Source organism: Pseudomonas sp. Irchel s3b2, assembly GCF_900187445.1.
Lineage (GTDB): Bacteria > Pseudomonadota > Gammaproteobacteria > Pseudomonadales > Pseudomonadaceae > Aquipseudomonas.
In genome coordinates, this window is the sequence record NZ_FYEB01000007.1 from 82324 (window position 1) to 139994 (window position 57671).

The 57671-nt window shown below is 58.6% G+C and carries 45 protein-coding genes, 1 tRNA gene and 5 pseudogenes; 29 read left to right on the forward strand and 22 right to left on the reverse strand.

What is annotated here, in order from left to right; all coding sequences use genetic code 11:
* Together CKW20_RS29615 and CKW20_RS16875 are read right to left on the reverse strand one after the other, a co-directional pair.
* A pseudogene (locus CKW20_RS29615) lies at window positions 1-363 on the reverse strand (hypothetical protein); the annotation flags it as partial.
* 340 nt (window positions 364-703) lie between these two features.
* Window positions 704-1405, reverse strand: a complete 702-nt coding sequence (locus CKW20_RS16875; protein WP_256585064.1) for a hypothetical protein — start codon at window positions 1403-1405, stop codon at window positions 704-706.
* Window positions 1406-1810: 405 nt separating this feature from the next.
* Here CKW20_RS16875 and selA point away from each other — a divergent pair, with 405 nt between their 5' ends.
* From selA to CKW20_RS16945, 14 genes are all read left to right on the forward strand, one after another.
* Window positions 1811-3241 carry an L-seryl-tRNA(Sec) selenium transferase gene (gene selA, locus CKW20_RS16880; RefSeq protein WP_095053946.1) on the forward strand — a complete coding sequence of 477 codons (1431 nt, stop codon included), beginning with the start codon at window positions 1811-1813 and terminating at the stop codon, window positions 3239-3241.
* Window positions 3238-5157 carry a selenocysteine-specific translation elongation factor gene (gene selB, locus CKW20_RS16885; RefSeq protein WP_095053947.1) on the forward strand — a complete coding sequence of 640 codons (1920 nt, stop codon included), beginning with the start codon at window positions 3238-3240 and terminating at the stop codon, window positions 5155-5157. The genes selA and selB overlap by 4 nt, the downstream gene beginning before the upstream one ends.
* A 6-nt stretch (window positions 5158-5163) precedes the next feature.
* A tRNA-Sec gene (locus CKW20_RS16890) sits at window positions 5164-5259 on the forward strand.
* 661 nt (window positions 5260-5920) lie between these two features.
* Window positions 5921-7330, forward strand: a complete 1410-nt coding sequence (locus tag CKW20_RS16895; protein ID WP_095053948.1) for a circularly permuted type 2 ATP-grasp protein — start codon at window positions 5921-5923, stop codon at window positions 7328-7330.
* A 3-nt stretch (window positions 7331-7333) separates the two neighbouring features.
* Window positions 7334-8284 carry an alpha-E domain-containing protein gene (locus tag CKW20_RS16900; protein WP_095053949.1) on the forward strand — a complete coding sequence of 317 codons (951 nt, stop codon included), beginning with the start codon at window positions 7334-7336 and terminating at the stop codon, window positions 8282-8284.
* Window positions 8281-9078 carry a transglutaminase family protein gene (locus CKW20_RS16905; RefSeq protein ID WP_095053950.1) on the forward strand — a complete coding sequence of 266 codons (798 nt, stop codon included), beginning with the start codon at window positions 8281-8283 and terminating at the stop codon, window positions 9076-9078. The genes CKW20_RS16900 and CKW20_RS16905 overlap by 4 nt, the downstream gene beginning before the upstream one ends.
* A gap of 84 nt (window positions 9079-9162) precedes the next feature.
* The gene (locus CKW20_RS16910; protein WP_095053951.1) at window positions 9163-9900 is read left to right on the forward strand and encodes a proteasome-type protease; all 738 of its coding nucleotides are present in this window, start codon (window positions 9163-9165) and stop codon (window positions 9898-9900) included.
* A 234-nt stretch (window positions 9901-10134) separates the two neighbouring features.
* Window positions 10135-11100 carry a tripartite tricarboxylate transporter substrate binding protein gene (locus CKW20_RS16915; protein WP_095053952.1) on the forward strand — a complete coding sequence of 322 codons (966 nt, stop codon included), beginning with the start codon at window positions 10135-10137 and terminating at the stop codon, window positions 11098-11100.
* A gap of 1 nt (window position 11101) precedes the next feature.
* Window positions 11102-11593, forward strand: coding sequence for a tripartite tricarboxylate transporter TctB family protein (locus CKW20_RS16920; RefSeq protein WP_095053953.1), 492 nt, complete (start codon window positions 11102-11104; stop codon window positions 11591-11593).
* A gap of 24 nt (window positions 11594-11617) precedes the next feature.
* Window positions 11618-13126, forward strand: coding sequence for a tripartite tricarboxylate transporter permease (locus CKW20_RS16925; protein ID WP_095053954.1), 1509 nt, complete (start codon window positions 11618-11620; stop codon window positions 13124-13126).
* Between the two features lie 491 nt (window positions 13127-13617).
* Complete coding sequence (locus CKW20_RS16930) at window positions 13618-14244, forward strand: hypothetical protein (RefSeq protein WP_095054058.1); 627 nt, start codon at window positions 13618-13620, stop codon at window positions 14242-14244.
* Window positions 14244-14687 (forward strand): phage holin family protein, encoded by a 444-nt coding sequence (locus CKW20_RS16935; RefSeq protein ID WP_176466913.1) that lies wholly within the window; start codon window positions 14244-14246, stop codon window positions 14685-14687. The genes CKW20_RS16930 and CKW20_RS16935 overlap by 1 nt, the downstream gene beginning before the upstream one ends.
* Window positions 14684-15514: a DUF3618 domain-containing protein gene (locus CKW20_RS16940; RefSeq protein ID WP_095053955.1), complete on the forward strand. Its 831-nt coding sequence runs from the start codon at window positions 14684-14686 to the stop codon at window positions 15512-15514. The genes CKW20_RS16935 and CKW20_RS16940 overlap by 4 nt, the downstream gene beginning before the upstream one ends.
* 116 nt (window positions 15515-15630) lie before the next feature.
* The gene (locus CKW20_RS16945; RefSeq protein WP_095053956.1) at window positions 15631-15915 is read left to right on the forward strand and encodes a hypothetical protein; all 285 of its coding nucleotides are present in this window, start codon (window positions 15631-15633) and stop codon (window positions 15913-15915) included.
* Between the two features lie 41 nt (window positions 15916-15956).
* Here CKW20_RS16945 and CKW20_RS16950 read toward each other — a convergent pair whose 3' ends face one another.
* Window positions 15957-16514, reverse strand: a complete 558-nt coding sequence (locus CKW20_RS16950; RefSeq protein ID WP_007900348.1) for an ATP-dependent Clp protease proteolytic subunit — start codon at window positions 16512-16514, stop codon at window positions 15957-15959.
* 287 nt (window positions 16515-16801) lie between these two features.
* Between CKW20_RS16950 and CKW20_RS29900 the strand changes: the two are divergent.
* Window positions 16802-16960, forward strand: a pseudogene (locus CKW20_RS29900) (general stress protein); the annotation flags it as partial.
* A 195-nt stretch (window positions 16961-17155) separates the two neighbouring features.
* Here the strand turns inward: CKW20_RS29900 and CKW20_RS16960 are convergent.
* Window positions 17156-18088: pseudogene (locus CKW20_RS16960) on the reverse strand (LysR substrate-binding domain-containing protein).
* Between the two features lie 143 nt (window positions 18089-18231).
* Here CKW20_RS16960 and CKW20_RS16965 point away from each other — a divergent pair.
* Window positions 18232-18633, forward strand: coding sequence for a RidA family protein (locus CKW20_RS16965; RefSeq protein ID WP_095053958.1), 402 nt, complete (start codon window positions 18232-18234; stop codon window positions 18631-18633).
* 115 nt (window positions 18634-18748) lie between these two features.
* Entirely contained in the window at window positions 18749-19084 is a 336-nt protein-coding gene (locus CKW20_RS16970) for a hypothetical protein (protein ID WP_095053959.1), read from the forward strand.
* A 108-nt stretch (window positions 19085-19192) separates the two neighbouring features.
* Here CKW20_RS16970 and CKW20_RS16975 read toward each other — a convergent pair whose 3' ends face one another.
* The 3 genes from CKW20_RS16975 to CKW20_RS16985 form a co-directional block, all read right to left on the reverse strand.
* Window positions 19193-20614 (reverse strand): amino acid permease, encoded by a 1422-nt coding sequence (locus tag CKW20_RS16975; protein WP_052963281.1) that lies wholly within the window; start codon window positions 20612-20614, stop codon window positions 19193-19195.
* Window positions 20615-20797: 183 nt separating this feature from the next.
* On the reverse strand, window positions 20798-21868 hold the full coding sequence (locus CKW20_RS16980) for an ornithine cyclodeaminase (RefSeq protein ID WP_095053960.1): 1071 nt from the start codon (window positions 21866-21868) through the stop codon (window positions 20798-20800).
* 53 nt (window positions 21869-21921) lie between these two features.
* Window positions 21922-22956 (reverse strand): histone deacetylase family protein, encoded by a 1035-nt coding sequence (locus tag CKW20_RS16985; protein WP_095053961.1) that lies wholly within the window; start codon window positions 22954-22956, stop codon window positions 21922-21924.
* A gap of 120 nt (window positions 22957-23076) precedes the next feature.
* Here CKW20_RS16985 and CKW20_RS16990 point away from each other — a divergent pair, with 120 nt between their 5' ends.
* Complete coding sequence (locus CKW20_RS16990; protein ID WP_052963513.1) at window positions 23077-23577, forward strand: Lrp/AsnC family transcriptional regulator; 501 nt, start codon at window positions 23077-23079, stop codon at window positions 23575-23577.
* 70 nt (window positions 23578-23647) lie between these two features.
* Here CKW20_RS16990 and phaC read toward each other — a convergent pair whose 3' ends face one another.
* The 3 genes from phaC to phbB form a co-directional block, all read right to left on the reverse strand.
* Window positions 23648-25348 (reverse strand): class I poly(R)-hydroxyalkanoic acid synthase, encoded by a 1701-nt coding sequence (phaC, locus tag CKW20_RS16995; protein ID WP_095053962.1) that lies wholly within the window; start codon window positions 25346-25348, stop codon window positions 23648-23650.
* Between the two features lie 87 nt (window positions 25349-25435).
* Window positions 25436-26614 carry an acetyl-CoA C-acetyltransferase gene (locus CKW20_RS17000; protein WP_095053963.1) on the reverse strand — a complete coding sequence of 393 codons (1179 nt, stop codon included), beginning with the start codon at window positions 26612-26614 and terminating at the stop codon, window positions 25436-25438.
* A 57-nt stretch (window positions 26615-26671) separates the two neighbouring features.
* Window positions 26672-27418, reverse strand: a complete 747-nt coding sequence (phbB, locus tag CKW20_RS17005; RefSeq protein WP_095053964.1) for an acetoacetyl-CoA reductase — start codon at window positions 27416-27418, stop codon at window positions 26672-26674.
* 257 nt (window positions 27419-27675) lie between these two features.
* Between phbB and CKW20_RS17010 the strand changes: the two genes are divergently transcribed.
* Window positions 27676-28713, forward strand: a complete 1038-nt coding sequence (locus CKW20_RS17010) for an AraC family transcriptional regulator (RefSeq protein WP_095053965.1) — start codon at window positions 27676-27678, stop codon at window positions 28711-28713.
* A gap of 25 nt (window positions 28714-28738) precedes the next feature.
* Here the strand turns inward: CKW20_RS17010 and CKW20_RS17015 are convergent, their stop codons facing one another.
* Window positions 28739-31204 (reverse strand): DUF3141 domain-containing protein, encoded by a 2466-nt coding sequence (locus CKW20_RS17015; protein WP_095053966.1) that lies wholly within the window; start codon window positions 31202-31204, stop codon window positions 28739-28741.
* Window positions 31205-31459: 255 nt separating this feature from the next.
* Between CKW20_RS17015 and phaP the strand changes: the two genes are divergently transcribed.
* Window positions 31460-32029 carry a TIGR01841 family phasin gene (phaP, locus tag CKW20_RS17020; protein ID WP_095053967.1) on the forward strand — a complete coding sequence of 190 codons (570 nt, stop codon included), beginning with the start codon at window positions 31460-31462 and terminating at the stop codon, window positions 32027-32029.
* Between the two features lie 35 nt (window positions 32030-32064).
* Here phaP and phaR read toward each other — a convergent pair whose 3' ends face one another.
* The 6 genes from phaR to CKW20_RS17050 form a co-directional block, all read right to left on the reverse strand.
* Window positions 32065-32577, reverse strand: coding sequence for a polyhydroxyalkanoate synthesis repressor PhaR (gene phaR / locus CKW20_RS17025; protein ID WP_095053968.1), 513 nt, complete (start codon window positions 32575-32577; stop codon window positions 32065-32067).
* A gap of 106 nt (window positions 32578-32683) precedes the next feature.
* On the reverse strand, window positions 32684-33952 hold the full coding sequence (locus CKW20_RS17030) for an OprD family porin (protein ID WP_095053969.1): 1269 nt from the start codon (window positions 33950-33952) through the stop codon (window positions 32684-32686).
* A 127-nt stretch (window positions 33953-34079) separates the two neighbouring features.
* On the reverse strand, window positions 34080-35852 hold the full coding sequence (locus tag CKW20_RS17035; RefSeq protein WP_095053970.1) for an acyl-CoA dehydrogenase C-terminal domain-containing protein: 1773 nt from the start codon (window positions 35850-35852) through the stop codon (window positions 34080-34082).
* Window positions 35853-35916: 64 nt separating this feature from the next.
* Window positions 35917-37587, reverse strand: a complete 1671-nt coding sequence (locus CKW20_RS17040; protein ID WP_095053971.1) for a cation acetate symporter — start codon at window positions 37585-37587, stop codon at window positions 35917-35919.
* Entirely contained in the window at window positions 37587-37913 is a 327-nt protein-coding gene (locus CKW20_RS17045) for a DUF485 domain-containing protein (protein ID WP_048393398.1), read from the reverse strand. The genes CKW20_RS17040 and CKW20_RS17045 overlap by 1 nt, the downstream gene beginning before the upstream one ends.
* A gap of 122 nt (window positions 37914-38035) precedes the next feature.
* On the reverse strand, window positions 38036-39658 hold the full coding sequence (locus CKW20_RS17050) for an acyl-CoA synthetase (protein WP_095053972.1): 1623 nt from the start codon (window positions 39656-39658) through the stop codon (window positions 38036-38038).
* Window positions 39659-39888: 230 nt separating this feature from the next.
* Here CKW20_RS17050 and CKW20_RS17055 point away from each other — a divergent pair, with 230 nt between their 5' ends.
* The 3 genes from CKW20_RS17055 to CKW20_RS17065 all read left to right on the forward strand — a co-directional run bounded on the left by CKW20_RS17055 (window position 39889) and on the right by CKW20_RS17065 (window position 44183).
* Entirely contained in the window at window positions 39889-42165 is a 2277-nt protein-coding gene (locus CKW20_RS17055) for a PAS domain S-box protein (RefSeq protein ID WP_095053973.1), read from the forward strand.
* A 4-nt stretch (window positions 42166-42169) separates the two neighbouring features.
* Window positions 42170-42805: a response regulator transcription factor gene (locus tag CKW20_RS17060; protein WP_095053974.1), complete on the forward strand. Its 636-nt coding sequence runs from the start codon at window positions 42170-42172 to the stop codon at window positions 42803-42805.
* Between the two features lie 193 nt (window positions 42806-42998).
* Entirely contained in the window at window positions 42999-44183 is a 1185-nt protein-coding gene (locus CKW20_RS17065; protein ID WP_176466916.1) for a patatin-like phospholipase family protein, read from the forward strand.
* 9 nt (window positions 44184-44192) lie between these two features.
* Here CKW20_RS17065 and CKW20_RS17070 read toward each other — a convergent pair whose 3' ends face one another.
* Window positions 44193-44843 (reverse strand): MliC family protein, encoded by a 651-nt coding sequence (locus tag CKW20_RS17070; RefSeq protein ID WP_095053976.1) that lies wholly within the window; start codon window positions 44841-44843, stop codon window positions 44193-44195.
* 246 nt (window positions 44844-45089) lie between these two features.
* Between CKW20_RS17070 and CKW20_RS17075 the strand changes: the two genes are divergently transcribed.
* The 4 genes and pseudogenes from CKW20_RS17075 (at window position 45090) to CKW20_RS17085 (ending at window position 48053) form a co-directional block, all read left to right on the forward strand.
* Window positions 45090-45545 carry a YMGG-like glycine zipper-containing protein gene (locus CKW20_RS17075; RefSeq protein ID WP_095053977.1) on the forward strand — a complete coding sequence of 152 codons (456 nt, stop codon included), beginning with the start codon at window positions 45090-45092 and terminating at the stop codon, window positions 45543-45545.
* A pseudogene (locus tag CKW20_RS30185) lies at window positions 45541-45641 on the forward strand (polyphosphate kinase 2); the annotation flags it as partial. The gene CKW20_RS17075 and the pseudogene CKW20_RS30185, both read left to right, overlap by 5 nt.
* A 28-nt stretch (window positions 45642-45669) precedes the next feature.
* Window positions 45670-47145 (forward strand): DUF3300 domain-containing protein, encoded by a 1476-nt coding sequence (locus tag CKW20_RS17080; protein ID WP_095053978.1) that lies wholly within the window; start codon window positions 45670-45672, stop codon window positions 47143-47145.
* Window positions 47142-48053 carry a DUF2950 domain-containing protein gene (locus CKW20_RS17085; protein ID WP_371857436.1) on the forward strand — a complete coding sequence of 304 codons (912 nt, stop codon included), beginning with the start codon at window positions 47142-47144 and terminating at the stop codon, window positions 48051-48053. Before CKW20_RS17080 ends, CKW20_RS17085 begins: the two co-directional genes overlap by 4 nt.
* 25 nt (window positions 48054-48078) lie before the next feature.
* Here the strand turns inward: CKW20_RS17085 and CKW20_RS17090 are convergent, their stop codons facing one another.
* Window positions 48079-49089, reverse strand: coding sequence for an AraC family transcriptional regulator (locus CKW20_RS17090; RefSeq protein WP_095053979.1), 1011 nt, complete (start codon window positions 49087-49089; stop codon window positions 48079-48081).
* 121 nt (window positions 49090-49210) lie between these two features.
* Here CKW20_RS17090 and CKW20_RS17095 point away from each other — a divergent pair, with 121 nt between their 5' ends.
* Entirely contained in the window at window positions 49211-50974 is a 1764-nt protein-coding gene (locus CKW20_RS17095; RefSeq protein ID WP_095053980.1) for an alpha/beta fold hydrolase, read from the forward strand.
* Window positions 50975-51140: 166 nt separating this feature from the next.
* Here the strand turns inward: CKW20_RS17095 and CKW20_RS17100 are convergent, their stop codons facing one another.
* Window positions 51141-55973 carry a M10 family metallopeptidase C-terminal domain-containing protein gene (locus CKW20_RS17100; protein ID WP_095053981.1) on the reverse strand — a complete coding sequence of 1611 codons (4833 nt, stop codon included), beginning with the start codon at window positions 55971-55973 and terminating at the stop codon, window positions 51141-51143.
* Window positions 55974-56315: 342 nt separating this feature from the next.
* Window positions 56316-56501 (reverse strand): annotated as a pseudogene (locus CKW20_RS29905) (hypothetical protein); the annotation flags it as partial.
* A gap of 509 nt (window positions 56502-57010) precedes the next feature.
* On the opposite strand from CKW20_RS29905, the gene CKW20_RS17115 reads away from it, so the two are divergent.
* Complete coding sequence (locus CKW20_RS17115) at window positions 57011-57226, forward strand: hypothetical protein (RefSeq protein WP_095053982.1); 216 nt, start codon at window positions 57011-57013, stop codon at window positions 57224-57226.
* Between the two features lie 130 nt (window positions 57227-57356).
* Here the strand turns inward: CKW20_RS17115 and CKW20_RS17120 are convergent, their stop codons facing one another.
* Window positions 57357-57536, reverse strand: coding sequence for a hypothetical protein (locus CKW20_RS17120; protein ID WP_095053983.1), 180 nt, complete (start codon window positions 57534-57536; stop codon window positions 57357-57359).
* Between the last annotated feature and the right edge of the window lie 135 nt (window positions 57537-57671).

Sequence of the window (57671 nt, forward strand, 5' to 3'; positions counted from 1 at the left end):
CTGACATTGCCCTTGAAATGCCTGAATACCGGAGGCTGGAAAATCTGGACGGTCATCTGCAAGTGCGTCGTAAAAGGACAGGCTGGCAAAGTCACCGCCTAGGTCAGACCAGCGCGTTCCCCACTTCGCGTCGAGATTCAGTTTCAAGCTACTCAACTCCAACGGACAGCCGCCCGCGCGCGTCGTCAGCGGGATCTGAAACTCGGCCGTGCGCGGAATGCTTTGGAATTCACTGGTGAAAAACTTGCGGTTCGGCGCCACTTTTCCGCGTTGGCGCGGTGGCGCCTCACAGGTTTCGCCGCTGGCCGGCTCGTAATAGGCATCAGCCTTGACCCTGAAATCGGCCGGCACTTCGGCCTGCAAGGTAAAGCTCTCTGCCGGTGCAAAAACACAACCGCCAGCGGCAAGCGCCAGCGCAATGATTGCCAGGGCGCGAGCAAATGGCCGACTCGCGAAACTCGACGATGGACCGTTATTGAGAACTGGCTTATCCCGTTCCTGGAGTGCCGTCACTTGATGCTCCTGCCAACTGACCCCGTAAAAAACGAAGTATCAACAGAGGTATAGCCGTCATCCAGAACGGTTTGAGGGACCAGGAAACGTTTGGGACCGCGCCTACGCCAGTCTCTGAAATATCTGACATTTTCAGCCCTGTAATAACTGGAAGGGTTGTCTCGCTCCTGATGTGCCATATCTGATTTCCTTATTCAGTGCAGTTGGGGTAGACGGTGCACTCGCGCCCATCCGGCATTTTGAAAGACTTGAAATCTGTGGTGTTGCCGCGACAGAAGGCGTACGGATCTTCAAGGCTTTTACCCAAGCAGCGTTTCCAGCCTTGCGGAAAGCGAACCCAGTTGTCCCCCATGTAAGGCTCCTCTTTCTTTGCCATCCCGAACACCATCCTCACCGTCCTGCCCGGCAACTGATCGCGCTGCAATACCCCACCCGCCATGCGTTTCACCATCTGTCCATCCGCGTCGAGGGCCCGACAGTGCAGGATTTTTATGATCGCCCGCTCGGGTCCCACAGTGCGGAACAGCCACTGGCATTGCCCTTGAAATGCCTGAATACCGGAGGCTGGAAAATCTGGACGGTCATCTGCAAGTGCGTCGTAAAAGGACAGGCTGGCAAAGTCACCGCCTAGGTCAGACCAGCGCGTTCCCCACTTCGCGTCGAGATTCAGTTTCAAGCTACTCAACACCAACGGACAGCCACCCGCGCGCGTCGTCAGCGGGATCTGAAACTCGGCCGTGCGCGGAATGCTTTGGAATTCACTGGTGAAAAACTTGCGATTCGGCGCCACTTTTCCGCGTTGGCGCGGTGGCGCCTCACAGGTTTCGCCGCTGGCCGGCTCGTAATAGGCATCAGCCTTGACCCTGAAATCGGCCGGCACTTCGGCCTGCAAGGTAAAGCTCTCTGCCGGTGCAAAAACACAACCGCCAGCGGCAAGCGCCAGCGCAATGATTGCCAGGGCGCGAGCAAATGGCCGACTCGCGAAACTCGACGATGGACCGTTATTGAGAACTGGCTTATCCCGTTCCTGGAGTGCCGTCACTTGATGCTCCTGCCAACTGACCCCGTAAAAAACGAAGTATCAACAGAGGTATAGCCGTCATCCAGAACGGTTTGAGGGGCCAGGAAACGTTTGGGACCGCGCCTACGGCAGTCTCTGAAATATCTGACATTTGCAGCCATGCCGGAAAGATATGCAGATACCGATGCACCTGGAGCCAACTGAGCTTATCCCTTTGAGCAGTGAGCCCAGCGGCTACACTCAGAAGCGACGGTCTATCGCTTCCGGGAGCCTCTGATGCCCGCAACCTCCGCCAGCCAAACCCTGCGGCTGCCCTCCATCGACAGCTTATTGCGCCATCCCGCCTGCCAACCGCTGGCCGAGCGTTACGGGCATGACGCGCTGCTGACTGGCCTGCGGCAACTGCTCGATGACTTGCGCGAATCGGTGCACAAGGGCGAACTCAATGCCATTGAAATCGCCCCCGACGTATTGGCAGGCAGGGCGGGCGAGCGTCTGGCGATCCAGCATCGCTGCCAGGTCCGTCGGGTATTCAATCTCACCGGTACAGTGCTGCACACCAACCTCGGGCGCGCGTTATTGCCAGAGGAAGCCATTGCCGCCGTGGAACTGGCCGCCCGCTATCCGCTCAACCTGGAATTCGACCTGCACAGCGGCAAGCGCGGCGACCGGGACGACCTGATCGAAGGCCTGATCCGCGAGCTGACCGGTGCCGAGGCAGTGACCGTAGTCAACAACAACGCCGCCGCTGTGTTACTGACGCTCAACAGCCTGGGCGCGCGCAAGGAAGGCATCATTTCCCGTGGTGAACTGATCGAAATCGGCGGTGCCTTTCGCATACCCGACATCATGGCCCGCGCCGGGGTGCGGCTGCACGAAGTGGGCACCACCAACCGCACCCATGCCCAGGATTACGAGGCCGCCATCGGTCCGCGCAGTGGTCTGGTGATGCGTGTACATGCGAGCAATTACGCCATTGAAGGCTTCACCGCCCGGGTGCCGACGGCTGAATTGGCAGAACTGGCTCACCGCCACGGGCTGCCGCTGCTTGAAGACTTGGGCAGCGGCAGTCTGCTCGACCTGACTCGCTGGGGCCTGCCCGCCGAACCAACGGTGCGCCAGGCACTGCTCGATGGTGCAGACATCGTTACTTTCAGCGGTGACAAACTGCTCGGCGGTCCCCAGGCCGGGTTGATTGTCGGCCGCAAAGACCTGATCGCAAAGATCAAGAAGAATCCGCTCAAGCGTGCGCTGCGGGTCGACAAACTGACCCTCGCCGCCCTCGAAGCTGTATTGGCGCTGTACCGCAATCCTGATCGGTTGGCCGAGCGTCTGCCGAGTCTGCGCCTGCTGACCCGGCCTCAAGCCGACATTTTCGCCCAGGCCGAACGCCTGCAACCGTCACTGGCGCAGGTGTTGGGCGATGGCTGGAGCGTCAGCGCGGTGCCGGCGCTGGGCATGATCGGTAGCGGCAGCCAACCGGTGGCTCGACTGCCTAGTGCGGCGTTATGCCTGCGACCGACCGTTTCCAAACGCCTGCGTGGACGAACATTGCATGCCTTGGAAGCTGCAATGCGCGCATTGCCGATTCCCGTGCTCGGGCGCATCGACGGCGATGCGCTTTGGCTCGACGTGCGCCAACTGGACGACGAAGCCGCGTGGCTGGCGCAACTCGATCAATTGCAGGAGGAGGGCCGGGACGGGTGATTGTCGGCACGGCGGGGCACATCGATCACGGTAAAACCTCCTTGCTCCAGGCACTGACCGGCCAGGCCGGCGACCGTCGCCGGGAAGAACGCGAACGCGGCATGACCATTGACCTGGGCTATATCTACGCGGCGCTGGAACCGGGCGCCGCCCTGACCGGTTTTATCGACGTACCCGGCCATGAGCGCTTCACCCATAACATGCTGGCCGGGGCTCAGGGCATTGATCTGGTGTTGTTGGTGGTGGCGGCGGATGACGGTGTCATGCCCCAGACCCGTGAACACCTGGCGATTGTCGAGTTGCTGGGCATCCCTCGGGCACTGATCGCAATCAGCAAGTGCGACCGCGTCGATCCTGCTCGTGTGCAAACCGTCCGGGAACAGATCGAAACATTGCTGGCACCCGGTCCCTATGCCGACGCACGGAAAATCGCGCTGTCGAGTGTGACCGGCGAGGGGATCGAGACACTGCGTCAGTCTTTGCTGAATGCACAACATGAGGTGCTTCAACGCAGCGCCAGCGGCGGTTTTCGCCTGGCGATTGACCGGGCCTTCAGTGTGGCCGGTGCCGGTATCGTGGTGACCGGCACCGCATTGTCCGGCCAAATTGCTGTGGGCGATACGCTGATCTTGAGTCCGCTGGGCAAACCGGTGCGGGTGCGCGGCTTGCACGCACAGAATCAGGCGGCTGACAGCGCAACGGCCGGGCAGCGAGTCGCGCTGAACCTGAGCGCCGACCGTTTGGCTCTGGAGCAGATTCACCGGGGCCAATGGCTGTTGGCCGAATGGCTGCACGCGCCGACCCAGCGTCTGGATATCGAGATGACCTTGTTGGCCACTGAAGCGCGAAGCTTCGAGCACTTTCAGCCAGTGCATGTGCATCTCGGTACTCAGGACGTGACCGGGCGAGTGGCGTTGCTGGAAGGCGCCAGCCTCGCGCCGGGTGAGCAGATGTTCGCGCAACTGCTGGTGAACGCGCCGGTGCTGGCGGTGAAGGGCGACCGCTTGATCCTGCGCGACCAAAGCGCTCAACGCACCCTCGGCGGTGGCCGCGTGCTCGACCCGTTCCCCCCGGCCCGACACCGCCGCAGCCCCGAGCGACTGACGCAGCTACAGACGCTGGCCACTACGAACAGCCTGGAAGACGCACTGCCGGCGCTGCTGGCCAACAGCGATACCGGGCTCGACCCGCAACGTCTGGAGCGCCAGTTCAATCGTCCGCGTGAAACTTGGGAGCTGCCCGACGACGTGCGGTTGATCGATACGCGGCAGGGGCCGTTGCTGTTCAGCGCGGTGCGCTGGGAAGCCCTGAAGGCGCCACTGCTGGAACACCTCGCACGCTTTCATCAACTCGAACCGGATCAAATGGGACCGGACAGGGATCGCCTGCGTCGCTTCGCTGGCACAGCGCTGGACCGGCCGACCTTTATCAGCCTGCTCGACGAATTACTGGCCAGCGGTGCGATCGTCGCCAGCGGCCCCTGGCTGCATTTGCCCGATCATCAAGTGCGGTTGAGCGAGGATGACGAAGTCCTCTGGCAGCAATTGCAGCCGCTGTTCGAACAGGCGGGTTTCGATCCGCCATGGGTGCGTGATATGGCTAAAGCGACGGGCCATGAAGAGGCCGCTGTGCGCCTGCTGCTGCGCAAGATGGCGCGCTTGGGGCTGGTGCATCAAGTGGTTCGTGATCTGTTTTACACCGACACGCTGCTGCGCCGATTGGCGGCTATGCTGGTGCAACTGACAAGCGACAATCCGGTGATTCAGGTCACGGCGTTTCGCGATGCCGTGGGCCTGGGGCGCAAGCGCAGCATTCAGATTCTTGAATACTTCGACCGGGTCGGCCTGACCCGACGCTTTGGCGATCGGCGCCACCTCCGGCTCGACAATGCACTGGCTCAACAGACAACAGACTGAGTTCAAGGAAGGCAATCGCGCCCGGTGGCGCGGCCGGGCTTCAAACCCGGTTGGGGACGGCATCCGTTCCCGGGCAGGTTCGACTCCGGCTGCCTTCCGCCATTTTTTCTCGCGATATTCCTTTGCATCACTACTTGGCATTTTCGTGTCGTATGAAATCATTTGGTGCATTTTGTTGAGCATTAATAGTGCGCCAAACATTAACCGACGCACCAAGCAGTGCGCTCTGTATTACAAGGGCAATAAAAAGTAATGAGTAGAAATTTCCCGCTTATAGGGCAAAAAACGTACATGAGTTGCTAATCGCACCATTTTTGTTCGCTCCAGAATTGGGCAAGTTACAAGTGGAGGAAATGTTTATATAGTTTTGTCGATTTCAGTCTCAAAAATGAAAACAAATGTCGCTCAGGTGTTTTTCTCGCGACGACTTTGGTTATTTGTTCCTGATGGCAATAGTGGGCATAGCCCTTGCAAAAGTGCTTTCAAACCACCGCAGTGTGGTTTTAAACGAAAAAGGATAACGGGGAACGTTATAAATTGGGGCGCCAGACATCAAACCGCAAAGGCCAGACCTCTGGCGTCGGAACGCGTCAAGCGATTGCCGAAATCATAAGGAATTTAATTCCGAATGTAACAGGAAGTTAACGACGCACACTGAGGTGCTCAACAGAAACAGTACTCACTAAAACAACGTAAGGCCTGAATGTATTGAAATAGCGAAGTGATAAGAAAATGCCGTCTGTATCGCGGCAAGGAGTAGGGTATGTCCCGAGCTTTTTTTAACGAAATGTATGATGCGAGTGGTGGCTGCCGCCCACATTACCAGGAGTTCGCGCGTTGGTTGGCGGACACACCTCTGGAGTTGCTGGATCAACGTCGTCGCGAAGCCGACCTGTTGTTCCACCGAGCCGGCATCACCTTCACCTTATACGGGGACGAGCAGGGCACCGAGCGGTTGATTCCGTTCGACATCATTCCACGCAGCATCAAGGCCAGCGAATGGCAAACGGTCGAGCGTGGCTGCATTCAGCGGGTCCAGGCCTTGAACATGTTCCTGGCCGACATTTACCACAGCCAACACATCCTCAAGGAGGGCATCATCCCGGCCGAACAGGTCCTGGCGAACGAGGGTTATCAGGTCGCCATGCAGGGCCTGAATCTGCATCGCGGCATCTATGCCCACATCTCCGGCGTCGATCTGGTCCGCGACGGCGACGGCAGTTACTACGTACTGGAAGACAATCTGCGTACCCCCAGCGGCGTCAGCTACATGCTCGAAGACCGCAAGATGATGATGCGGTTATTCCCTGAACTCTTCGCCGCCCAGCGTGTGGCGCCCATCGATCACTACCCCAACCTGCTGCTGGACACCCTCAAGAGCTCCAGCCCCCTGGACAATCCCACTGCCGTGGTGCTGACCCCGGGTCGCTTCAACAGTGCTTACTTCGAACACGCGTTCCTGGCCCGTGAAATGGGTGTGGAGCTGGTGGAAGGTGCCGATCTGTTTGTCCGCGACGATCATGTCTACATGCGCACCACCGCTGGCCCTAGACAGGTGGATGTGATCTATCGCCGTCTCGACGATGCGTTCCTCGATCCGCTGTCCTTCAACCCGGACTCCATGCTCGGTGTGCCCGGCCTGATTGCCGCTTACCGCTCGGGCAATGTGGTGCTGGCGAACGCCGTCGGCACCGGTGTGGCCGACGACAAATCGATCTATCCCTATGTCGACGACATGATCCGCTTCTACCTCAGCGAGGAACCGATCCTCAAGAACGTGCCGACCTGGCAATGTCGCAAACCCGAAGAGCTGTCCCATGTGCTGGCGCATCTGCCCGAACTGGTGGTCAAGGAAACCCAAGGTTCCGGCGGCTACGGGATGCTCGTCGGCCCGGCCGCCACGGCGGCGGAAATCGAGGACTTCCGCCGGCGTCTCAAGGCCCGCCCTGAAGCCTATATCGCCCAACCGACGTTGTGTCTGTCGACGTGCCCGACTTTCGTCGAAAACGGCATCGCTCCACGCCACATTGACCTGCGCCCGTTTGTGCTATCGGGCAGTGAAACCCGTCTGGTGCCCGGTGGCCTGACCCGCGTGGCATTGCGCGAAGGCTCGCTGGTGGTGAACTCGTCTCAGGGCGGCGGCACCAAAGACACTTGGGTAGTGGAGGACTAAGACATGCTTTCAAGAACCGCTTCGGACCTCTACTGGATGTCCCGTTACCTGGAGCGCGCCGAAAACCTGGCGCGCATGCTCGAAGTCAGTTACTCGTTGTCGCTGATGCCCCACGCCGGGCGCACCGACGGCCGCGCCGAGCTGGCGATGTCGCTATTGGCCGCCGGCACGCTGGACGACTACAACGAACGCTACGGCGAACTCAACACTGAGCACATGCTGCATTTCTTTGCGCTGGATGAAACCAACCCCGGCAGTATCTATTGCTGCTTGCAAGCTGCGCGGGCCAACGCGCACGCGGTGCGAGGACGCATCACCGCCGACATGTGGGAGAACATCAACGCCACCTGGCTGGAAATGCGCAACATCGCCAGCAACGGTCTGGGCCGTTACGGCATCAGCCATTTCTGTGAATGGGTCAAGGAGCGCTCGCATCTATTCCGCGGGGCGACCTCGGGCACGATCATGCGCAACGATGCCTATAGCTTTATTCGTCTGGGCACTTTCCTCGAACGCGCCGACAACACCCTGCGCCTACTGGATGCGCGCTATGAAATGTTCGGCGAAGAGTCGGAGGAGGTCAGTGATAACTCGGCCCGCGGCTACTACCAGTGGAGCGCGTTGTTGCGGGCGCTGTCGTCGTTCGAGGCATTCAACGAGATCTACCGCAATGCGCCCTGCGCCAAGCAGGTTTCCGAGATGCTGCTGTTGCGCGCCAACGTGCCGCGCTCGCTGCACGCCTGCGTCGAGGAGCTAGACCAAATCCTCGCCAGCCTGCCGGGCAATAACGGCCGGCCGGCCCAGCGCCTGGCTGCAGAACTGAATGCGCGGCTGCGTTATACCGGGATCGACGAGATTCTCGGCTTGGGTCTGCACCTGTGGCTGACTGATTTCATCTCCCAGGTTCGCCATCTCGGTCAGACCGTTCACGAGTCCTATCTGGAGGTCGTATGAAACTGTCCATACGCCACGACACCACTTACAGCTACGCCGACGAAGTCTGCACCAGCATCCAGTTCCTGCGTTTGACGCCCAAGAACACCGAGCGCCAGCACATTCTTGAATGGCACCTGGAGCTGCCGCGCCTGGTGCGCAGCCAGGTCGATCCTTACGGCAACGTCCTGCATGTATTGACGATGGACGAGCCTCACGGCGCCCTGGTACTGACTGCCTATGGTCAGGTTGAAATCGATCAGACGATGGACGTGGAGCACGACACTCAGTCGCCGCTGCCGTTCTTGCGCACCAGCCATCTGACCAAGGCCGATGACGCCCTTAACGCCTTTGCCTTGCAACACTGCGGCACGCGGCGTGACCGGGCGGTGCTGATCGACTTGATGAATGGCCTGGCCGAGCACATGGTCTACAGCCCGGGCGCGACCACCGTGGACACCACCGCCGCGCAAGCCTTTGCCGAGGGGGGCGGCGTCTGTCAGGACCACACTCACGCCTTCCTGGCGTGCGCCCGCAGCCTGGGTATCCCGGCGCGTTATGTCTCCGGCTACCTGTGCACCGAAGATGAAAGCCATCTGGCCAGCCACGCTTGGGCCGAAGCCTGGCTCGACGATGGCTGGTACAGCTTCGACGTAACCAACCGACTGGCCCGGCCCGAGCGCCATTTGAAACTGGCAGTGGGCCTCGACTACCTCGACGCCTGCCCGGTGCGCGGAATGCGTCGCGGGGGCGGGGCCGAGTCGATGCTGGCGCGGGTACAGGTGACATCCCTGTTTCAGATGCAGCACCAGTAGACCTCACTCGCGGCATTCACAGTCACCGGCCATACCCTCATGGACAGGGTATGGCCGTTCATTCCAAATTCATGAGTTCACCAAATGACTTACTGCGTCGCTATGCACCTGGCCGACGGGCTGGTGTTCATCTCCGACTCACGGACCAATGCGGGCATTGATCAGATTTCAACGTTCCGTAAGTTGTTTATTTTCAGCACGCCTGGAGAGCGGCTGATCGTGTTGCAAACTGCGGGCAACCTGGCCACGTCGCAATCGGTGGTCAACCTGCTCAAGCAACGGGCGAGCGGGGCGGGTATCCATCTGTTGAATGTCCGCACGCTGTATGACGCCACGGTGCTGGTGGCCGAAACCATTCGCGAAGTCGTCACCCGGGATCGCACCAAATTGGCAGGCAAGACCGATTTGAGTTGCTCCTTTCTGGTCGGCGGGCAGATCGCGGACGGGTCCATGGACGTGTACAGCATTTACCCGCAAGGCAACTTCATTCAAGCGACTGAAGACACGCCGTTCCTGCAGCTGGGCGAAAGCAAATACGGCAGGCCGATCCTGGATCGCAACCTGAAGTTTCGCACCTCGCTCGACGAAGGGCTGCGCTGCGGGTTGATTTCGTTCGACTCGACCATGCACAGCAACCTGTCGGTGGGCATGCCCCTGGACCTGCTGGTGTACAGGAAAGACAGTTTTACCCGAGCAAAAAGTTATCGCATCGCCCCTGACGACCCTTACTTCATTGATATCCGCAAACAGTGGGCCGCCGGATTGCGTGACATGCTCGCCGCACTGCCTGAGCCTCCCGACGCCTATAAAATGTTGGGCTAACGATTCACCTCTTGTTCAAGCACCGCCCTGATTCAAGGGGCGGTTTGCTTGTTGCTGGCCGACTTCAGGCACGCAAGCAAAGAAGTTTCGGGTCTGCGCGACCAACAAACACAACTATGACCTACGCTTATTCCCAGACGCATGTTCAACGAGCAGGGGCTACGCCTGGCTCCTACTGGCATCAGGGCTTGCCCCTGATCCAAAACAACAAGAACAGCTATCCGGAGACGACTCATGTTTGCATTGGCCCGTCGATTCAGCAGCAACCTCGCCGTTTTAGTTACCGCCGCCGCGCTCGCCTCACCGGTTTTTGCGCTGGACACCGTCAAGTTCATGGCCCCGGGTTCGGTCGGCGGTGGTTATGACCAGACTGCACGCGTCCTGGGCAAAGCCATGGTCGAGGCGAAAACGGCAAAGTCCGCGACCTTCGAGAACAAGGGCGGCGCCGGTGGCACCTTGGGGTTGGCGCAATTTGCCAATGGCACCAAGGGCGACCCAAATGCCCTGATCGTCGTCGGTGCGATCATGGTCGCGGCCATCGAGCAGAACAAACCGCAAATCACCTTGAAGGATGTGACGCCGATCGCCCGGTTGTTCACCGAATACAACGTGATTGCCGTGCGTGACGACTCCCCGTACAAAACCCTGGACGACCTGCTCAAAGACTTCAAAGCCAACCCGTCCAATATCAAGTTTGGTGGCGGCTCCAAGGGGTCGATCGACCACATTGGCATCGCCGAACTGGCGAGCAAAATGGACGTCCCCGTCAACAAGGTGAATTACGTCGCCTTCGCCGGTGGCGGCGAAGTCGTCGCCGCGACGCTGGGGGGCCACATTACGGTGATCACCGGCGGCTACGCCGAACTGGCCAAATACGTCCAGTCCAAGCAATTCCGCTTGCTCGCCATCGGCGCGCCCAACCGCGTTGAAGGCATCGATGCACCGACCCTCAAAGAGGCTGGCTACGACGTGACGATCGGTAACTGGCGTGGCGTATACGGCGCAGCAGGCCTGACGCCTGAGCAGCGCAAAGAACTGACCGAAGCCGTCTTGACCGCGACCAAAAGCAACGTATGGCAAGAAAACGTAAAAACCAATGCATGGTCACCGAGCATTCTGACCGGGGATGACTTTGGCAAATTCGTCGAGGAAGAACATGGGCGCCTGCGCGCGATGCTGGTCAAGGTCGGGCTGCTTTGAGATGGCCGGGCGCTGGAAAGTCATGCCGGCCCAACTGGCGATTGCCATAGGTGTAGTCGCCATCAGCGCGGTATTGGCGTTCGGCGCCTCGCGATTTCCTCCCGAAATGGGCTTCGTCATCATGGCGGCCTACGTTTACCCCTACGCCGTCGCGGTGTTTCTGGGCGCCGTCGGTCTGTTGATGTGCTATCAGGCGCTCACCGGTGGTTTTCGCAACCTTGCCGATGACCACGAGACCACCCAGGCTCAGCCCGGCGGCAAGGCCGGGGCGACCTGGGTCACGGCAGGGCTGGTGGGGGTTGCCTTGCTCATTACCTACATCGGTTTCGTATTGGCCGCCTCATTGCTGTTTGCCTGTTCGGCACGCGGTTTTGGCAGTCGCAGCCCGGTGCGGGACTTGGCCATCGGCATCGCCCTGACCTTGCCGATTTACTGGCTGTTCACTGCCGGGCTAGGGGTTTCCCTTCCGCCCTTGATCAACGCCTGGATCTGATCCGGGCCGAAGGAGGTCGACAAGGTGGACATTCTCTCGAGTCTGGCAAGCGGCTTCGGCGCCGCGTTGGCGCCGATCAATCTGATGTGGGGGTTTATTGGCTGCCTGCTGGGTACCGCGATCGGTGTTTTGCCGGGGATCGGGCCGGCGCTGACCGTCGCCTTGCTGCTGCCGATTACCGCCAAGGTCGATCCTACCGGGGCGCTGATCATGTTCGCCGGCATCTATTACGGCGCTCAGTTTGGCGGCTCGACCACCTCGATCCTGCTCAACACCCCCGGGGAGTCGTCCTCCATGGTCACGGCCCTGGAAGGCAACCTCATGGCGCGCAATGGACGGGCAGGCCCGGCCTTGGCGACGGCCGCTATCGGTTCATTCGTGGCCGGGACCATCGCGACGATTTTGCTGACCCTGTTCGCTCCACTCGTTGCCACACTGGCGCTGAAGTTCGGTCCTGCGGAGTATTTCGCGATTCTGGTGCTGGCCTTCACCACCGTATCAGCGGTACTCGGTTCATCGATGTTGCGCGGCTTTGCCTCATTGGGGATCGGGCTGACCATCGGCTTGATCGGCCTGGACTCGACCTCAGGCATTGCCCGCTACACCTTGGCTGTTCCCGAGCTGGTCGATGGCATCGAAGTCGTGCTGGTGGCTGTCGGCTTGTTTGCCGTCGGTGAAGCTTTGTACAGCGTGCTCTACCAGAAGGAAGAAACGTCCAGCCGACACCGCTTGACCTCGCTGTGGATGACCCGCGCCGACTGGAAACGCTCGGTTCCCGCGTGGTTGCGGGGCACCTTGATCGGCTTTCCCTTTGGCTCGATTCCGGCCGGTGGCGCGGAAATTCCGACGTTCCTGTCGTATTCGACCGAACGCAAACTCAGCAAGTACCCGAAAGAATTTGCCGCCAGCAAAGGCGAGGGCGCCATCGAGGGTGTCGCTGGCCCCGAGGCGGCCAACAACGCGAGCGCCACCGGTTCGCTGGTGCCGTTGCTGACCCTGGGCATCCCGACCTCCGCCACGGCGGCGATTCTGTTGGCCGCGTTCCAGAACTACAACCTGCAACCGGGGCCGCTGCTGTTCCAGACCTCGGGCGAACTGGTCTGGACGCTGGTGGCCTCGCTGTACATCGGCAACGCCATCCTGCTGGTGTTGAACCTGCCGTTGGTGGGCCTGTGGGTCAAGCTCCTGCAAATCCCCCGGCCGTACCTGAACGCCGGCATTCTAGTGTTCGCGACCATCGGCGTGTACGGCATGCGCCACTCAACGTTCGACCTGTTTCTGATGCTGGGCATCGGCTGGGCAGGGGTGTTAATGCGGCGCTTCGATTTCCCCGTCGCCCCGGTGATTGTGGGCATGCTGCTGGGCCCGATGGCGGAAAAACAACTGCGCAACGCCTTGTCCATCAGCCAGGGCGACTGGATGATATTTGTGACGCAACCGATTGCGGCGTCGGTTCTGGTGCTGACGCTGTTGGTGTTGCTGGTTCCATACCTGCTGCATAAACGCGGCATCAAATTGCATGAGGATGATTGAGATCGTTCCCATGCGCAGCAAAGGAATGCCTCAACGGACGCTCCGCGTTCGGCTCCGGAAGGGACGCAGAGCGTCCCGGGCTGCATTCCCACGCAGAGCGTGGGAACGATCATCGAGCTACCCACAAAATCGCTGGCATATACACATAACGTGTTCACAGATAATCCAGTGTGGGAGCGAGCCTGCTCGCGATGGGCCAGCACATCTCAGCATTGCACTTGCTGACTCTCCAACCTTACACACAACCTGCACGCCGGAATCGGACTTGCAGGAGCCAGGCTTGCCGGCGAAGGCGTACTTGAGAGCACCTTCGCCGCCAAACCTGGTGCCTACAAAAAGCGCTCATTCGCACTGATCGGCTGAAGGCCTTTCGCTCACTTCATCATCTGCTTGGAACTCCCTGCCAGACGCCTCGTCATCTGCAATGAAGCACCACCGCGGGCATGCCGCGGCCACTTCCTGACGTGTTCATTACGAAGGCGAGGGATGACATGACTATTCCAGACAGCAGAACCGGACAACCGGATGCCCCTCGGGATCCCGCAGGCTCCGAACAAAACTTTCAGCATATAAAGGAGGAGGTTACCGAAGCGATAGGCGGTGCCCGGCATCAGGCCGATGAGCAATTCGGCCAGTACCGCGATACCGCAGCGGATCAGATTGAAGCATTGGCCAGAGGCGCCCAATCGGTCGTTTCCGAGATCAGGACGAACGATACGTTTGGGATGTCCGACTACCTGGCGAACATGGCCGACAGCATGAGCAGCCTGGCGGGAAAACTGCGCAGCAAAAGTGCCGAAGAGCTTTTGCACGATGGCGCTGATCTGGCACGCGACAATCCGGGGTTGTTCATTGTCGGCAGCATCGCGGTGGGGTTCGGTCTGTCGCGGTTCCTGAAAGCGGGCACGGCCACACTACCGACAACGACCGCCCAGAGCAGCACACCCACGTTCAGTGGCGATGGCTCGCAAGGACTTTATGAAACGTCGATGCCGCACGGAGGCGATCTGTCGCCCGGGTTGGCCACCGGCATTACGCCGTCCTCGCCGAGCGCGCCCGACCATCGTGGCGATGGTTCCTCAATGCCGGGGTCCAGCCCCTTCTCAGGAGAACGGTGATGAACAGAGACAATCCAGAACTGCAACGCACCCCACCCGTCACACCGTATGTCACGACGGTTGATCATGACGCTTCCGTGGTCGGTTTATTGCGGCAGTTAGCCCGCGAAGTCCCGGCGTTATTCACCAAGGAGCTGGCGTTGGCCAAGGTGGAATTGCAGGCCAGCCTGACGACATTGAAAGCAGGGATTGCCGGGGTCGCCGGTGGCGCCATTGTGTTGCTCGCCGGGTTCATCATGCTGCTGATGGCTGTGGTCTATGCCTTGAGCCTGGTGATGGCGCCCTGGCTGGCTGCGCTGATTGTCGGCGTCGTGGTGATGGTCATCGGGTTCGTGATGTTGCAGGCAGGCAAAAAACAATTCGAGCCTTCCCACTTCAAGCCTGATCGCACCCTGGACGCGTTGAACAAAGACCAGGAAGCCTTGCGGAGGAAAGTGTCATGAACCGCGAATTCGAAACCGAAGCGGCCAAGAGCCCGGAAACCATCGAGCGAGAAATCGATGCGCAACGGGAGAACATCGGGCATATCGTCGACGCGCTGGAAAGCAAATTTACCCCCGGCCAGATGTTCGATCAGGCGCTGTTGCTGATGCAAAGCAACGGCTCGACTTTCATGACCAATCTGGGCACCAGTGTGCGCAACAACCCCGTGCCTGCGGTGCTGACCTCGGTCGGGCTGATGTGGTTGATGATGAGTCAGAATCGGCCACCGACGCCCAGGGAATATCGCGTCGAACCGGAGCAGGATATCGACTGGACCGATGACTTGGGCGAAGGGCTCTCCGATAGTCTGGACAGCGCCCGTCAGCGTCTTCACACCACCACCGATTCGCTCAAGGACAGCTATCAGGCGGTCAAGGGTAAGGCGGCTCACCTGGGCGACAGCCTGCACGCGACGACCGATCACCTCAGTCGCACGGTCCATGACACCAGTGATCGCCTGGCGCGCAGGACTCATGAAATGGGCGACCAGTTCAGTCATCTGCTCAAGGAGCAACCACTGATGATGGCTGCGGTCGGTGTAGCGGTGGGAGCATTGTTGGGTGCGGCGCTACCGACCACTGCGACGGAACGCCGTTATCTGGGCAGGACCAGCGCAAACCTCACTGGCAAGGTCAAACAGCAAGCACGGGAGGGCTATGAGGCGGTGCGCGAAAAGGTAATGGAAACCACGGAGTCCCACGGCTCAATCGCGGGAGAAACGGGCGAGATGCGCAAGACCGTGTCCGAAACCCCAGCCGATCTGTCGCGTGGCTTGGGGACTTCTTGACAGGTATCAGGGCAAGGCGGGAGGTCTGAGGCATAGACCTTCCGTCGAGCCCGGTTTGTCGATGCCTTGAAACAGGCAGGGCCGCCAAGATCAGACACGATGACGAGGTACACATCATGATTGATGAATCCACAGGAATGACCCCCGGCGTGCGCTACGAAATCGAGAATCGGGAAAGGGTAGAACCGTTTGCCGGTTTTTTTCTGGATGGCAAGTATTACCTTACGCCCGAACTGCAAACGGCCATCGGTTGGCTTGAGGGCAACCGCTTTATCTACGATGAACTTGATCCCGAGGGTGAGCCGGTTTTCAAGGACCGCGTAGCCGGCACTATCAGGGACTTGAAACTCACGTTGAGTGACGGAATGACGCTGGAGATTCACCCCGTTCCTGGCACCTGACTCAGCGATAACGAAAAACTTGGGGCCGTCTCGAACATGCGTCAACCGCCACTGATTTTCCAGTGTTTGACGTTATCGGCAAACACCATCTGATGCATTTCGTGGGCGATTCCGTAGGCCAGGGATTCATGCGCCGCGATTACTTTCTCTTCCGCTGAAAGGCAATGGAAAATATCCAGTTTGGTATCCGCGTGGGCAGTTTCCAGGGCAAAGATTTGCACGTAGCGCGCGAGGTCGTTATCCAGGCTCGAGAGGTATTCGCGCAAACGTTGATGGTCGACCGAGCTTTGGCTGAAGTACCAATTCATGGGGTGAATCAGAAACCGCGAATGGGGCGCGGTGATACGTCGCCCGGCGGCCAGATACATAATGATGCCCATCGACTCGATATTGCCGGCATTAATCGCGCACAGCGGCACCGGCAGGGATTTAAGGAAGGTGTAGAGGGCGAAGCCAAAGTTGGTGCTGCCGCCGCTGGTGGAGAGATTCAGCAGTAAGGAGGAGGCGCCCTGGTCGATGGCGTCGAGGCAGCAGTCCCTGAAGCGTTCCATCGTGCCCTGATCAATCTGGCAATGAAAGTGGACGATGTGCTCTGTCATCGACGGACCTCCACACAGGATAAATTAGAGAGCTGATAGTTCAGCGTAACTGCTTGAATGATGCCAGACCTCAACGCGCTTTTCTTTGATGAATTTGTATAAGCGCAAGCCATTTTTATACTCGTTTGATTCACCCCATTAGTCGCCGCGTCAGGAGTTTTCTGGAACTAATCATCCCAATCCGCCTGTCGCAAGAACGATGGATCAGTTCAAACTTTCAACCGCAGAAACCCTCGGAATTAGGACGGGCCGACAAAGGTTCGTGAATAACAATGAGGAGAACGAAAATGGCTAACACCGGAAACAAGAACCCAGGCAATTTTGCCAATGACCCTCAAAAAGCCTCCGAAGCTGGCAAAAAAGGCGGGCAGTCGGGCGGCGGGATGATGAACGATCCGCAACGTACCTCCGAAGCCGGCAAAAAAGGTGGACAGGCCTCTGGTGGACGTCAATCCAGCGATACCAATCGTCCCGGCAGCGGACAGGGAGCAGGGCGCCAAGGCAACTTTGTCGAAGACAGAGAGAAAATGTCTGACGCAGACAAGAAAGGAGGAGGGCAAACTCCCGGCGGTGGGCGTAAACCCTGATGCCGTGTGAAATACATCAAGCCCCGCTTCTAGCGGGGCTTGGTTTTATCCAAGTCAGGGACCTGACGCCTCACGAATCATGATAGGCGCATGCTGTGCCATCAGCTCAGCGACCCAATCAATGAATACGCGCAACTTGAAGCTGATATGCCGGTTCGGCGGAAAAGCCACGTAGATAGGCATCGGATCGAGGTGCCAATCCTCGAACAAACGGACCAACTCGCCGCGCGCTTCGTATGGCTTGGACATGTAGTTTGGCAGCCAAAGAATTCAGAGGCCAGCCAGCCCGGCCGCGATGTAGGCGTTGCCATCGTCAACCGCCAACACATAGCGCCCCTTGATATGGACACTCTCGCTGTTGCTGTGCATGGCATAAGGCAAGGCTTTGCCTGTGCGTGCCCACAGGAAACCGACGACACGATGATGCGAATCTTCCAGCTCTTGCGGATGCGACGGCGTACCCATGCGTTCCAGGTAGCTCGGCGCCGCATAAACGCCCAACTGGAGTTCGCCTACCCGCCGAGCCATCAGAGACTGATCGGTTAGTTCGCCGCCGCGCACGACGCAATCCACGTTCTCACCAATCATGTCCACGATGCGATCGCTCACGCCCATGTCGATCTGGATGTCAGGGTATCGAGCATGAAACGCAGGCAACGCCGGTACCAGAATCATGCTGGCCAACGGGCTGGGCACATCCACTCGCAGTCGGCCCCGGGGCAGGGCCGAGGCGCTGGACAGGCTGGTCTCGGCATCGTCCATGTCGGCTAGCAGTCGTATCACGCGTTCGTAATAGACGGCGCCATCGGCGGTTACGTTGACCTTGCGCGTCGTGCGGTTGAGCAATTTGACGCGTAACCGGGCCTCCAACTGCTGCACCAGTTGCGTCACGCTCGTCTTGCTCATATGCAGTGTCTCGGCCGCTTTGGTGAAGCTGCCCGTTTCCACCACCCGAGCAAATGCCAGCATCGCATCGAAACGGTCCATTTCTGCCCCGGAGATCTATTGGATTGTTTGGGTTTTACAAACAGTGATGGCTACAGTTGCTCGTTTATCGGGCAGGCACAAGTCCTTAAAGTCCCTTCATCATTAATTGCGGGTCGTCTTTGACCCGTTGCTGGAGGCACTGTATGACAACGCGTGATGTTGTTTTTCCGCCCGGACGCCAAGCGCTTTATGAGCGCAATCGCTATTCGCCGGCTATCCGGTCCAATGGCTTTTTATTCGTTTCGGGGCAAGTCGGTAGCAACGAAGACGGCTCACCCGAGCCAGAACTGGAGACTCAGGTTCGGCTTGCGTTCAACAATCTGAACGCGATCCTGGGATCTGCCGGTTGCACCTTCGACGACGTGATTGACATAACGGTCTTCATCGTCGATCCGCAAGAGAAGTTCGAAACGATCTGGAAGGTTGTGCCGGAGTTCTGGGGTAACGCACCCCACCCGACGTTAACTGCTGTCGGGGTCACGTGGCTGTATGGCTTTGAGTTCGAGATCAAGGTGATTGCCAAGCTTCCTGAAAACCAGCGATAGCGCGCGCAACTATCGGTTCCGGTAATAGTGACCATCAAGAAACGCCAGTTCTGCTTTGTCGGGCAAAGTCGGAAAATCGCCTCCATCGAAGACGCTACTCAAGGAACTGGCGCAAATGAAGACATTGACCCGACTGGCTGTTGTCGCCCTGCTGCTGACCGGTTGCGCCTCCGCACCGAACGACCCGACGCTGACTTTTCAGACGAAAAAAACGCCTGCCGAGTACGCCGACTGCGTGGTGCCGAAGTTGCAGGGCAGCGCACTGAACCCGACGGTCTCGCAAACCCAGCGCAGCTACCGGATCGTGGTGCCGAGCAAAGTCGCGGCAGACAACGTTCTCGAAGCCTACAAAGCCCCGAATGGCGGCAAGGTGTTTTTGTATGAGCGCCACTTGCTGGCGTCGAACTTCATGCCTTCGAGTTTCGAACGTGCCGCGCAGGAATGCCTGTAACCGCTTTTAAAAATGCTCCTCTGGTTGGCCGCAACCAACCCATTTTTTGTCCCGCGACTCATTCGGTCGCGGGACTTTTTTTGCGTGCAGGTTTTGGTGGGCAATGGATCATTCTTTGAGAAGTGACCCGGCCGCGTGACTGGCCTGGTTCCTGCCCCTGAAATGCGAGAGTTGGTAGGCGATTGCCAACCAAATGAACCATGCAGGCATCACACACAGGGCAAGGCGGGTGTCTGGCCGAAGGGCAAGCAGGCACAGCACAAACGCGAGAAATGCGAGGGAGAACCACGCCATCGGCACGCCCCCAGGCATTTTGTACCGAGATTGCGCATGAAGATCGGGTCTTGCTTTGCGATAAGCGATGTAGGACGCCAGGATGGTCGACCAGGTAAAGATCACCAGGATGGCCGACACGGTCGACACGATGGTAAAGGCGGTCATGACTTCAGGGATGATGAACAGCAGCAGCACCCCCAGCAGCATCAGAAAGGTCGTGAAGGCCAGGCTGATGAGCGGAACACTGTTTTTCGATAACCGTCTGAAGATACCGGGTGCACTGCCAAGGTCAGCCAGGCCGAACAACATGCGGCTGGATGAGAAGACGCCGCTGTTGGCGGATGACGCCGCAGAGGTCAGCACCACAAAGTTCACAATGCCGGCTGCCGCTGGAAAACCCGCGATCAGGAACAGTTCGACAAAAGGACTTTTGTTGGGCGATACCTGCTGCCATGAGGTCACCGCGATGATGCAGACCAGGGACAGAACATAAAAAAGGATGATCCTGAGCGGTATGGAATTGATGGCTTTGGGCAGCGTCTTTTCGGGCGACTTGGTTTCGGCGGCCGCGGTGCCGATTAATTCCGTGCCCGCGAACGAAAAGATCGCCATCTGAAAGCCAGCGAAGAAGCCGAACAGGCCGTTGGGGAAAGCGGCCTGCTTGTCCAGCAGGTGCGTCAGGGAAGCCGTGACTCCCGTGGGTGAGACGAAGGAGCTGGCAATCAGCAGCACACTGACGGAGATCAGCGCGACGACGGCGATTATCTTGATGATCGCGAACCAGAATTCAACCTCGCCGAACAATTTGACGGTGAGCACATTCAAGGCGAATAGCGTGAGCATCATGCCGATGGCGGGGATCCAGGCCGGTACATCAGGGAACCAGTATTGAAAGAAACCCCCAACGACCACTGCATCTCCCACAACGGCCACGCTCCAGCTCAACCAGTATGACCATCCGAGAAAGAAGGCCGCACGAGGGCCGAGGTAGGCCCCGGCAAAGTCAGCAAAGCTTTTGAAGTTCAGGTTAGATAAAAGCAGCTCTCCCATGGCACGCATGACGAAGTAAACAAAAAGACCGATGATCATATAAATAAGTATGATCGAGGTACCGGACAGGGCGATGATCTTGCCGGACCCCATGAATAGCCCCGTACCAATGGCGCCGCCCATGGCCATTAGTTGAATGTGGCGATTGCTGAGCGTGCGCTGCAATGCGGGTTGTTCAGTTATTTCATGCGTATCTGATTTCATCACAAAACCTCTTGATTTTATGTTTTTTGAGTTTTGGCAGAGAAATAGTGTGTGTATTTTATTGTTGTAAGTTCGCCATTGCGCCTTGTAGGTCAGGACAGTGGTTCAAACGCTTGCAGTACCGGTTAATCAGTAAGGTATTCGTGACTCGCAACCTGACTTGATAGCGAACTATCGCGTGTCTTAGCTTGCTGCTAGCTGCTGTTTTTGCGGGGACGACGCAGATGAAAGATCGGAGTTTTCATCAATCAGTTGATACAGGTTCTTGATATTGGCAGGCGTGGGTACAAGATGGATTTTCTCACCGATCGCGTATTTTCTAGCCTGGTCATGCAAATAACGAAGTGAAGAAAAGTCTTCAAGAGCAAATCCCACCGAGTCGAACACCGTGACTTGCGTGTCATTTTCCCGGCCTGGTTCGTTATCCCGAACGATGCGGAAATATTCGATGACAGGATGGTCAGTGTCCAGTTGCTGAATGTCGCCTTCAATGCGTGTCTGCGGTTCAAACTCGACAATGATCCGGGCGTTGCGCAGGATATCGGCATGAAGTTCGGTTTTCCCGGGACAGTCACCGCCAACCGCGTTGATATGCATGCCAGGCTCGATCATGTCGGGCGTCAAGATTGTCGCGTAGGCCTTGTCCGCGGTGACGGTGGTGATGATATCAACGCCTTTGACGGCTTCATGCACCGAGGAGGCTACGGTGACATTGATGCCGGTGTAGCTTTCCAGATTTTTTTTCAATTTCAATGAAGCAGCGCTATCGATATCAAATATCCGCACCTCGTTGATCCCGAGCATTTCATAAAAGGCAATCGCCTGGAATTCGCTCTGGGCGCCATTTCCGATAATGGCCATGCGTGTCGAACCCTTGCGTGCCAGGGACTGGGCTACCAGGGCGGACGTTGCCGCTGTGCGAACCGCGGTGGTCAGGGTGAGTTCGCTGAGAACGGCGGGGTATCCGCTATCGACGTTCGCCAATACACCAAAGGCCATGACTGTCAGCAAGTTGTTGCCAGCATTTCCTGGGTGGCCGTTTACGTATTTGAATGAATACTGTTTGCCATCGTCAGTCGGCATCAGTTCGATCACCCCGCAAGTGGAGTGATTGGCGGTGCGTGGGGATTTATCAAAGTCAGCCCAGCGGCAATAATCAGCCTTGATGTAGTTGGCCATTTGCTTGATGGCCTGACCGATTCCAATCTTGCCAAAAAGCGTGGCGGCGTGATCAACGTCTATGAATAGAGTCATATGTGTTTCTCTCTTAGTTGTAAGTCAAGGAAGGTTTTCTCGGCCACCGAAACTTAGAATTGTTTGCTCTCATACCCATGAAGTACATTGACCGCATTGATGCCGATTTCATCGACCATATAACCGCCTTCCATGACGAATAGTGTCGGTGCGCCGACAGTGGCGATGATTTCACCCATGCCAAAGAAGTCCTGGCTTTCCAGAAGAAAGTGGCTGATCGGATCGTCCTTGAACGTATCGACGCCCAGGGAAATCACTAAGAGTTCAGGCGAGAAGTTACGAAGTTTTTTGCAAGCGTGGATCAGGGCGTTTTGATAACTATGCCAGGTGGTGTTTTTCGGCAACGGGTAGTTCAGGTTATAACCGTCACCGGCACCTGCTCCACACTCGGAACTGAAACCCGAGTAATAAGGATAGGAAACCGACGGATCTCCATGCAGGGAGGCAAACATCACATCGTTGCGATCGTAGAAAATGTTCTGTGTGCCGTTGCCATGATGGAAGTCGACGTCCAGCACCGCGACACGTTTAGCACCTTGAGTCAGTGCATGTTGCGCGGCGATGGCCGCGTTATTCAGGTAGCAGTAGCCTCCCATGTATTCACGAGCAGCGTGGTGTCCGGGTGGACGACACAGGGCAAAGGCGCTGTTGTGGCCTTCGTTGATTAACGACAGTCCAGTGAGTGCAATGTCCGCGCTGGTTTTGACGGCTTCCCAGGTGGTCGCGGTGATCGGCGAGCCGGCATCCATGGCAAAGAAACCGAGCTTGCCATCAATGAACGAGGGGACGTGTTCATTGGACAAGTCGCGTACCGGCCAGACCAGGGGAAGGGCGTCATGCTCCCGACCGGTTGCCGTCCATTCGGACCACGCGGTTTCCAGAAAGGAGACATAGCGCTCACTGTGTGCATTGACGTAGCACGCCCGGTCAAACGTTCGCGGGACGATGATATCGCCGAGCCCAACATGCTGGACTCGGTCGCGAACGGTATCCGCTCGGCTTGGTTGTTCGAAAGAAGGTTTGAGAACGCCGTCCTTTAATTCGGTCCCATGGTGCAAGCGATGGGAATCGCTGAAAACTGTAAGCATTTATACGCATCCGTCGTGGTGGTCCAGTGCCAATAGTTTGTTCTGGTACGGATGCACTTTCTTTGCTTTTTGTTCTCGCTCTGCTAGCGTAATCGGGATTATTTTCCCGTGGATGGCACCATGCAGAAAAAAAATACCCATCGCGCATTGCTTGACGATACCGACCTTTCCATCCTTGCCTTGTTGCAGGAGGACGCCAGCATTTCCAACGCCGAGTTGAGTGAGCGCCTGTCGTTAAGCCTTACTCCATGCTGGAGGCGGCGCAAGAGACTGGAAGAGGAGGGAGTGATCAAGGATTACCAGGCAAACCTGGATCGGCGCAAGCTGGGGCTGGACATCATGGCGTTCGTGCATATCCGCTTTGCCACGCACACCGATCATACCCCCGAAGCCTTTGAAGCCGTCATCATGCAGCTCCCGGAGGTCTTGTCTTGCCACAAGATAACCGGGGATGCCGATTACCTTTTGCAAGTGTTGGCTCAGGATCTTGATAGCTACAGCGACTTTGTCGAGAGCGTATTGAGGCGACAACTCGGTATCGCCTCTATCCAGTCAAGTCTTGCGTTGCGTGAAGTCAAAACGACCAGTCGTATCGCCATTCCGGGGCGGACAAAGCAGTAAACCGGCGTTCTGAAGCGTCCAGCCCGAGAAATTCATTTCCCCTGAGCCTGGCTGCCCGGACTGGCTCCTCTCATTGCATCACATAACGCCCCGGCGCCGACTCAAGTGCCGGGTGTTGCGCGTTCCCGGTGCTCAGCACTGAAGGCTGGCGTTCCCCGGCGTGTTCGGCCAGCCAGACGAACCAGTCGTTCCACCAGCTACCTGGGTGCTGCTGGGCATTCTTGAACCAGGTTTCAGGGTTTTTGGTGACGCGATTGTTGGTCCAGTAATGGCGTTTTTCCTTGGCCGGTGGGTTGATCACCCCCGCGATATGCCCTGAGGCGCCGAGCACAAAACGCTTGGTTCCAGACAGTAGCTCGGTGCTGGCGTAAGCGCTTTTCCATGGAACGATGTGATCGTCATGGGTGGCGAGGATGTATGCCGGGGCGTCGATGGCGCGCAGGTCCAGCTTGACCCCGCAGCAATCCAGCTCGCCGGATTTCAGATCGTTCTGCAGATAGGTATGGCGCAGGTACCAGCAGTACATCGGCCCGGGCAGGTTGGTGCTGTCGTTGTTCCAGAACAGCAGGTCAAGGGGTATCGATTTCTGCCCCTTGAGGTATTTGTCGACGTTGTAGTTCCACCACAAGTCATTGGGGCGCAGCAACGAGAATGTATTGCCCATGTCCTCGCCCTTGAACAGGCCGATGGGACCATTGTGGCCGCCGATAGTGCGCTCGCGATAAGCCACTAATTGCTCGTCGACGAAGATGTCGATGGGGCCGGTATCGAAGTAGTCGAGGAAGGTGGTCAGCAGGCTCACGCTGGCGATCTCTTTGTCGCCACGGGCCGCCAATACGGCCAGCGCCGAGCTCAACAACGTGCCACCAATGCAGAAACCCACGCAGTTGGGCCGTTGCTCGCCGCTGATTTCACGGGTCAGCTGCAGGCCTTTGATAATCCCGGTTTCAATCAGGTCATCCCAGGTGGTGCCGGCATGTTCCTGGTCGAAGTTGCGCCACGACATCAGAAACACCGGGTGGCCTTGCTGCAACAGGTGGCGAACCATCGAATTGTCGGGTCGAAGGTCGAGGATATAGTACTTGTTGATCGATGGCGGAACGATAAACACCGGGCGCCGGTACTGGGTTTCGCTTTGCGGATAGTACTGGATGAGCTGGAAGAGTTCGTTCTCGAAGACCACTTCGCCGGGGGTGTTTGCCAGGTCGACACCCACTTTGAACGCGCCGGCGTCGCACTGGCGCATCTTGCCTTCCTGCAGGTCGCTGGCCAGGTGCATCAGGCCTGTGAGCAGGCTGCTTCCTTGGGTTTCAACGACCCGTTGCAGCGCATCGGGGTTACTGGCCAGAAAATTGCTCGGCGCGGCGGCGGCGATGGCTTGCTCCGCCAGATAGAGCAAACGTTGACGCGGTTTCTTGCCGTCGATCGGCAGCTGATCGAGCAGCTTCAGCAGAAAGCCGGCATTGAGCAGATAAAACGCCGCGAGGGAACCGAACAGAGGCTGGCTCCAGTTGCCGCTGGCGAAACGTCGATCTTCGAAGCTGAAGGGCTGGCCGGTCAACAGACGCTGGCCGAGTTCACACCATTGTTGCTGGTAGTCCGATTGGAGGCTGTCCAGGGTTTCGCGTGGCAGCTCGAACCAGGCGTTGTAGTCCTGCCCGGTAAACCAGGGATTGGTGCTGACCCAGAACCTTAATTGTTGCACTGCAAAGGTAGCAATGAACGGAACCTGGCCCGACCAGAGTGTGTTTAAGGTATGCGCGTTGTCCATGGAACTCCTTGCCCATATGAATAAACCGGACGGAAAAAAACGCGGCGCCGGACGTCGGCGCCGCGTCTGACAACTCAGCCTGTGTGTCTAACGCTCGATGACCAGGCTAACGCCCTGGCCGCCACCGATGCACAAGGTGGCCAGACCCTTTTTGCCATCGCGACGGATCAGTTCATGTACCAGCGACACCAGAATCCGCGCGCCTGATGCGCCGATCGGATGACCGAGGGCAATGGCGCCACCGTTGACATTGACCTTGTTCATGTCCCAGCCCAGTTCCTTGCCAACGGCCAGTGACTGCGCGGCGAACGCTTCGTTGGCCTCGATCAGGTCCAGGTCGTCCAGGCTCCAGCCGGCTTTCGTCAAGACCAGACGGGTAGCGGGCACCGGGCCGATACCCATGATCGACGGGTCTACCCCGGCGCTGGCATACGCCTTGATGCGCGCAAGTACCGGCAAGCCCAGAGCCAGGGCCTTGGCGGCGCTGGCCAGCATCAACACGGCGGCGCCGTCATTGAGGGTCGACGAGTTGCCCGCGGTTACGCTGCCGTTTTTCTGGAACGCGGGTTTGAGGTTGCCCAGTGCCTGCAGCGTGCTGTCCGGACGCGGCTGTTCATCGGTGTCGAAGACCAACGGCTCGCCCTTGCGCTGGGGAATCAGGATCGGGGTGATTTCACCCTTGAAGTAACCCGCCTCGATGGCCGCGGCGGCTTTCTGTTGCGAGGTCGCGGCGAAAGCATCCTGATCTTCACGACTGATGCTGTATTGATTCGCCAGATTCTCGGCAGTGATGCCCATGTGGTAGTCGTTGAAGGCATCCCACAAACCATCCTGAATCACGCTGTCTTGCAGTTGCGCATGTCCCAGACGCAGGCCAGTGCGCGCCTTGGGCAGAACATAGGGCGCCAGGCTCATGTTTTCCTGACCGCCGGCAATCACCAGTTCGGCGTCGCCGCAACGGATCGCCTGGACCGCAAGCTGGACCGCCTTGAGGCCTGAACCGCAGACTTTGTTCAGGGTCAGGGCTGGGGTGGTATCGGGCAAGCCGGCCTTGATCGCGGTCTGCCGTGCCGGATTTTGCCCGGAGCCTGCAGTCAGCACCTGGCCGAGGATGACTTCATCAATCTGTGCCGCGTCGATCCCGGTCTGTTCGAGCAGGCGACGAATCACCGCTGCACCCAATTCGGTGGCTGGAATGGCGGACAGTGAGCCTTGAAAACTGCCAATGGCGGTGCGAGTAGCGGCAACGATTACGACTTCGTTCATGCATGACCTCATTAGGATTCTGTCGAGCGGGAGCAGGGCATCGATGCCCTGACAGGCTTACTGCATGTTCATGCCGCCGTTGACCGAGAAGTCGGCACCAGTGCTGTAGGCCGATTCATCGGACGCCAGCCAGGCGACGATCGAAGCGATTTCTTCGGGTTGGCCAAGGCGCCCGACCGGTGTGGCTGCGATCATGGTCTCGAGAATGTCCGGGCGGATGGCCGCGGTCATGCTGGTCTGGATGTAGCCGGGCGATACGGTATTGACGGTCACGCCTTTGCCCGAGACCTCCCGGGCCAGTGCCATGGTGAAGCCATGGATGCCGGCTTTGGCCGCGCTGTAATTGGTCTGGCCGAACTGGCCGCGCTGACCGTTGATCGACGAGATATTGATGACCCGACCCCAGCCCTTGGCCAACATGCCTTCAATCACCTGTTTGGTGGTGTTGAACAGGCCGCTGAGGTTGGTCCCGATCACCGCGTTCCAGTCTTCTGGAGTGAGTTTGCGAAAGGAGGCATCTCGAGTGATGCCGGCGTTATTGACCAGCACATCGATCGGGCCGAATTGCTCTCGTGCCATCTCGAAGGCCTTGCGGGTCGATTCCCAATCGGTGATGTCGCCGAAGATGCATTCGAACTGATAACCCGCCGCCAGTTGGGTCGCTATCCATTCCTTCTTGCGGGAGGAATCCGAGCTGCAGCCGACGATGACCTTGAATCCTTCCTTGTACAGGCGTTGGCTTATCGCAGTGCCAATCCCACCCATACCACCCGTGACCAACGCAATACGACCAAGCGACTTCATACAATCCCTTCCTTTCTTTGTTTTGCGTTGCAAGATGGGGGGATTGTTCGGTATTGGCCGGATGCGCGGAAGTGTTGAGATGTGACTGTCTGGTGTCCAACGGCGCCATGCCTAGGTTAATGACGGGTGGCGAAAAACGCTGGTTACCTATACTGGGATCAATATTGGCAACTGAAGAACCCATTAGTCTTTGATTCATCGCAGATCAGTTATGGCTGCGGACAGGATGTTCGGTTCCACAGGTCATTGAGGACGCCATGTATAGAATGAGTTCTGGCTATGCCAGCGTGCTGGTAAATACGCTCTCGGCTCAAGGACTGGATGTTGCCAGTCTGTGTCGGGAGGCTGGACTAGACATGAAGCTTGCGAGCAAACCAGGAGCGTTTTGCGAGCGAAGGGCGATTTATCGATTATGGGATCTGGCCGCTCAGGCCTCGGGCGATCCGGACATCGGCTTGAAGGCCTATGGAAGTTTCCACCCCGGTAGCTTTCAGATCGTCGGCTACACCATGATGTCCAGTCTGAATCTGAAAAAAGCCCTTGAGCGCCTGGTCCGTTTCAGTCCGTTGATTGGCACCGGATTCAGCCTTTTCTTTACATCGGAACCGCAGAGTTACCGACTTTCCGGCCTCGATCATCACCAAAAAGGTTCGGTCAAACCTCGCCAATACACCGATGCAGCGCTGACTTCGTTGCTGGGCTTCTGCCGTAAGCTGGCGGGCGGTAACTCACCGCAACCCTTGAGTGTGGAGTTCACCTATCCCGAACCTGAAGACACCTCCGAGCATCGACGGTTGTTTGGCTGCGACCTGCGTTTCGACGCGGCTTACGACAGCATTTTGTTTGATAGGCAGGAGCTGCTGCGTCCGTTGAGCATGGCCAACGAAACGCTGGCGGTGCTGCATGACAGTTTTGCCGAGGCACAACTGGATCTGCTGTTTGGTTTTTGCATAGTCGGCAGGATTCGCGCGCTGATTACCGAGCGCTTGAGTCAGGGCCAGAGGCAATGCGATATGGAGTCGATCGCGGCGGCATTGAACGTTAGCAAGCGCACGCTGCAACGCGCGCTGGAAAAGGAAGGGACGCAATTCAAGGACGTGCAGAACGCTGTGCGCCGGCAATTGGCCGACTTCTACCTGCGCCATTCTCACTTCAACATGAAGCATGTCGCGTATCTCCTTGGTTTTCATGATCACAGCAGCTTTAACAAAGCCTGTAGCCGCTGGTTTGGCATGACACCCGGTCAGTATCGGACCGATGAATCATTGGCAATCGAGGAAGCGGCGCAGGTCTGACAAGGCCTTCCGTCAGTGTTCAACGTTATTTTATCGGAGGTTTTTTTACGGCTTTCTTGCCCTTGGCAGGTTTGCGCACCGGACTCGCCATCTTGGCGATGGGGTCAGGGGTCACTGCGGGGATTTTCTGCTTGATCGGCTCAGGGATGACCACCGGGATGGCTTGTTTGATCGGCTCTGAAGTGATCGCCGGGGCTTTCACTTCGATGGCATCGGCTGCACCGGGTGGTTGGGTCAGGCTGAAATCTGGCAGCGGTACGTCGAGTAGCCTGTGCAGCTCACACCAGCATGGGTTGTTTGCACCGCTAGTCAGCAGTTCGGGCAGCAAATTGGCGACGGCCGCCAGCACTTGTTGGCGCTCTTGGGCCTCAACCAGCATTAAGGGCAGGCTGTGCAGGCTTTCTTGCGGGTGGGTGGCGACCAGCAGTTTTTGCAGGCGCAGGGTTTCGCGCAGATCAAGCGGCTTGGCACTGTAGTCCTGGAGCAGCACCTGCAGTTGCAGGATCAATTTCTCGACGCTTTCCTTGCCCGGTTCGTCGCTGTCGCGGCCCAGCAGGAACAGGATCCGTATCAAGGCTTCCATCAGACCGCCAAGGGGCAGGGCATCCTGCAGACGCTCGATCAAAAGCTGGTCGTGCTGCTCGGCGTGTTCCTGCAGATTTCGCCCGGGTGCATTGCCGGCGAGGCTATTGAGTACGCCATACACGCCGTAGAAACACATTTCGTGAGCTGCATCACGCAGGTCCCGATAGCCGTTCAAGGCGTCCTGCACCTGGTTGGAAAACAGTTCCTGCCAGACCAGTAACGGGTTGTTCTGGCTGGCGGGATGACGATCCTTGCTCACTTGGGCGGCACTGCCAGTCAGCCACCACAGCGCCGGGTTCAAACTGCTCCAGGCCACTTGCTGCTGATGGAAAGGGTGCGCGCGGCGCAGCATTTCGGCGCTCGGTTCGTTGATCAGCTGGCGCAACCACGGGCGGATGAATTCGTCGTACACGCTGTTGTTGATGGCGGACGCGCGCTGCACCAGCGCGAATTCGCGATCGTCATCACGGGGCGGCTGCACCTGGCCATGAATGTCGGCGATACGCCGGGGCTCGAAACGCACGGTATACGGCGTCGCCGAGTGCTCCGGCAGGTCGTCGATCAGCATTTCATACAATCCGGCCGGCAGCGCATTGATCGCATCGACCGCACCCAGCAACTCACGGTGCTCACGCCGCGCCACGTCACCGGACACGAAGATGCCCAGGTGTCCGATGCTCGCATGTCGCAGGTAAACGATAGTGCGTCCGGCATTTTGCAATGCGAGATCGCTGGGGTAGACGTCGGTGATCCAGTCCAGTGCCTGCTGCGGGGAGGTGATGTTGTCGCCATAGGAGCAGAACACCACCACTGGCACTTCGATCAATTTGAGGTCGAGCCCGCTGCTCTTGCGCCCCAGGCCACCGGATAGCTGATTACCGATGAACAGGTCGTCGACAATCATCTCGATCTCTTCGCTATTGAGCAGGGTCGGGCTGCCCCACCAGCGTTCGAAATCCAGAAAGCGTGCGGCCTCGCTGTCGACTTCACTGAACAGGTGGTAGTACTTGCCCCAATAGGTGTTGGCCGGGTCCAGGTTTTCGAAATTGCTCACCAGCCAGGTGCCGTCGAAGCGGTCATTACCGAGATCGCTCCCCAGGCGCGCCATCCAGCCACCGCCCAGCAAACCGCCGGTGTAGCGCATCGGATTGCGGCCATTGACGCCGGCCCAGTACGACAACGGCGCACCGTTGACGATGATCAGCCCCGGCAACTCCGGCCGAGTGGCCGCCAGGCCCATTAACGCCCAGCCCGCTTGGCAATTGCCAATGACGACAGGTTTGGCGCTGTCCGGATGCCGGGCGCTGACGACCTCGATGAATCGTGCCTGGGCGTCTGCGATATCGGCAAGGGTTTGCCCTGGGCGTGGCGAGTGACTGAAGGCGATGAAGTAGGTGGGATGGCCGGCTCTCAGGCTTTCGCCGATGACCGAGTCCTGTTTGAAACCGCCGATCCCCGAGCCGTGACCGCCGCGGGGATCAATGATGATCACGGGCTGTTTTTTGCTGTCGATCTGTTGCCCCGGGCCACCGAGGATTTGCAACAACGAATAGTTGACCGCACGAGGCAGGTCTTCACCAGCGACCAGCGTTTCATGATTGAACTTGAGCAGCAGCGGATACCCGGCGCGTTCGTGGGCCAGGGTGTTGTCACCGCGCTGACGCAAGGTGTCCCAGAACAGCACGCTGCGTTGGCCAAGGTCTGTGAAATATTCATGCCAGTCAGCCGGTGTCGGCTGCCTGAGTTGCCCAAGGCCTAAAGGCGCGAAGGTTTTTGCCTGACGCTTCTGCACGGCGTCGAGGACGTTGCGGGTATTGAGGCGTTGCAGATGGTTCAGGTGTTCGAACAAGCCGGCGGGTTCGCTACGCTCTTCATCTTGCAGCGCAATATGTGCTTCCTGACCCATGGTGATCTCCTGCTGCTATGCATAGGAACCTGCGCATCTGAACCCTTTAGTTAAAGAGGGCTAGGCTGAACGTTCGATGAGCAGGAGTCTACAGCGAATAAGGAGGGCGTTAGCAATGTTTATTTTGCACCGCACAAAAATAGGCGTTGCCAAATGGTTTTGTGCGCTGCAATATCAAGGCTAACGCGATGACTGACCGGATCGCTATCGCGTCCTCAGGCTCATCAGGGCCTTCCAGCACAAGGAGATTCAAGCATGTCTTTTTTCAATTCGGAAAAACTGCAAACCGCTCAGAAAGCCAACCTCGACCTTTTGCAGCAAATCAGCGGCAAAGTCTTCGCCAGCGTTGAACAGCTCAGCCAGTTGCAGTTCAAGGCACTGCGCGACTCCACCGAGGAGCAGTTCGAAGGTGTTCGCAAGCTGCTGGCTGTTCGTGATCCACAAGGTTTCGCCGAGCTGCAGGCTTCTTTCACCCAGCCGAGTGCGCAAACCGAACGCCTGGCCGAGTTCAATCGTCAGGTTCAAGCACTGATCGTGGGTACTCAGTCGGACATCGCCAAATTGACCTCGAGTCAGGTCGAAGCGGGCACCCAGCAGATGCATGAGTTCGTTGAAACGATCAGCAAGAATGCACCGGCCGGCTCCGAGCCTGTTGTGGCCGCATTCAAGTCGGGCCTGGCGAATGCCGGTACTGTGTTCGAAAGCGCACAGAAAGCCGTAAAACAGGCTGCCGATGTGGCTCAGAGTGGTTTCGAGGCAGCGACTGCTGCAGGCACTAAAGCTGCTCCAGAAGCAAGCACCAAGGCTACCAGCGGTAATAAGTAAGTCACACTAGATCAGCGGCACCAATGGCGATGGGTTTATTCCCCATCGCCATTTTTTTTCTTTCCGTTATCGGCACCGGGCTTGCCGCCGAACATGCCGAACAGGTTTTGGGTGTTCAGGTACAGTGCCTTGGACTGGTCGACATATTGCCGCATCAGGTCCTGCATCACCGGCGCTTGCTGGTGCATGAAGGTGCTCCAGGCTTCGGAGGATTGCGCACCGGTCTGGGACTGGATGTCGATCACGGTCTGAATGCTTTTGTCCAGGTAACTGGCGAGTACGCCCTGATAAGGGCCGTAGAACTGGATAATCCCCATCAGCATCTCGCTGGTGAAGATCGGCTCACCGCCGCTTTCGGCTTCCAGAATCACTTGCAGCAAGATGCTGCGCGTCAGATCCTCGCCGCTCTTGGCATCGACCACCTGAAAGGCAATTCTGTCGACCACCAACTGGCGTATGTCCGCCAGCGTCAGATGACTGCTGGTATGAGTGTCATACAGTCGGCGATTGGGGTACTTCTTGATCAGGCGTGGGGTGGTATCAGTCATGCGGGCGTCTCGCGGCGGGCCTGGTTTGCAGGCATCTTAACCTACTCTGGCCCACTGCCGAGGATGATCGGTCCCACGCAGAGCGTGGGAACGATCATTGCGGTGCTTACCAGATCGGCAAGGTGTAGCTGACGATCAGGCGGTTTTCATCCAGATCGCTGCCAAAGTTGGTCGAGCGAACTGTCGCGTTACGCCATTTCACCCCGACATTCTTTAATGGCCCGCTCTGCACGACATAGCCGATGTCGGTATCACGTTCCCATTCCTCGCCTTGCGGGCGGTTGCCGCCCAGATCGATATTGTCGCCAGTAATGTAACGGGTCATGAAGGTCAGCCCCGGAACGCCAATCGCCGCAAAGTTGTAGTCATAACGCGCCTGCCAGGATTGTTCGTCCTTGTTGGCGAAGTCGCCGATCTGCACGAAGTTCACCAGGAACGCGTCGGTGCCGTTGACGTAGGCGTAGCCGGTGTCACCGCTCATGCCTTGATAACCCAGGCCTAACGCGTGCCCACCGAGGCTGTAGGTGAACATTGCGCCAATGGCATTGTTATCGACATTACTGCCACCGTCGTCCGTGGAACGGGCGAAGCGCAGATCCGTCTTCAGCGACTGGCCGGTTGTGACCGGCAACACGTAGATCAGGTTGACCAAGTGCTGGCTGTAGAAGTTGTCGAGATGACCATAGCTGTAGCCGGTGGCGAGGTTGCTGGTCCATTTGTAGTTCAGGCTGGCGAAATCCAAACTATCGCTATCGAGATGACCTGTGGTGATGCCCTTGGCGCCGGTGCGGGTGATGCCCATGTCCTCGTAGTCCGAGGAGTCGCGCTGATTGACTTGCGTCAGTCGCCCGGCATCCACCGTCAGGCCTTCGATTTCCAGCGACGTCAGCTGGCCGCCTTTGAAGGTTTGTGGCAACAACCGTGAATCGTTGGCCAATACCGTCGGCAGTTTCGGCAGTAGCGTGCCGAGCTTCAGCGTGCTTTTGGAGGCCCGCACTTTGGCCGTCAAACCCAGTTCGCCATACTCGTCCTGAGCTCCTTTACTGGTGTCGCGATGGCGTTTTAGCAGGCCGGAGCCTGCGCGATCGGGGCTGGAATCGAGCTTGACGCCGAGCAGTCCGATGGCATCGAAACCGACACCGATCAACCCTTCGGTGAATCCCGATTCATAGCGCAGCAGGAAACCCTGTGCCCATTCCTCTTGCTTGGATTGCGGCGCGTTGGTCTGACGATAATCTCGGTTGAAATAGAAGTTGCGCAGTTCCAGGCTGGCCTTGCTGTCTTTGACAAAGTCAGCAGCGGCGGGGGCCGAGAGGCTGATAACGCCGCCGGCCAGCAATAGTCGGGTAGCGAGGGTGCGGGTGTTGCGGTCCATGGTGAAGCCCCTTTGTTTTTATTATGGAAAGACAGGTCCCGCGGCCCTCGCCAGGTGGGCGAGGGCTTATCAATAAAAAACGCGAACGCCAAAAAGAGAGGAGCGTGGCGCCGCGTGGGTTCAATCGTTAGAACTGTTCGGTGCTCAGGCCAAACAAGGAGGCACTGCCCGCGCGGATGGATTGCTCCAGGCTCAAAATGCGCGGCAGCAAGCGGTGGATGTAGAAGTCGGCGGTGGCGATTTTCGCGCCATAAAACCCTGCATCTTCGGGCAGCTTTTGCTTGGCAACCTGCGCCATGCGCGCCCAAAGCCAGGCATAAGCGACGTAACCGAACAGGTGCAAATACTCCACCGAAGCAGCGCCGACTTCGTTGCGATTGGTGGTCGCCTGATCCTGCAGCCAGTCGCTCAGGTCTTCCAGACGCTGCACGGCATCGAACAGTTGAGCGGAGTAGGGCGCGTCGGGCTGATGGGCGAAATGGCGGATCTCGCCGGTGAACTGGCGCAGCGCGGAGCCCTTATCGGCGAGCACTTTGCGTCCCAGCAAGTCCTGGGCCTGAATGCCGTTGGTGCCTTCGTAGATCTGCGCGATGCGCACGTCGCGGACCAATTGTTCCTGGCCCCATTCGCGGATGTAGCCATGGCCGCCGAACACTTGCTGGCCGTTGATGCAGCTTTCCAGGCCGGTGTCGGTGAAGAACGCCTTGGCCACCGGTGTGAGCAGCGCCACCAGGATTTGCGCGCTGTCCCGTTCCTTGGCGTCATCGGAAAACTTCGCCAGGTCCAGTTGCTGCCCGACATAACTGGCAAACGCACGGCCGCCCTCGGTCATGGCTTTCATGCTCAGCAGCATGCGGCGCACATCTGGGTGGACGATGATCGGGTCGGCCACTTTGTCCGGAGCAACAGCACCGGTCGGCGCGCGACTCTGAATGCGTTCACGTGCGTAAGCGACGGCGCTCTGATAGGACGCTTCGGCGCAGCCAATGCCCTGAATGCCGATGGACAAGCGCTCGTAGTTCATCATGGTGAACATCGCCGCCAGGCCTTTGTTGGCTTCGCCGACCAGCCAGCCGCTGGCGCCGTCGAAGTTCATCACGCAGGTGGCCGAGGCCTTGATGCCCATTTTGTGTTCGATCGAACCGCAACTCACAGCGTTGGCATCACCGAGGGAACCGTCGGCATTGACCAGCACTTTGGGGACGACAAACAGCGAGATGCCTTTGGGCCCCGCCGGTGCGTCCGGCAGTTTGGCCAGCACCAGATGCACAATGTTTTCGGTCAGATCCTGATCACCACCGGTGATGAAGATCTTGCTGCCGGTGATGCTGAAGCTGCCGTCGGCCCGGGGTTCGGCGCGGGTGCGGATAATCCCCAGATCGGTGCCGGCGTGGGCTTCGGTCAGGCACATGGAACCGGCCCAGCGGCCTTCGTACATCGGCGGCAGGTAGAGGTTTTTCAGGGTGTCACTGGCGTGGGCATCCAGCGCCAGGCAGGCACCGGAACTCAATGCCGAATACAGCGCGAAGCTTGCGTTGGCGCCGTAAAGCATTTCTTCGAACTGCACGGCGAGCATCTTCGGCATGCCCATGCCGCCAAAATCGGCGTTGCCGGACAGGCCCACCCAGCCACCTTCGATGTAGGTGGCATAAGCCTGTTTGAAACCGAACGGCGTGCTGACTTGGCCGTCGGCCCACTGGGCGCCTTCCTCGTCGCCACTGCGATTCAATGGCGCAATCAGGTGCGAGGTGACTTTGGCCGCCTCCTCAAGAATGGCGTCGGCGGTGGCGGCGTCGACACTGTCGGCCAGGGCCGGCAGGCGTGCCCACAAGGCCGGGGCATCGAACACTTCATGCAACACAAAGCGCATGTCGCGCAGCGGGGCGTTGAATTCGGGCATAACGTGAACCTCAAAAGGTTGTGCGATGGACACGGCGCCGCTTGAGCAGGCCGTGCCCTTTCAATCAATGGCTGGAAGCGCTGGCGGCGCCGAGGCCGGTCTGGGCGCGAACAAACTGGTTGGCGTAAGCATCACGCTCCTTGTCGGCCCGCACGCTGCGGTCGAGTTTCGACACCACGACGATCACGAAGAACGCCAGTGGCATGGAGAACAGCGCCGGGTGGTCGTACGGGAAGATCGCATGTGTATGGCCGAGCACAGTGACCCAGACCGCTGGCGAGAGGATCACCAGCACCAGTGCGCAGATCAGCCCGGCGAAACCGCCGATGATTGCGCCTTTGGTGGTCAAGCCTTTCCAGTACATCGCCATGATCAGCACCGGGAAGTTGGTCGACGCAGCGATGCCGAAGGTCAAGCCCACCAGGAACGCGACGTTCATCTTCTCGAACAGAATGCCCAGCAGAATCGCAATGATGCCTAAGCCGACAGTGGCCATGCGGGTCACGCGCATTTCCTGTTTCTGGGTGGCTTTGCCTTTCTTGAATACTGTGGCGTAGAGGTCGTGGGATATCGCCGAGGCACCGGCCAGGGCCAGCCCGGAGACCACCGCAAGAATGGTGGCGAAGGCCACGGCCGAGAGGAAACCGAAGAACAGGTTGCCGCCGACCGCTTTGGCCAGGTGCATGGCAACCATGTTGCCGCCGCCAATCAAGGCGCCGCCGACTTCACCATTGACGTAGTACTGCGGGTCGGTGCCGATGATCACCATCGCGGCGAAGCCCAGAGTGCATACCACCAGGAAGAAGAAGCCGATGAAACCGGTGGCGTAGAACACCGATTTGCGCGCTTCCTTGGCGTTAGGCACAGTGAAGAAGCGCATCAGAATGTGCGGCAGGCCGGCAATTCCGAACACCAGGCCCAGCGACATCGAAGCGGTGTTGATCGGGTCGGCGAGCATTGAGCCAGGCCCCATGATGTTCCAACCACTGGCATGGGCATCGACGGCTTTGTTCGCCAGGGTTTCGTAGCTGAAACCGAACTGAGACATGGCCATGAGCGCCAGGGTCGTGCCACCGGCAAGCAGTAGCACGGCCTTGATGATCTGCACCCAGGTGGTGGCGATCATGCCGCCGAAAATCACATACACCAGCATCAGTGCGCCGACGATCACCACGGCTACCGGGTAGTCAAGGCCAAACAGCAACTTGATCAACTGACCCGCACCGACCATCTGCACGATCAGGTAGCAACACACCACCGTCAGTGAACCGAAGGCGGCGAAGATCCGCACTTTGTTCTGGTCCAGGCGATAGGACACGATGTCGGCAAAGGTGTAGCGCCCCAGGTTGCGCAAGCGCTCAGCCATCAGGAAGGTGATGATCGGCCAGCCAACAAAAAAGCCGATGGTATAGATGAAGCCATCGTAGCCCTTGGCGAACACCAGGCTGGACAGCCCCAGCAGCGTAGCGGCGGACATGTAGTCACCGGCAATTGCCAGGCCATTCTGGAACCCGGTGATACCACCGCCCGCGGTGTAGAAGTCCGAAGTGGATCTGGTTTGCCGCGCGGCCCACCAAGTGATGGCCAATGTGCTCAGTACGAAGACGAAGAACATGCCGATCGCATGCAGGTTGAGCGGCTGTTTTTCCACCGCACCCAGCGCGGGTGCAGCCAGCACAACGGAGGCCGGCAATAGCCCGGCAGCGGCGAGGAGAAGTTTACGCAACAGAGTCATCACTTGCTCTCCTCGAGAATGGCGGCGCCCAGTGCATCGAAGCGCGTATTGGCGCTGTAGACGTACCAACCGGTCAGTAGCCAGGAAAAAATGATGATCGCCGCGCCAACCGGCATGCCCAGGGTCAACATCCGATGCTCGGCGATCGGCGCATGCAGCCACTGCGGGGCAAACGCCACCACCAGCATGAACGCGTAGTAAGTGCCGAGCACGGCAGCACTCAGCGACCAGGCCAGGCGCGAACGGCTGCTCACCAATTGAAGGAATTTGGGGTTGGACCGAATGCGTTCACAGCGTTGGGTATCGGTTGAATGAATGTCGATCATGGGTGGCTCCACATTGTTTTTGTTATCAGTGTGTAGGTCAGGGGCAGGGCCAAATTCAGCCTGCACGAGCCCGAAGCGGCAGGTAAAACACCTGCCGCCTGGTGGGTACAACGTCGATTCGGTTAGAGCGCTTTGGCCCTGTCGCGCAAAACGTATTTCTGGATCTTGCCGGTTGAAGTCTTCGGCAGCAGGGTGAAAACAACCGTGCGCGGCACTTTGAAACCGGCCAGGTGTTCGCGGCAGAAACTGATGATGTCGGCCTCGCGAACGTCCTGGTGATCAGCCTTCAACGTGATAAAGGCGCAGGGCGTTTCACCCCATTTCTCATCGGGACGGGCGACGACGGCCGCTTCCATGACGGCTGGATGGCGATAGAGCACACCTTCCAGTTCGATGGTGGAAATGTTCTCACCGCCGGAAATGATGATGTCCTTGAGTCGGTCCTTGATCTCGACGTAACCGCTGGGATGACACACCGCCAGGTCACCTGTGTGGAACCAGCCGCCTTCGAACGCTTCGGCCGTGGCGGTCGGGTTCTTCAGGTAGCCCTTCATCACGGTGTTGCCGCGCATGAAGATTTCACCGATGGTCTGACCGTCTCGCGGGGTCGGCTCCAGCGTCTTCGAGTCGCCGACCATCACGCCTTCGAGCGTCGGGTAGCGCACGCCTTGACGGGATTTGATTTGCGCTCGTTCGTCCAGCGGCAACTCATCCCATTCGGCGTGCCAGGCGCAGAGCGTCACCGGGCCATAGGTTTCGGTCAGGCCATAGACGTGGGTGACCTTGATGCCCATTTGTTCCACGGCACCGATCACTTTGGCCGGCGGTGCGGCGCCGGCGACCATCGCGTTCACCGGATGATCGATCGCTGCTTTAGCCGATTCCGGCATGTTGACCAAGGCATTGAGCACGATCGGCGCGGCGCACAGATGGGTGACCTGATGCTCGCGGATCAGCGTGAGGATTTTCTGTGGATCGACGCGGCGCAGAAACACATGCACACCGGCCATGGCGGTGATGATCCACGGGTAGCACCAACCGTTGCAATGGAACATCGGCAAGGTCCAGAGGTACACCGGATGGTTACCCATGGCCCAGGTCATCTGGTTGCCCAATGAGTTCAGGTAGGCACCGCGATGGTGGTAAACCACGCCTTTGGGGTTGCCGGTGGTGCCGGAGGTGTAATTCAGCGAGATGGCTTGCCATTCATCCTCGGGCCACTGCCAGGCGAAGGCAGGATCGCCTTCGGCCAACAGCGCTTCATAGTCCAGATCGCTGACAGCCTGGCCTTCGCCGTACTCCAGATCATTAACGTCGATGACCAATGGCGGGTGATCCAGCATGCCGATCGCCGCGTGAATCACATCATGGAACTCACGGTCGGTAATCAGCACCTTGGCTTCGCCATGCTGCAGCATGAAGGCAATGGCTTCGGCATCCAGACGCACGTTGAGCGGGTTGAGCACCGCGCCAATCATCGGCACGCCGAAATGCACTTCGAGCATCTCGGGAATGTTGGGCAACATCACCGCCACCGTGTCGTTCTTGCCGATACCGCGACCGGCCAGCGCCGAGGCCAGACGGCGGCAGCGGGTGTAGGTCTGCGCCCAGGTGCGGCGAATCGAGCCATGGATGACGGCGGGATAGTGTGGGTAAACGCTGGCGGTGCGCTCGATGAAGCTGAGCGGAGACAAGGCAATATGGTTGACAGCCGCAGGGCTTAGCCCTTGTTCATAGATCGACATGTACGGGTACTCGGTGGCTGATTGTTAGCTCTATAGGTGACCTTGCAGCGTAGTCGCTGAGGTCGCCTTTTATGTCCGGCCTGATTTATATAACATTCAGCCACTGATATGGAAGTACAACCTACGTCATATAGGATATGTACTATATTTGATTCTTGCGGGACTGAATGAATACAGTGACACTGCAAACGCCGGTATATCCTTGGCCTCCCCAACGAAGCGGACCTGTGATGACCCTGACTCCCGTTCGATTGCACAGCTGGTTGCGCCTGCAGCGCGAGGGTGTGTCTCTGGCCGCCCGGGCCGATGCGTTGTGCCGTGCGCTGCAGGATTGCCCCGAGGTGCGCCGGGCGGTTTATTTGAGTTGGCAACCCAATGCGCGGATTTACAGCCACGAGGGCGCCGCCCAGCATTTTCCTCCGGGGCTGGGCGACCCTTCGCTGGCCAGCGATCAGCGGCTGTTTGATCGGCTGGCCGAAGCGGGGCGGCTGGATCTGGCTCAAGTACGTCAACTCGATTGTTGGCTGGCCGGCCGACTGCGCCGGGCCGCTATCAACCATGGCCAAGTGTTTGATCTGGCGTTGCAACCGGGGCAGGCGGGGTTGTTGCTGGTGGAAGTGTGTGAGGGCGTGAGTCTTGATTGGCTGGGTTGGGTGCAGGACTTGCTGACGACGCTGCTGAGCAGCGTCAATGGCATGCTGCGCGGCTCACCGCTGTTGGGGCACGACCCGCAACCGAGTCTGTTGCTCGATGCGCAGGGCCGGCCGCTGGAGTTCAACGCGGCGCTGCTGGCGTTGCTGGCCGAAAAGCCGCTGACCGATGTGCTGGGTTTTTTACCGGTGAATCACCGGGTGCTGGTACGCGCCTGCCTGGACCAGCAACGCGCCATCGAAGGGGTCGAAGCCCAATTCGAAGCACAGATCCTGATCTGGACGTTTATCCCCGATCCGCAGGACAACCGTGTGCTCGCCCGGTGTCGCGATGCCACGGCACAAGTGCTGGCCGAGCGTGAAGCGGCCACGGCACGGCGGCTGTACCGGCTGATCATTGAAAACACCACCGACCTGATTTCCCGACACACACCGGACGGGCGCTTTCTCGATGCCTCGCCGGCGTCCTGGGCATTGCTCGGCTACTGGCCGGAGGAGTTGCGCGGGCAAATGGCCCAAGGCTTGTTCCATGGTCAGGACCTGGCCAGCCTGGTACAGCGCGCGCGGGATGCCCTGGAGCAGGACGGTTATCACACGATGACGTATCGGATTCGCCATCGGGATGGGCATTACCTGTGGTTTGAAACCGCCAGCCGGGCGATTCGCGAGACCTATACCGGCGCAGTGGTGGAAGTGGTCAGCGTGTCCCGGGACATTACCGCCCGGGTGCACGCCGAGGAGAACAAGCGGCGCCTGGCGGAAGTCGTCGAGGCCAACACTGATCCTGTGTTGTTCATCAACCCCGAGGGCCAAGTCACTTACCTCAATCCAGCGGCGCGGCGCATCCTGGGGATCGACGAGCAACAACCGATGCCAGCGCTGGCAACGTTGTTCGCCAGCGGCGACTTGGCACGTCTGCAGCGTGATGGCTGGAGCAGTGCCGAACGCGACGGTGTCTGGAGCACCGACGCGCGATTGCAGCCACCGGGAGGCGGCACTTCAGTGCCGGTATCGCTGGTGCTGCTGGCGCACCGTTCGGCCGGCGGCGAGCGCTATTACTCGTTGGTGGCGCGGGACATGACCGAGCGTGAACTACGTGAAGTGCAACAGCGCCGCCATCAGGACGAACTGGCGCACACCGCGCGGTTGGTCACCCTGGGTGAATTGGCCTCGGGCATCGCTCACGAAATCAACCAGCCATTGGCGGCGGTCGTCAATTACGCCAATGCCAGCCAGCGCTATTTGCAGACGCTGGATTCCAATCCCCAGGCCGCCGCCAAAGTGGCGCAAGGGCTGGAGCGCATTACCCATCACGCCACTCATGCTTCAGAAGTGATCAGACGTTTGCGGGCGTTTCTGCGCAAGGGGCAACGCCGCATGCAGGCCTTGAATTTCACCGAGGTCGCCCGCGAGGCCGTGCGTTTATGTGCCTGGGAGGCGAGCAATTGCCAAGTGACAATCGAGGATCGCCTACCGGATAATCTGCCGCCGATTTATGCCGACCGAGTGCTGCTGGAGCAGGTCCTGCTCAATCTCTTGCGAAATGCCATCGATGCCAACCGCGAACAACATCCGGGGCAACCCTCGCTGATCGTGATGGCTGCGGGGCAGGGCGCTGGTGCAACCGTGGAAATCAGTGTGCAAGATCAGGGGCCAGGCGTCAGCGAGCCCGAACTGGAGCAAATATTTACCCCGTTCTATACCAGCAAGGCCGATGGCCTGGGGCTTGGCTTGTCCATGAGCCGCAGCATCATCGAAGGTTTCGGTGGCGAATTACAGGCCCGACGCCAACCTGTCGGGCTGCTGATGTGCTGCCGCTTGCCGCTGGCCGGCCCAACAAAACAACAACAGGAATAATGTAATGGCAGGTGTGACGGCGCACGTGGTGTATGTGGTCGACGATGACCAAGGCATGCTCGATTCAACCGTCTGGTTGTTGGAGTCGGTAGGGCTCAAAGCCTTACCGTTTACCAGTGGCGTGGAGTTTCTCAATGCCTGTGATGCCAGTCTTGATGCCTGCGTGCTGCTCGATGTTCGCATGCCCGGCATGGGCGGTTTGAACGTGCAGGAAGAAATGCGCGCGCGTGAGCTGAACCTGCCGATCATTTTCGTCAGCGGGCACGCGGACGTGCCGATCGTCGTTCGCGCTTTCAAGGCGGGCGCCCATGACTTCATCGAGAAGCCCTACAACGAGCAATTGCTGCTGGACAGCGTGCAACAGGCGCTCAGCAACTGCGCGGCAAATCGCTCGGGCAATCAGGGGCACGAAGCCTTGCAGGCGCGCTTGCTGACACTGACCCCACGGGAGCGCGATGTTTTGCTGCCGCTGGTCCAGGGTTACACCACCCGTGAGATCGCCGAGCAACTGGGCGTCAGTGCGAAAACCGTCGATCTGTATCGTTCGCGGGTGATGAAACGCATGCAGGCCAATACCTTGCCGGACTTGGTGGGCATGGCCATCGCTGCTGAACTGGTCGATCCGCTGAAGCTGCGGTGATTGCTCGCGTTTTCTAATGATCTCTACAGGAGAGGATCAGCCGCAAGACAGACCGGACGTCCCACCAACGTTACGACCGCCTGAGCTTGCGCTAGCATGAAAGATGTTCAGGCCACTCGCCATTGAGAGGCGGGTCATGGGTGTCGAGTGTGCATGATGGGCTCTGTCAATTGCAGGGGCCGGAGGAGGCGTGTTGAAACCATTCCAGCTCAGACCTAGCGCCTCAACACTGAACATGTTGCGTCAAGCGTGCCTGCAACGCCGTGATGCGGTGCCGCCAACGTTAACGGAAAAAGCGCTCATCCCGGGCATTCCAGATGCTCGCTACTGGCTGGATCAGGACCTGACTCCGTTCATTCGGGATGTGAGTCAGGCCAACCTTCGAGAGGCTGAAGCGCTCGCCAGGGCAGGGCTACCGAACGATATCCTGCCGCGGGCAAATTTGCTGGCCGTTTCCGGCGGCGGCGACGCCGGCACATTCGCGGGGGGCATCATTGCGGGATGGACCCAGCATGGGACTCGACCGGTGTTCAAAGTTGTCACCGGCATCAGCGCTGGCGCCCTGGTCGCCCCATTTGCCTACCTGGGGCCCCAGTACGACGATGTTATTGTGCGTATCTGCAATGCAGTCGGTCCAAAAGACATTTTCCATGCGCGCAATATGCTGACCCGTCTTACCAGCGATGGTATGGCGCACAGCAAGCCACTGTCGCGGCTCATTGCACAGTACGTCACTGCCGAGATTCTTGCGGCGATCGCGGCGGAATACGAAAAAGGACGGCTCCTGATGATCGGTACAACCGACCTTGATTCAGGGCGCCCGGTCACCTGGAACATGGGCGCGATTGCCTCCAGCCAGGCACCGGGAGCGCTTGAGCTGTTTCGCAACATCATGGTCGCGTCGATGAGTATTCCCGGTGCCGTCTCGCCCGTCATGATTGATGTGGACGTTAACGGCCACCCTTTTCAGGAAATGCACGTGGACGGAGGTGTCCTTACGCAGGTGTTCCTTTACCCACCCGGCACCGTGATGGCGCTGAACCAAGTGCCCGGGGCGCGTTTGCGTCGTGAACGGCATTTCTATGTCATTCGCAACGGCAAACTGGAACTGCAATGGTCCGGAACGAAGCGCCGAACCTTGAACATCGGCGGTCGAGCCATCAGCGCATTGATCCAGAATCAGGGGATCAGCGATCTGGATCGACTTTACCGAATTGCCCAGCAGGATGGGGCGGACTTCAATCTGGCGTACATCGGCTCCGACTTCCGCATTTCTCGCCTCCATAAATTCGATGGCGAGTACATGAAGCGCTTGTTCAAATACGCCTTTGAACTCAGTGCCAAAGGCTATCCGTGGCATAAATCGCCGAGTACGTGAGAGACGGGCTCAGCCGATCGGCTCGGCCGTACAACTCATTTCCCCTGAGCCTGGCTTCTGGAAAAGCACCACGTTGCCGTCTTGCCAGAAGCTGTAGCTCCCCTGGGAATCTTTACCCGTGTATTGGGTTCCCAAATCATTCTGCACCTGGCTCAGGGTGATGGAGGAGTTCGCCCATTTCAGGTACACGACACCAGGCTGCGTGTTAAAGAAAGTGGCGGCAATCAGCGCATTAAGCCCTGTACACCGAAAAGCCAGGGGGCCTTCGGTGAGTCTGTCTGGATCCTTGGTTCTTGCAATGGCCGAGCCTTGGCGTAGCTGGTGCGCGCGTTCGGCATAACTTCGGATCGCGCATGCCTTGGGCGCAGGCTCGGAAGCACACTGATTACGGGCCTCGATCCAGAACTGCTGGTCGATCATTACTTTGTCGGGACGCGGCACTGAATGATCATCCGTGAGCGCCAGACGATAAAGACGCGTCAGTTCGATATCCATCTGCATCAGTTGTGGATCGCGACAGATAAGCTTTTCGACGGATGCCCTTGCCGTGGCGCAGTCGAAGCTGGTCTGGAGAACGGGCGAAGCATTTGCACAGGTGCTCATCGCCGCGCACACGCTGGCAGCGAGCAGACAGGTGAAAAGGGCCGTGACCGTTTTCATGTTGGCTTGATCATTACGTGATGCCCGGATTGCCGTGGATCTACCGATCCGTTGAACAGTCATTCGTTCACATTGGGTGTATCGCAGTGTAAGTCAGTGCTCAAAACTTGCCACACCCGTTCGAGGGCGTAGAAAGTACAAAAGGAATTAAAGGTTGCATCATAAGAACATTGTTCCAGGGTTGGTCGCCCAGATGCTGAGCTAGACTGAAAGATTCCAAAGCACACTGATAGCAGTGGAGTCTTTATGAAAAAATCCATCCCCCCCTGTCTGGCTACGATGGTCTCGGTATTCTGCCTTTGCGCTTCGGCCGAGACCGTAACGCCGCTCAAAGGACAGACTCCTGAAATCATTCAGCAGGACATTAGTTCATGCCAGGCTCAAGCCAGCAACACAGCAAGCACCAGCACAACGCCTGAATCAGGTGGACGTGCCCGTGGTGCCGCTTCTGGCGCAGTAGCAGGTGCGGCGGTTGCCGGAGCGCGCGGTCGTCAGCATGACGAGCTTTATGACAAAGTAGATGACGATGTCAAACAGGAATATCGACAGAACAAAGCCAAGGATGCGGCTGTGGCAGGTGCGGTTGTAGGTGGATCCCGGCAACGTCAGGATCGTCGTGAGGATCGCCGGGCAGAACCGGCTGCCACTGCTTCCGCGTACAGCAGTTGCATGCAGCAACGGGGCTACCAGATAACCCCTTGAACCGTTGCGGGAGTGGGTGAAAGCAAGGGCATCAAGATCTGCATCGTCTTTGAAGGGCGCGACGGTACAGGGGAGGGTGGAACGATCAAGGCGCTCAAGTCTGCCTGGCCACAGAGGGGGTGCAATGCGCATTCCATTATTTTACGCGGTGTCAGCTGTACTGTTTTTGAGCGGATCTTCCTGCCTGGCGCAGTCATTGGATGCGAGCGTGACCGCAAACGCTGCCGACACAGCGCCCGTCACGGCGGCGGCCAAAGATGTCGTGTTTACCCAGGAACAGCTGGATCAAATGCTGGCGCCCATTGCGCTTTATCCGGACCCACTGCTGGCACAGGTGCTGATGGCCACCACGTACCCTGGGGAAGTCGTCGAGGCGGTAACCTGGTCTAAAGCACACCCGGACGCCAAGGGTGATGATGCGGTCAAACAAGTGGCGAACCAACCCTGGGATCCGAGTGTGCAGGCGCTGGTCGCCTTCCCTCAGGTTCTGGCAACGCTGGGGCAGGATCCCGTCTGGGTACAACGCCTGGGTGATGCTTTCCTGGCGCAGCCCGACGATGTCATGGGGGGCGTGCAACGCTTGCGTCATCAGGCGCAAGCCGCAGGCAACCTGCAGAGCAATCAATATCAGAGCGTGACGGTTCAGGCTGCTGCGGCACCGGCACCGGCACCGGCAGCTCAGGCTCCGGCCCCTGCCAGCAGCACTTCCACCATCATCATTGAACCCGCCGATCCGCAGGTGGTGTACGTACCCAGTTATAACCCGACAACCACCTACGGCACCTGGCCCTATCCTGCGTCGCCTCCCGTGTACTATCCACCGCCGCCAGCCTATTACCCCGGTTCGGCATTGATGGCCGGGCTGGCGTTTGGTGCCGGTGTGGCAATCATCGGCTCGTTGTGGGGTGATTGTGACTGGGACAACAACGACATCGACATCGACGTCGATCGTTACAACAACATCAATCGCAACAACCAGATCACCAATAATCAGAACAAGTGGCAGCACAACACCGTTCACCGCGATGGCGTTCCCTATCGAGACACCAAGAGCCGCGAACAGTACGGTCGACAACTGGGCGGTGCCAGTCAGCGTGAGGCTTATCGAGGGGACAATGCCCAACGAGCCCAGGCGCGCGAAAAAGCCCGTAGCTCAATGGACAAGCACGGTATCGAACGACCGGCCACCAGCAACCGCGAAGCCCGTGACCGAGCGCGCGAAGCCCAGTCCGGAACCTCGGCCGGCAATCGGATGCAAGCAGGTGCAGACAGGCCGAGGACGTCTGACAGAAGCCAGGACACTGCCAGAAACACTCGGGAGAGTCAGCAGCCCAGGAAACAGACCGCTCAGGTGAATCAGCGCGCACAGGGCACCTCGCAGACGCGTCAAGCTACGCAAAACCGGCCGTCCGCCGGTGCGGGCAGTGCCCGCAACAATGCATTCGCCGGCGCGCGCTCACCGTCCCAGACCAACGCACAAGCCAGTCGTGGCCGGACCAGCCAGGCATCCGCCCAGCGCCCCAGCGCCTCGCGATCGGCCGGCCATCAGGTCAGTCGCCCCTCCAGTCCACCATCGCGTCAAAGGGGGGGCCGTCGTTGAAAAACAATCCTCGAGTGAAGGCACTCACGGGCTTGCTCCCTCAGGTCCTGGCGATAACTGCCGGCTTGGCGTGGTCGTGCATCGTTACGGCACAGCAGGCCTTTCCAACGCCAGAAGAAGCCGCTCAAGCGTTCGTGGAAGCACTGGGTACGGAACACGCCGATCAGGCACGCCTGACAGCGTTGCTGGGGAAGGAATGGCACAGCTTCATTCCGCTCGAAGGCGTGCAGCGCAGTGATGTAGATGCGTTTTTGAAGCAATACCGCGAGCAACACCGTATTGAAAAAACCAGCGACAGCAAGGCGCTCTTGTCGGTGGGCAGTGACCACTGGACACTGCCAATACCCATGGCAAAAGACACGAACGGTTGGCGCTTCGACATCAAGGCCGGTAGCGCCGAAATCCGTGCACGTCGAATTGGCCGCAACGAACTCACCGCGTTGCAATCGGTGCTGGCCTATCACGACGCCCAGATGGACTATGCGTCAGTGGATCGTAATGATGACGGCGCACTCGCCTATGCGCAGAAAATCTTCAGCACCGCCGGCAAGCACGACGGACTCTACTGGGCGGACGACGATAGCGGTCAGATCAGCCCGTTGGGTCCCTCGTTCGGCAAAACCATTGCCGACGAGGACTGGCATGGTTACCACTTCCGCATCCTTGATGGCCAAGGTCCTTCGGCACCTGGTGGCGCCTACAGCTACCTCATCGGTGACAAGATGAGCCGTGGCTTTGCACTGATCGCCTGGCCGGCGAAATACGATGACACCGGGGTGATGAGTTTCATGATCAGTCATGAGGGACAGGTGTTCGAGAAAGATTTGGGGCCTGGTGGTGACAAGTTGGTGCAGTCAATGAAGCGCTTTGACCCAGATGACAGTTGGAAGGTGGTAGATCAAGAGTAGCAAGACGGCATACGCAGGGAATTTGCTAAGTCAACCGATTGGACTGGCGAGCTCGCCAGGTTGATGGGCTGCAATCGAAGTGCCGGCTGAACCAGCGGGAGAAGGCGCTAAGTTCGGAAAACCCCAGAACCCCGGCTATCTCACTCAAACGTTGATTGGAATATGCCAAGTGACGCATTGCCAGTTCTGCACGCACCTGATCCAGCAGCGAGGAAAATGTTTCACCCTCCTGCGCAAGCTTGCGATGCAGTGTTCGCCTGTCCCATCCCAGGTTGACCGCCACTTGCTCCACCGAGCAATGCCCTGTGGGCAGGACTATCCAAATCATCTGGCGCACCTGTTCAAGTAAAGCTGTTTTGGATTCTTCGCGGATACTGTTCAGGTACTGATGAACATAACGAGCCCTGTCCGGGTCGGCGCTGGACAGGGCCTTGTCAAGGTCGGTACTGCGGCAGACGATGGCATCCATCAGGCTGTTGAACTGCACCGAGGTGGCGAATACGCGGCGGTGTCGACTATCGTCCAGCGGCGCTGCATGACGAAAGCAAACCACTGAAGGATGCCAATGCTTCCCCAGCAAGGTTTTCAACAGGCGGTGAGTCACCCCCACTGACAGTTCCATCGCCTGGCGCACCGGCAGGTTTCCCACCGTGACCTGTTCCATGCGCAAAACCACCACGCCGCCACTTTCCTCGATGTTCAACACCAGACCCTGATTGTGCAGGTGTAGGAAATCGCGGAACGCCTCCAGGGCTGAACGAATGGTCGGCTCGTCACGCCACAGCAGCGCCAGAGGCCCCAGATTGGAGAGCTTGCGGGTTTCGGCCATGCGCAAGCCAAAATCGTCCACACCCGCTTCACGCGCAGAACTTTCGAGCAGACGGGCTACGGCGTCGTTGGGAATTTTCAAGTCTGGTTGAAGCAGGCATCGGGGATCGAGGCCGACGAGGCGCAATTGCTGCAGGTGATCAACGTGTAGCGATCGGGCTATTTGCGCGTAGTTGGTCAAGCTGGCACTGCGAACTAGACCACTCATGGATGATTTATCAACCTGGGACAGCGATTTATCAGCTTAGCAGGTTGATGTCCCGCAAAGTCAAGGTGAATGCCGGCCGCCGCGCGACACTGCGTTAGCGTACAAAAACAAGAGAACGGCCATGAATAAACCACCTCGTAGTACTCGATCAACAGACACGCCTGCCAAGCGTCGCCGCGCAGCGCCAAAACCTCTTCAAGGGCAGCAGAACCAGGGACAAACGGTCAAAACAGTGACCCCAGCACAGGTTGCTACGCCATTGCTCAAGGTGCGCCCGGTCGATCTGCTTAGCGCCTCCGGTGCTCTGTTCAAGGCCGTGGGCAAGACGCCAGTCAAGGCCGCACGGCATGTTGGCAGTTACCTCAAGGAGCTGGGCAATATTGTCGCCGGCAGCTCCAGCGTGGCACCGAATCCCAAAGACAAACGTTTTTGCGATCCGGCCTGGCAATCCAATGCCCTGTTGCGCGGCCTGTTGCAGAGCTACCTGGCTGGCAATGACGAGCTGAGCCGTTTTATCGAGCAGGCCCATCTCGATGCCAGAGACAAGGGCCGTGCCCGGTTCATTGCCGCACAGTTGTTTGATGCACTGGCGCCGAGCAACCTGCTGCTGACCAATCCGGTAGCGTTGCGCAAGTTGCTCGATACGGGCGGCATGAGCGTTGTCAAAGGGATCGGGCAGTTCTCCCGGGACCTGCGCCACAACGGCGGGTTGCCGATGCAGGTGGACAGCGCGCCGTTCAAGGTGGGAGAAAATATCGCCACGGCCAAGGGCGAGGTGGTGTTGCGCACCGAGATGTTCGAACTGCTGCAATTCGCCCCCACCACGAAAAACGTGCATGCCCGCCCGTTGGTCATGTCACCACCGCAGATCAACAAGTACTACGCCATCGACTTGTCGCCCGACAAGAGTCTGATCAAATGGATGCAGGACAGCGGTATACAACTGTTCGTTGTCAGCTGGCGCAATCCGACCAGCATGCACCGCGACTGGGGTTTGTCCGAATATGCGCTATGCCTTGACCAGGCGGTCGATGTCGCACGGCAAATCACCGGTAGCGCGGATGTCAACATGTGGGGTTCCTGTTCAGGTGGCCTGACGCTCGCGGCCTATCTCGGCTGGCTGGCGGCGCGCGGTGAAGGCGCCAAGGTGGCGAACACCAGTTGGGCGGTGTGCGTGCTCGATATGCCCGCGCTCTTCGGCGACACCGCCATCGGCCTGTTCGCCACGCCGGCGGTACTGCGCGCGGCGAAGGCCAGCTCGCAGTGCAAGGGAACACTCAGTGGCCAGGACATTGCACGCATGTTCGCCTGGATGCGGCCCAACGACTTGATCTGGAACTATTGGGTCAACAACTACCTGCTTGGGAACAAGCCGCCGGCATTCGACATTCTTGCCTGGAACAATGACACCACGCGTCTGCCGGCAAAACTGCATGCCGACTACCTCGATCTGGCCCAGCACAATCCCTATAGCAAGCCGGGGGCATTGTTTATCGCGGGTGAGCCGATCGACATGAACAAGGTCAAGGTCGGTGCCTATGTGATCGGCGGCACCACCGACCACATCACACCATGGCAAGGCTGTTACGGTACCGCCCGACTGTTCGGCGAGGACAGCACCTTCGTCCTCTCCAATGCCGGCCATCTACAGAGCTTGATCAATCCGCCGGGCAATCCGAAGTCGTATTTCTACGCCGCCGCTGCCACCGCCACAGATCCAGAAAACTGGCTGCAAGACGCAGGCGAGCGCCACACCGGCAGTTGGTGGCCGCATTGGCGGCAGTGGATTGAGCAACGGTCGGGAGCTAGCCAGCCAGCACCGCGCAAACTCGGCTCGCGCAAATATCCGCCTTTATATGCAGCCCCGGGTCATTACGTATTGTGAAAAAGCTCCTGGCAAGGGCCTGTAGGAGCGAGCTTGCTCGCGAAAGCGATATATCAGGCGACATCAATGTTGACTGTACCGCCGTCTTCGCGAGCAAGCTCACTCCTACAGGATTCCATGCCTTAACTGACTGACCTTAGGGCAAGCCCGCTTCCAGGATGTGGGCCTAACTCAAACCTGTGAAATCGCTGGCGTGCAGTTCCTGGACGCCCACCAGTTGGATTTCGAACTCGGGGGTGACCCCGGCGTTGATACTGCCGTAGAGAATTCCATCGGCAAAGCGCAGTTGGCCCGTGGCGTCGGCAGGGTCGAAGGTGTTGCTGCCGATGAAGGTGAAGGCGTCGACAGCGGCGGTCTGCGGGTTGGCGTCCAGGCCGGTGAAATCCAGAAGATCGCCCTCGGTGCTCTTGAAACCGTTGATCACATCGCGCAAAGCCCCGACGCCCATGTCCGGCAGCGCACCAAACGCGTAGGTATCCGCGCCAGTGCCACCGGTGAGGTTGTCGGTGCCTGCACCGCCGATCAACCGGTCATCGCCCGAACCGCCCACCAGCGTATCGTTGCCCGCACCCCCGTTCAGAACGTTCGCGGCGCTGTTGCCCGACAGACTGTCGGCGTAGGCGCTTCCCGTCAGGTTTTCGCAGAATTTCAAGGTGTCGAGTCCGGAACTCACGGTGTTTTGTTGCGCTGATGTCGAGAGGTTTACGGTAACGCCGGACAGGGCGCGTTCAAAGGACACCGTGTCATTGCCATCGCGCCCGTCCAGCACATTGTTGCCGGCTCCGGCGAACAGCGTGTTGTCCAACGTGTTGCCCGTGCCATTGGCGGCGCCAGTGCTATCGATATACAGACGCTCGACGTTGTTGCTGAGGGTATAGGCGGCCAAGCTGCTGTGCACACTGTCGACTCCTCCAGAAACGGCATTGCTGTTGGTCTCGATCACTGCGTCGTCGGCGTTGTCGACATAGTAGGTGTCATTGCCATCTCCGCCGCTCATGCTGTCGTCCCCTGCGGCACCATTGAGCACGTTATTGGCGGCATTGCCGGTAATGAAGTTGTGCCGCTCATTGCCGGTGCCGTTGATGCCCGACACACCGGTGAGCACCAGGTTCTCGAGATTGGCGCCCAGGGTCCAGCTGACCGAGGCCTGCACCGTATCGATCTGCGAAGTCGAGGTGTTGGTTTCCACCACGCGGTCGAACGTGTTATCGACCACATAGATGTCGTTGCCATCGCCACCGGTCATGGTGTCGGCGCCCAGGTGACCGTCCAGTGTGTCGTTGCCCGAACTGCCCATCAGGGTATCCGCCTGGTCGGTACCGGAAATCATGTTCCGGGCGTTGTCGAAGATGTCCTGCACGCTGTTGTTGTCGTTGGGGTTGCCCTGGAAGCCAAGGTCATTGGCAATGTAGTCGGCCAGGCGCTGGCCGACGATCTCTGCCGACTCCTCGTGCAGGTGCCAGACGTCGTCCGGATACGCCAGCGGATCGACTTCGTAGCGCAAGGGGAGGTCGGTGTAGTCCACCGCCAGCTTGACGTCGGTGCGCTCGGCGGCGATGGCTTCCTGGGCGGCGCGGACATAGCCAACCCCCTCGACGATGGAGGCAATTTTCTCTTCCGAGTAACCACGGGCACGCGCCGCGTCCTGTTCGTAGTGGCCGGTTTCCATCAAGTACACGTTGAAATTGCCGAACTGGGCATGCAGGTAATCGAACACCTTCAGGGTCGCGGCCTTGTAGGCCGCTGCTGCCGCTGCTTTGTCCGTGGCGCGACCGATCTCCTGGGCGGCTTCCTCGCCCTGGCCCCAAATGATGCCCATGGTGACGTTATTGATGGATTGCAGTTCGGTGAGCTGGTCATGCAGCAGTGTCACGGCGCGCAACAGCGCTGCCCCGGGTTGGTTGGTGTCGGTCAGCCACCAGCACAACGTGAGTTCCTCGGCGCTGAGCGTCGACAGGCCGGTGACCGTGCTGCCGCCCACCGCGATGTCGATGCCGTTGCCATTGGCATCGGTGAACTGGCTGCGCACGTCATAGGGAGTGTAGCGGTCCAGGTCGTTGACCAGCATCGAGGTGCCGGACTGACCGTCGTCCTCCGTCATGCGCAGCAGGCGCGAATTGGATTGGCCGAGGGTGGGCAGGTAGAGGATGTCCTGCTGGGTGCTCTCGCCGAACACGAAGTCGCTGGCGGTCAGGGTGTTGAGGTAGTTGCCGCTGAGGGCGATTTCAAAACGATTGCCATCGGCATCCGCTTCGGCGGACTTGATGTAGGTCTTGTCGCCGGCCGCGTTGAGGGTTATGTACAGCGTGCCATTGCTGCCATCGCCGAGGCCGAGAAAGCCCAGGCCGGAAACATCGATCTTGTCGACGCCCGCGGTGAAGTCATAAATCGTGTCGGTGGCCGTGATACCACCCGTGTCATAGTCGCGGTAGCTGTCGAGTGCGTTGGTGTAGCGGAAGGTGTCGGCACCGTCGCCGCCGTACAGCGAATCGCGTCCGGCGCCGCCGTCGACGATGTCCGCGCCGGTGCCGGCCTTGATTGTGTCGTTGCCACCGAGGCCGAGGATCAGGTCGGCGCCCGCCGTGCCGTTGAGGGTTTCGGCATTGTTGGTGCCGGTGATGGTGTTGGCGGGCGCATCGGCCACTACCAGGGCGAAGCTATCGCTGACCGATGCACCGGCCGGGTCCGTGGCTTTGACCAGCACGTTGTAATTGCCGGACGCGGTACTGGTCGGCGTGCCGCTGAAGGTCAGGTTGGTGGCATTGAAGCTCAGCCACGCGGGCAGGGCGCTGCCATCGGCCAGGGTCGCGGTGTAGCTGAGGCTGTCATTATCCGGATCGGTGAAGCTGGTGGCTGGCACCGCGTAGCTGAACAGGGTGTTTTCGGTCGCGTTCTGATCCAGCAACGGCGTGGCCACCACCGGCGCCTGGTTGGTCGGTGACGACGTGGCAAAGACGAAATTGGCGCTGGTCAGCTTGCCGAGGTAATTACCGTCCAGTGCCACTTCGAAGCGGTTGCCATTGGCATCGGCGGTCAGGGTTTTGATGTAAGTCTTGGTGCCGGCACTGTTGAGCACCACGTACACGGTGTTGTTCTTGCCGTCCCCCAGGCCGGTGAAACCCATGGCTGAGAGGTCGATCTTGTCGGCGCTGATATCAAAATCGGTGATCAGGTCGCCAAGGTTGACACCGCCGGTGTTGTAGTTGCGGTAACTGTCCAGGCGATTGGAGAACACAAAGATGTCAGCACCAAAGCCACCGGTGAGGGTGTCCATACCGGCACCGCCGTCGAGCTTGTCGTCGCCCGCGCCGCCACTGAGGTTGTCGTTACCCGCCAGGCCGAGGAGGGTGTCGGCCGAATCACTGCCCAACAGCGAGTCGCTGCCGCTGGTGCCGGTGATCACCCGATTAAAGATGAAGTTACTGGCCGTCAGAGTGCTGGTCAGGTTACCCGAGAGAATCAGCTCGAAGCGATTGCCGCTGGCGTCGGCATCGTAGTCCTTGATGTAGGTGCGGTCGCTGCTGGCGCTGTAGCTGATCTGCAGGGTGCCGCCACGGCCATTGCCCAGGCCGGTGAAACCGAGGCCGGCGAGGTCGATCTTGTCCTGGGTGACGTCGAAGTCGGTGATGATGTCATCGAAGCTTGCGGTTGCGTTGCGGTAACTGTCGGACTGAGCGGCGAAACGGAACGTATCGGCGCCGGTACCGCCGGTGAGTTTGTCGATGCCTGCACCACCCACCAGAATGTCGCCACCGGCCCCGCCATTGATGGTGTCGTTGCCGGCACCGCCGTAGAAAATCTCGCTGGCGACGCTGCCCAGCAAGGTGTCGTTGCCAGCCGTACCTTGCACGGTGATCATCGGCACCGTGGCGCTGACGTAGCTGCCGTCGCCATAGATCAGCGTGGCGCCCTTGCTGGTGTGACTGATGGTGTTGCCAATAATGGCGTTGCGATCAGTGCCGTCTTCATTACGCTCGGCGACGCCGTAGGTCGACAGGTTGCTGCCGATGATGATGTTGCCCTGGATGGTGTTATCGCTGCCGTTGAAGTACTTGCCGGACACGCCCAGGGTGTCGTTGTAGGACTGGATGATGATCTCCGGTACGGGGTTGGCCAGAGAATTGTTGTTGAGCGTGTTGTCGATGATCTCGACGTGGTTGCTGCCGTAGATGCGGATCCCGGCGCTGGCGTTGTCGTGAATATCGACGCCGCTGACGGTCACCTCGCTGGACATTTTGATCAGCACCCCTTCGGCGCCGTTGCCGTACACCTCGCCACCGGTGATGGTGATGTTTGTGGGGGAGGGGATGTCCTCGCTGCCGCGCTGGATCACGATGCCATTGCCGCCGTTGTCGTAGGCGACGTTATTGGTCATGGTGAAGTCGTGGGTGCTGGTAACGATGTTGAAACCGTGGCGGTCGTTGTCGTAGGCGATGTTGTTTTCGAAGGTGCTGTTGCTGAGAAAGTCAGCAACGAAGCCATCCAGGCCGTTGCCGTGGGACACGCTGTTCTTGATGACCATGTTGACGGTCTGCTCGTGGGGGTCGAAACCGTACCCGGAGCAATCCTTGATCTCGACACTGTCGAGGGTAACGTTGGAGTCGTAGCCGGCTTCGCCGGGAATGTAGCCGTTGAACCAACCGTCGATCTTGCCCGTGGTGCTGTCACGGTTGCCGTCGATGGTGAGGTTGCTGACGCCAAAGTCGTGGGTTTCCTCGCCATAGGCGGAGCGGATGACTCCCGTGATCTTGGTGTCGGAGCCGTCAGCCACCTTGACGGTGGTTGCGCCCATGCCATCGCCGTACAGGTAGACGTTGCTCTTGAGCATCAGGCAACCGTCGGAAGGTTCCTCTCCTCCCGAAACGATATAAGTTCCGGTGGGCATATACACCTGCCCACCGCCTGCAGCGGCCGCCGCATCAATTGCACTTTGTATCGCCGCCGTGTCGTCAGTGATGCCATCTCCTTTGGCGCCAAAATTTTGTACATTGAAAATCATGAGCTTATCTCCGTATCAGGCGAAAACCTCGGTAGATGCCAATATTCCATCGACAGCTATCGTGTTATGACCCAGCGGAGGGCAAAAGTTGTGACCGCGTATCGGGGAAGTGTCAAAAAACCGGACTAACTGATTAGCGGTTGGAAGGGCTTTTGAGGTATTTCGAAAAAATAACGGTCTGTTGACGGTTGCTCAAATAGAAGCGGATGCCCTGTGGGAACGGCTCGCGAAGACTTTCGGCTTCTAGTCGTTCCCAAAGAGCGTCTGTGATGAGGAGAGGGGGGCTGTAGGGAGTGGCAATACCTCACGCAAGCAGGGCTCGTGACCGGTAAGGAGTCACCCTCAATCAGTCTCCATATCCGTTGTAATGCTTAAATTGGAAGCGCCCAAGACGTAAAACAATCCACCGGCAACAAGGAAGAGCGCGAGCATGTAGAAGATGTAGTAGGGAGGCTGGGTCGCCAATACGACGCCGCAAAGCACCGGCCCCAGTGCCGCACCGAGGCTGGACAGGTTTTGCGCTCCGTAATTGCGTTGGTATGTGTGACGTTCATTGCTTCGATGTTAATGCCTGATTTGCGTAAGCACGGGTATCTGGATGGCACTGGAAGTGTTGAGGAGAATTTTGCGGGGCCGTCTGGATACAGTCGTAGCGCACATCCTTAAATGAGATTGGCAGAGCAATTGATAACACTGCTTCAAACCATCAATTACTGAAACAACTTAAGCTAGCTACTGCGCTTTTACCACCGCCTTATGTACCACGCATACATGAGGTAGTGGTTTTTTATGCCTTGGCTATCTGTTATCAACGTTCGGCTTCTCGCAACACTTAAGTCTATATCAGCTTTGCTCTGGAGCGAGCCGCTTAGCTTCATCAATGACGGTTGCTACAAGCGTAATTGAACCCTCAGGTTGTCCCACCAGCTAGCGTCAAATGAGCCGGAGCCGGTGATTCAAGCCAGTTCGTGCAGCTGAAATACTGACGAAACATTCTGGCCATATGATTCGCGTCACTGAAATCCAAGGAGTTGGAGATGAATCGACCATCAAGAAGCATGCGCAAACTGCTCGACGCCGTTGCCACCAACAATGAGGCAGCGGCGCTTGATGTGATGCGTGCTGCTGAGCAGCTCCAAGACGAAGTGCTACGCCAACGGTTGCTCAACATGATTCATCGACTCAACCAGGACGCTATTGACTTACGAATGGCGCGTGACGATATCCAGGGCGGAGCCATCAAGCTCGCGTGACCCGCGGCCACCACTTAAAGCTAGTCCGCCTAAGCCACACTTTGGGTGGCGCGATGAACAGCTTTATTTCAATCCCGACAGCGCTGAGCCCTCCATGGCTTACAGCCAAAGCTGCTGTTAGACAGAACGCTTACATTTGCTCGGAATCTGTTGTTCCTTGAGCGAATGAACTGGATGCGGCTTCAATCCGTTCCTGCAACTGAGTCACGTATGTCTTCGCTTCCTCCAGGTTCTGGAACGACACTGCATTGTTGTCGAGCCAGACCGTGCATCCACTGCCTTCCTCATGCGCTTCAATTCTGACGTTCATCTGCAATCCCTATGCGTTTTGGTGCGGCGGATCGTAGCGTACTTTTTAGATGTGTCAAAATGAAAAAAAGGCTCTAGCTCAATGCTTTGGCCAAGTATCCGGTTCAGGCCACTTTGCAAAAAACAGTAGGAATAC

Coding starts and splice junctions, on each gene's coding strand:
- CKW20_RS17030 (WP_095053969.1), bottom strand. CDS start 33,952: ATGGACCGCAACACCCGCACCCTCGCTACCCGACTATTGCTGGCCGGC.
- phaR (WP_095053968.1), bottom strand. CDS start 32,577: ATGACTGATACCACCCCACGCCTGATCAAGAAGTACCCCAATCGCCGA.
- CKW20_RS17055 (WP_095053973.1), top strand. CDS start 39,889: ATGACCCTGACTCCCGTTCGATTGCACAGCTGGTTGCGCCTGCAGCGC.
- CKW20_RS16990 (WP_052963513.1), top strand. CDS start 23,077: ATGCAGAAAAAAAATACCCATCGCGCATTGCTTGACGATACCGACCTT.
- CKW20_RS17040 (WP_095053971.1), bottom strand. CDS start 37,587: ATGACTCTGTTGCGTAAACTTCTCCTCGCCGCTGCCGGGCTATTGCCG.
- CKW20_RS16920 (WP_095053953.1), top strand. CDS start 11,102: ATGGCCGGGCGCTGGAAAGTCATGCCGGCCCAACTGGCGATTGCCATA.
- CKW20_RS16915 (WP_095053952.1), top strand. CDS start 10,135: ATGTTTGCATTGGCCCGTCGATTCAGCAGCAACCTCGCCGTTTTAGTT.
- CKW20_RS16895 (WP_095053948.1), top strand. CDS start 5,921: ATGTCCCGAGCTTTTTTTAACGAAATGTATGATGCGAGTGGTGGCTGC.
- CKW20_RS16910 (WP_095053951.1), top strand. CDS start 9,163: ATGACTTACTGCGTCGCTATGCACCTGGCCGACGGGCTGGTGTTCATC.
- CKW20_RS16935 (WP_176466913.1), top strand. CDS start 14,244: ATGAACAGAGACAATCCAGAACTGCAACGCACCCCACCCGTCACACCG.
- CKW20_RS16985 (WP_095053961.1), bottom strand. CDS start 22,956: ATGCTTACAGTTTTCAGCGATTCCCATCGCTTGCACCATGGGACCGAA.
- CKW20_RS16905 (WP_095053950.1), top strand. CDS start 8,281: ATGAAACTGTCCATACGCCACGACACCACTTACAGCTACGCCGACGAA.
- CKW20_RS17045 (WP_048393398.1), bottom strand. CDS start 37,913: ATGATCGACATTCATTCAACCGATACCCAACGCTGTGAACGCATTCGG.
- CKW20_RS16950 (WP_007900348.1), bottom strand. CDS start 16,514: ATGACAGAGCACATCGTCCACTTTCATTGCCAGATTGATCAGGGCACG.
- phaP (WP_095053967.1), top strand. CDS start 31,460: ATGTCTTTTTTCAATTCGGAAAAACTGCAAACCGCTCAGAAAGCCAAC.
- selA (WP_095053946.1), top strand. CDS start 1,811: ATGCCCGCAACCTCCGCCAGCCAAACCCTGCGGCTGCCCTCCATCGAC.
- CKW20_RS16900 (WP_095053949.1), top strand. CDS start 7,334: ATGCTTTCAAGAACCGCTTCGGACCTCTACTGGATGTCCCGTTACCTG.
- CKW20_RS17060 (WP_095053974.1), top strand. CDS start 42,170: ATGGCAGGTGTGACGGCGCACGTGGTGTATGTGGTCGACGATGACCAA.
- CKW20_RS17100 (WP_095053981.1), bottom strand. CDS start 55,973: ATGATTTTCAATGTACAAAATTTTGGCGCCAAAGGAGATGGCATCACT.
- CKW20_RS16970 (WP_095053959.1), top strand. CDS start 18,749: ATGAAGACATTGACCCGACTGGCTGTTGTCGCCCTGCTGCTGACCGGT.
- CKW20_RS17075 (WP_095053977.1), top strand. CDS start 45,090: ATGAAAAAATCCATCCCCCCCTGTCTGGCTACGATGGTCTCGGTATTC.
- CKW20_RS17090 (WP_095053979.1), bottom strand. CDS start 49,089: ATGAGTGGTCTAGTTCGCAGTGCCAGCTTGACCAACTACGCGCAAATA.
- CKW20_RS17010 (WP_095053965.1), top strand. CDS start 27,676: ATGTATAGAATGAGTTCTGGCTATGCCAGCGTGCTGGTAAATACGCTC.
- CKW20_RS17015 (WP_095053966.1), bottom strand. CDS start 31,204: ATGGGTCAGGAAGCACATATTGCGCTGCAAGATGAAGAGCGTAGCGAA.
- CKW20_RS17115 (WP_095053982.1), top strand. CDS start 57,011: ATGAATCGACCATCAAGAAGCATGCGCAAACTGCTCGACGCCGTTGCC.
- phbB (WP_095053964.1), bottom strand. CDS start 27,418: ATGAAGTCGCTTGGTCGTATTGCGTTGGTCACGGGTGGTATGGGTGGG.
- CKW20_RS16945 (WP_095053956.1), top strand. CDS start 15,631: ATGATTGATGAATCCACAGGAATGACCCCCGGCGTGCGCTACGAAATC.
- CKW20_RS17080 (WP_095053978.1), top strand. CDS start 45,670: ATGCGCATTCCATTATTTTACGCGGTGTCAGCTGTACTGTTTTTGAGC.
- CKW20_RS16965 (WP_095053958.1), top strand. CDS start 18,232: ATGACAACGCGTGATGTTGTTTTTCCGCCCGGACGCCAAGCGCTTTAT.
- CKW20_RS17050 (WP_095053972.1), bottom strand. CDS start 39,658: ATGTCGATCTATGAACAAGGGCTAAGCCCTGCGGCTGTCAACCATATT.
- CKW20_RS17000 (WP_095053963.1), bottom strand. CDS start 26,614: ATGAACGAAGTCGTAATCGTTGCCGCTACTCGCACCGCCATTGGCAGT.
- CKW20_RS16980 (WP_095053960.1), bottom strand. CDS start 21,868: ATGACTCTATTCATAGACGTTGATCACGCCGCCACGCTTTTTGGCAAG.
- CKW20_RS17120 (WP_095053983.1), bottom strand. CDS start 57,536: ATGAACGTCAGAATTGAAGCGCATGAGGAAGGCAGTGGATGCACGGTC.
- CKW20_RS16930 (WP_095054058.1), top strand. CDS start 13,618: ATGACTATTCCAGACAGCAGAACCGGACAACCGGATGCCCCTCGGGAT.
- CKW20_RS17070 (WP_095053976.1), bottom strand. CDS start 44,843: ATGAAAACGGTCACGGCCCTTTTCACCTGTCTGCTCGCTGCCAGCGTG.
- CKW20_RS16940 (WP_095053955.1), top strand. CDS start 14,684: ATGAACCGCGAATTCGAAACCGAAGCGGCCAAGAGCCCGGAAACCATC.
- phaC (WP_095053962.1), bottom strand. CDS start 25,348: ATGGACAACGCGCATACCTTAAACACACTCTGGTCGGGCCAGGTTCCG.
- CKW20_RS17095 (WP_095053980.1), top strand. CDS start 49,211: ATGAATAAACCACCTCGTAGTACTCGATCAACAGACACGCCTGCCAAG.
- CKW20_RS16975 (WP_052963281.1), bottom strand. CDS start 20,614: ATGAAATCAGATACGCATGAAATAACTGAACAACCCGCATTGCAGCGC.
- CKW20_RS17035 (WP_095053970.1), bottom strand. CDS start 35,852: ATGCCCGAATTCAACGCCCCGCTGCGCGACATGCGCTTTGTGTTGCAT.